Raw genomic sequence first — 56,657 nt, 5'->3', positions numbered from 1 at the left:
TTGTCCGTTTTCTTGACAGAGGTACATTGGCGCCGGGATATCGGACATTGATCCAGTTTTATCGGACAAACTCTGATTATATCGGACATTCGGCACTGTTTATCGGACATAACTCTAGTTTCGGCTATTTTAAAAGCCTTCCGGTTCATCCGGAAGGCAGACTATCTAATTAGGTTTTTTCTATATCGGACAAAGTTTTGATTATATCGGACATTTCTGCCAGGATATCGGACAATGATCCAGTTTTATCAGACATAACTCGGAATATATCGGACATTCACCACTTTTTATCGGACACAACCTTAGTTTCGTCTCAACAAAAATTAAAAGCCTTCCGGTTCGCCCGGAAGGCCTGACATACTACTTATTTTTTCTCAGCTAGCCATGAAGCTACTGCGTCTTTTTCTTCACCTTTGATGATTCCACCAGGCATTGAGCCTTGACCATTTTCGATGATTCCGGCAATTTCTTCTTGGCTGTATTTAGATCCGATCTTTGTAAGGTCAGGACCTGCTCCACCACCGAAGTCTTGTCCGTGACAAGATGCACAGTTTTGTTGAGCGATTTCTTCAGCGTTAACGGTAGCTTCTCCGCCGCCGCCATTGTCACTTGCTGGTGCGTCTCCTGCATTGTCGTCCCCACCGCCACATGCAGCTAACGCGAATACAAGTGATGTTCCTAATAGAAAACTAAATAGCTTACGTTTCACAGAATTTACCCCCTGTAATAAATTTTTCCATTATACAATTTTTATTATACCCCTTTTACGCTCTTTTAAAACCCTCTCCTAATACCTCTGCAGCGTCCATAACGACGACAAAAGCAGATATATCAATGCTTCGAACCACTTGTTTCAATTTTGTGAACTCTTTTTGATCGACTACACACATGAGCATCGGTCGCTCATCGTCAGTGTAGCCCCCATATCCAGAGAGCTTGGTCACCCCTCTGTCCAGTTTGTCAAAAATCTCCTGTCGCACTTCGTCCTGACGGTTCGTAATAATGAGAGCCATTTTCGAATTACCTAGACCTACCTGTACCAAATCAATTGTTTTACTTGTAACGAAAAGTCCAATTAACGCATAGAGCCCACTCTCAATATCGAACACAATTGCCGCGGTCAAAACAATCAAACCGTCAATAAACGCTACACTTTTCCCAAGGGAGATTCCTGTAAACTTATGAACAATCTGAGCGGCGAGGTCTGTCCCACCTGTCGACGCATTGCCTCGGAAAGTAATACCGAGTCCCAAACCTACTCCAATTCCTCCGAATAAAGCACCCAGTAATGGATCCAACGTTGCGGGTTCCATATTTCTAGAAAGATAAACAACAAATGGTAAAAAAAGAGTGCCAATTAACGTCCGAGCACCATACATCTTTCCTAGAAAAATGATCCCTGCAATGAATAATGGGATATTAAATGCCCACTGCACATAGGCTGCTTCCCAACCGAAAAGGGAGTTCAGGATGGTACTAATCCCGCTCACACCACCAGATGCAACCTTGTTCGGCAGTAGAAACAAATTAAACGATAGAGCCACCGTGGCCGAACCTAGTAGTATGTATATGAATTCCTTTACCTTTTGAAGTGTTGGATGAACTTCGTGCTGACGTCTTCTTCTATTCATGAAACTACCCCCGTATACAATCCTAGCAACTAGCACCGTTCAAATGACAAATGCTACTTGTCTTGCGTAATTGCGCCCAAATAACCTTTGGAAGTATAACACGGCTTCAAAAGCAAGTAAACGCCAGCAAAATAACGTGGTAAAGCAACAAAATATACATCTACATCATTAGTTTGTAACGATAAATAAATTATTATTACAAAATAATATTTCAATTCAACTAGTGGCTGGAAATTTTACGAAATGTCCAAATATCCGAGACTGTTCGTCCTGTGTATTTGTCTTCAATAACCGCATACCACGAGTACGAACGGTCACTTTCTAACCCCGTCCACAAGACCTTTGCGGTTTTGCCGCTTTTGGCCTTATCGGTTCCGATTACCCGATTTGTATAAACATTGACCGTAAAGTAATCGGTTGCGACCCGCTTCGTCACCGGTGCTAAATCCATCTCAATTACAAATTGGTCTTTCTGCGGATAAATATCTAAGTCGTAAAAATTGTAGTCGTCCATGTAAGGTGAGTACGTTTTAACCAAAATCCGATTGTTATCTTGGTCAAAATGCAGGAGCCTCATATAACCTTGGCCACCTTCTGGCCCAGCTTGATAATCGGCCAACATTTGCGTAACGGTGCGATCTGGATCGCCATCACCATCATCATCAATTTCATCGACATAGGTTTGTGCCTCATGATAATGACCGCTCAATACCGCAATGACATTTTTGTTTGGGACGACAATCTCATTATAGAGCCTATCTCCCATCGGATGCCTCGTACCTGTCGCAAGCAAATATTCATGAAAGTTTAAAATCGCTTTGCGATCCGGATAGGCTGCAAGCACCTTATTTACCCAGTCAATGCCTTCATCCGTTACATCCCAGCCTAGGTATACCATGATAAAATCATTGCCGCCCGCTGAGATTAAATCGTAATGTCCACGGTTATTTCGGTACGAATCACCATAATAAGGTTTATTTTTAAAACGATCCTCTCCGAAATACCGATAGAACTCGGAATAATCATTATTCACCTGGTCAACGTCATGGTTTCCGGCTAACACTCCATACGGAATATTGTTGTCATCCAACACCTTCATATACTTATCCGCATTTCGCCACTGTTTCTTCTTCCTCGATTGATTGACCAAATCACCGGTATGAAACACATACTTGATGTTGAGCTTTTTCTTCATTTTTGCAATCCATTCCGTTTGTTCCTTGAAAATCTCCGGATAGCTCTCAGAGTAAAATTGGGTGTCGGACATCCAGACGAAGGTGTAATCAAATTCTTCTACAATTTCGTCTTGAATCAGGACATTGACTTTCGAATCGCGGACATAATCACGTACCGCCACATCAGATGCCAACGTAAAATCCTTAGAGCCTGCTATTTTAAAATCAAGCAAAACCCATTTGCCCTCATTGTGATTCCATGCGTACATTGAAACCTTTCGACCTTCAAGCGAATTCCCTTTCCATAAAAGCTCAACCCTGTCATTGTCACCGAGAGACTCATCAACCGTGACATCAAAACGGTGATACGGGAATTTCGTGTCAGAATCAGTAACTAAATAGCGGCCATCTGCTTTTGAAACGAGCGAGATATCTTCTGGTGTGAAAGCCTCCTCTCCTTTTGGAACCATCTTATTTGGGGGCTCAAACTCAGTCGCATTTTTAAATCCTTTTACACTCGAATTTACGTCATGCTTGTAGGCTTCATAAAAGGTAACATCGAGCTTATCCTTTGTCGGATCCTTCACCTTCACTTGTAAAAGTGGATCTCCATCAATCTTACCCTTCGGTGAAATACGCTCTGGTTTTTTCGGGTTTTCATTCACAACTTTAAAATAGAAAACATCTTTTGTTTCATTTCCTACTTTGTCAATCGCATGTACCTTGAGTTTGTGTTTTCCTGGTTTAAGCGTTGCGGACGCTGTTTCAAACGGAACCTCGATTTCCTCTCCATCTAAGGTTACCGTCTTTTTTTCAACACCAGTTAGCTTATCCTTCGCGTCCACATCAATTGTAAAAGCACCTTTGTATGGTTTCTTTTTCAGATTTGTTTTGATCGTTGGAGCCCTATTATCAACTAAAACTTGTGAACTAACCTTTTTATCACCAGCCTGAACTGTGACCAAATGTTTTTTGTCGTGCACCTCAGTTGTGTTCCATTTATAGGTGAGCGAACGTGCCTCTTTTTCCGTAATCGTAAAGGTAAAATCGGCATGCTTACGCTGATCACCCATGTTCAAGATGCGACTTGGGTCGCTATAAATCGGATCCTTAATCACAGTTCCATCGCCAAGGATGAGACGAACGTTCCGCAATTGAAAGTCATCGCGATTTTCCCTCGACCAAAGTTCAAACGGTGAAGCCTTGTTTCCGGAACGAATCGTAATCGTTGTATTGCCAACAGGAAGTCGTTCCGGCTCAATCGGAATCGTGAATGTCTTCCATTCTGTTAGCCAATCCTGGTCCATTACATGTAAAACTTCCTTGCCCATCGTGACAGCATTTTGAAAATACGTATTCAAACCATTTACCTCAAACGCAAAATAGGCGGTGTGTTCAAGTGAACGATAGACGCCCTCTTGAACCTCGTTTCCGTCAATCATCAGCTTCAATGGCGTGTTTTCTTCTGAAGTAGCCTTGATTATTTTTTCTCCACGAATCATTTCTTCATTTTTTAAATTTAGTCTTAGACTTGAGTGGTTCAGTTCATTCTTTATGTTTATCCGATATGTTTCACTTTTTACCTCATTGCTTCCATCGGATACCACATAGTAATACTCGATATACTCGCGTCCAATTAATGCTGGTGCATGGATGGTGTGATGAAAAAGTAAATCATCGTAATTCTCTTGTAACATGACTTCATTGAAGTCGTCACTTTGGTCGATTTTATAATGCAACTTAACAGATTTAACTGTTTGGTCGTCTGTTGCATTTGCAACGAGTTCCAGATTGTCTTTTTGATTGACTTCAGAAGCTAATGTTAAATCCTCAGTAGTTGGTGGGACAATATCTTTTTCTATATGAACGGGCTTTTTAGGTACTTGATAGCTCTCCACCTTGCCAGGGGTCGCATCCTTTGTACCGATTCTTTTAGAGACCGTCGATTTGTTGGTTGGATATCGGTAGATAATTGCCTGATCAACTTCCGTCTTGTTATAGTAAGCAACGGAAATTTCGCGATGCGTATTCGTTCCAATCACGACACCGCGCATGCTTTTGTTTGCCATACCGCCACTGTGAACCCGCACAATATCCTGATTTTCCTTCAAGTTGGTTCCATAGTGCGCATTAAAATCCTCCACCGTCTGCTCGCTATTTTCACTATTTACGATCCATAGCACAAGCGTTTTGCGGGCTGGAATGACCACATTTTCTTTTACAGAAGGCCACATCACATCTGTTCGGCGATTTTTTCCGTATCGATAGTAAAGCTTATAATCCTTGAAGTTGATTGCTTTGTTGCTGTTATTGTAGATTTCTACAAACTCAAATCCATCAGCACTGCCCACATTCGTTGAGTCGGGAAGAACCTCCGTCACAAGCAGCTGAGGCATTTTTGTAAAATCAATTTCTTTTTGAACAACTTGGATTGTGTTCTCGTCCGTTTTTTCCGTATTGGTCCCATCGCTCGCCTCGATATAATAAGTGATTTCATCATATACGTGGAAGCCTGGGATTTCGCCAATGTATGTATCCTCATTCAATTTCATCGGGATTGTTTTAAAGTCATCTGAGTCACCCGTTTTATAAAAAAGCGTCACATGATGAATGACCGTGTCATCCGTTACACCAGCCTTAATTTTGATGGGTAAAAGTGGCTCACTTGTTGTTTTCGGTTTGTGTGTGATGACCGGAGCATTTGTGTCCCGTTGTGCAACTACCATATCTGGGCTTACTGTAGTTGTTAAAAGTAGAATAAATAGAACAGCTATTTTCAACACGTGTTGCCAAAAAGTCATACAGCATACCCTCCAGAATTATTTTCCAACCTTAGTTTGCCAATTGCTTATAAAATGATGTACAAACAAGTGTGAAATAAGCAAAAAGGACTAGTTCTGGAGATAAAAAAAAGACGACTTATGAAAGTCATCTTAAGTGCCGTTGTTACTCTCGTCCCCATGATTCCTGTCGGTGGGGGTACGGTTGGGTCTTTTAATTTTAAATAACACCGCATGCAGTGAAAAAACAGGCATCCGCAAAATGCGAATGCCTACATTTTTGTTACATATCTTTCTCGTCTTTTCTGCGGATGATGGTTCTGCGGAGAGCGACAGCACCTGCTGCTGCAATACCGACAATACCTACCATTGCGCCCGCGAATAATGGTTTGTTTTCATAGAACTTTACGAGTACGCTTTTTTCAACGATTTCGAATTCTACTACTTCGTTCATTTCATTACCCGCTTCGTCTTCGGCTAATACTTCTACCTTGTATTTGTTGATATCAGAAAGTGTTACGGAAATAACTTTTGTTCCGTTTACATCTTTTACCTCACCATTGAAAAGTTCCCCATTAATCATGACAGACTTGAGTGTATCACTAGGATTATCAAGGCTGATTGAGAGTGTTACAGGGTCCCGATATGTTTCGTTTTTCTTAACTCCATCGACAACGACTTTCGGAGGAGTTTTATCAATAATAAACTCAACACTTAGCTGTTGGATATTTCCTGCTTTGTCCTTCACCTCAAAGAAGAGCACGTGCTTTCCTTCTTCCTCAATTGGGTCACCAAAATTATAAGGCTGACCGTTCAAGGTTTGTGAGATGATGTCATAAGCATTTAAATCCTCAATTAGCAATTCAGGAAGTAAGCTTTCCTTGAAATACCCTTCAGAAATAGCTTCTTTAAACTTAATAACTGGTGCTGTTTTATCAATCGTAAACACTATTGTTCGGGATGAAACATTGTTAGCTAAGTCATAAATCTCAGCTTTTAAAATGTAATCTCCCTCTTCACTTAGCTGCACCCCATTTACAAACGGGCGGCCATTTAATGTTACACTTGAACGACTTGAATCAAGGTAACGATCCGAATAAGTCACAGTTGGCATTTGATTGTTATTAAAGAATCCATCAATAACACCTGTGATATTCAAGTTCGGCTTTGTCGTATCAAGAATAAAATTAATATCAATTGTTGACTCGTTTCCTGCTTTATCTCGTGCAAGAACACTGAAATCGTACTTCATTTCCAATGTAGCCGTTGGAATTCGACCTGTTACATTTGAACCATTCATGGTTACTGAAACAATGGTGTCCTCACCTTGGTCTAGCGCAAATTCAGGTGTGAATACTTCATTAATATATTCGCCATTCTTGATTACACGGCTTTGACCTTTAAATTTCGGTGTGATGACTGGTGCTGTTTTATCAATTGTAAAAGCAATCTGTCTGCTGAATTGGTTACCCGCTTTGTCAATCGCTTCTACGTTGATCGCATAGTCACCTTCCTGGCTAAAGTTGTGGCTAAGTCGAGCAGTTTGATTGGCTACTCCAAATCCTCCAGCGTTATAGCCTCTACCATTTCGTGTCACGGTGATGCGGTTCACATCTAAGTTCACATCACGAATTTCCACACTCACTGGCTTATCGACATTATAGTGTGCTGCATTTTCAACACCTGTAATTTCGATTGCTGGCTTTGTCGTGTCAATTGTGAATGTCTTGTTCGCTGTTATTGGACCATTGCCTGCTTTATCTTCAGCGCTAATTGCAATGGTGTACAAGCCATCATCGTTAAAATTGTAGCCTAAGCTTGAAAGCTTGTTGTTGTTTTTCCAAGTTCCAATATTAAATACCTTGCCATCCTTTGTTACAGAAAGCACAACATAATTTGTTCCAAAGTTCAGTTCATCAACAGAAACAGTTACTCGCTTGCCAGTTGGATTGAAGGACTGGTGGTCGACACCGTCAATTTTGACAACTGGGTTTGTTTTGTCGATGATGAATGCAATCTCCTCATGCGTTGTTTTGTTACCTGATTTATCCGTTGCATTGAAGTAAAGCACATAGCTGCCTTCTTCTGCAAAATTGTGTTGTAAACTCGCTTTTGTTCTAGATTGTTGTAGTGCTGGAATCTCATATGCCTTGCCGTTCTTCGTTACGCGTAATGAAGTTTGATCAATGTTCGCGTCAGTTACTTCGAACGTAACTGGTTTAGTAACATTGTAGTTCGTCATATGCTCGACACCTGTGATTTTTAGGCTCGGGAAGCTCTCATCTACCGTGAACTTCACTTCTTTTGCGTCCGCAACGTTTCCAGCTGCATCCTTCGAAGACACCTTAATCACATAGTCGCCATCATCGTTAAACGGAATCACAAGACTTGATTCAACGCCTTGGTTTTTCCACTCGTACGGCTTATTGTTGACTTTTACTTCTACTTCGTTGTTTGCAAAGTTCAGCTCGTTAACCTTAATCGTAGCTTTTTGCTTTTTATCGTAAAATGTTCCGTCTTTTACATCTTCAATTGTGATAACTGGTTTTACGTTATCCACTGTAAATTTGTGTTTTTTCTCCGTTGCTTTGTTACCTGCAAAGTCTTCAGAACGAACTGTTACTTCATATTCTCCGTCCTCTGGGAAGCTTTGCTTGAACCGATAACCAGTTGCTGTTTCTTTCCACTCGGCATCCTTAACCGATTTGCCATTTACAAGGACTTCATTTTTACTTTGGTCAAAATGTAGATCATTGATGTCTACGATTAACTCATTATCACCTTGGACAAATCCATCGTTCGGGATGTTCCCACTGATTTGGATTTCAGGTGAGGTGCGGTCAATTGTAAAGCCAAGATCCTTTGTGCTTTCAGCGCCAAAGTAGTCTTTCGCTTTTACTTGAGCTGAATAAACACCTTCATCTTCAAGTTCAACAGTTAGTTCTTGAGTGATTAACCAGATCATTTTCTTTATCCAACCATCTGTAGGAATTTCGATGGTTTTATCTCCGTTTTTCACTGTGATTTCTGGAACAAACGGTGTGTAGTCATCGACAGTAACAGTTAGATTCACTTTTTCATCATTAAAATACGTACCATCTTTAATCGAGTATTTAATCGCAGGTCCTGTTTTATCGACCGTAAATTTAATGTATTTAGTAGTATCGTTTCCTGCTTTATCCGTTGAAACGACTTGAAGCTCGTAAACCCCTTCTTCAGTGAAGGTGTGTTTGGTTGTTGCCATTTTGCCTTCAAGCACAAGTGGGTCAATCTCATATGACTCTCCGTTGTACTTAACCGTTGTATTTGACTCACCCATATTCAGATCAGTTACTGTGATTGTAACTTCACGATCATCGTTGTATCTGCCATCTTCACCGATGTTTGTTACAACAATCTCAGGCTTGATTTTATCGATTGTAAAACGGATTTCTTTTTCTGCTGATATATTTCCTGCTTCATCAGTTGATTTTAGTTTTACAACATAAACGCCATCGCCAGTAAAGGTGTGCTCTGCCTCAGCGTATCGGTTCCTTTGTTTCTTGAATTTGATTCCATCCGTCGGATAAACTTTGTCATCCTTCGTAATCGTCAGTTCAATGTTGTCTAGGTCGATATGCGAATCCTCAACGGTAAACTTGACTTCTTTGTCTGTATTTGCAAACTCATTTTCATTTACACCCGTGATGTCAACCTCTGGCTTTGAGTTGTCAATTACAAATGTAATCGTTGAAAAATCAGCTTTGTTTCCAGCTTTATCAAAGTATTCTACATTAATCTCATAGATTCCTTCATCTTTAAAGCTATGTGTCTCATGTGCCTTTTTACCTTTAAACGTTTCTGATTTACCATCCTTTTTTACTGTTAAAATGGTGCTGCTATCATCTTTGTTTGTGTCTTTTCCAACAATTTCCACATCTACTTGGCGGTTGTACTTTTTATTATTCTCAGCACCAGTAAGTGAAACGGTTGGCTTCGTTTTGTCGAGTGTGAATGTTTTTGTGACTTTGGCTGCAGCATTTTCGAATTGGTCTGTTGCATTTAACTCGATTGTGTATTTGCCTTCTTTTTTAAACGTATGACTTGCTTCAGCTACTGTACCGTTCTGTTCGAATTTGATTTCTTCTGTGTAGTCGGCATCGTTGTGCTTTACGACAAGAGTTGTTTTCGCCAAATCAAGTGTTAAGTCTTTTACTGAAAAATGAACGTTTTGATCCTCAGGATAATACTTCCCATTTTCAACTCCAGAAATCTCTAACTCTGGCTTCTGGGTATCAATTGTAAAATTGAGTGCTGGGTTTTTCGTTTCATTCCCAGCTTTATCAAACACACTTAGTTCAACAACGTATACCCCATCTGTTAAGTTGCGTTTTTCAAGAGCATCTTTTCCAGTGAAGGTTTCGGCTTTTCCGTTTTTCGTAACTTTTAAAACCGATTGGTTTTCGTCTAAGTGTGTGTCAGTTGCAAAAATAACTAAATCCTTTGATTCTGTATATTTACCACCATTTTCAACACCACTAATGGTTAGTTCAGGTGGTGTCCTGTCGATGATAAAGTTTTCATAAGTCCCAAACTCTCTCGGTTTCCATGAATCAGTTATGTTTGCACTAAAAGTATACGATCCTTCTTCTGTTAAAGTGTAAGTTGCTTGCTTTGAAAAGATTGTGTTTTTTATTTCCATATCAGCAGTCTGTTGCTCGCCGCCATCCTTCGTGTAGGTGAGCTTTGCTGACTCGATAAAGAGCGGATTAGTAATCACAATATTAATGCCATCTTTATAAAAATTGTTATCCGTTTTATTTTCAATGGATAATTCAGCGGTCTTACTAACATTGGCAAATGAGATTGACTTGCTGTCACTTACGTTTCCAGCCTTATCCTTTGCAGTTACTGTTACTTCATATTTACCAACTTGGTCAAATGATAAAGTAGCTTTTTTTCCATCCCACTCCATTGGAGGTGTTTGGAAATCCGAACCATCTTTTTTAACCTTGATATCTACTTTATCTTGTGCAAAGTTTTCTTCCTTTACATCAATTTGAAGGTTGACTGTATGCTCAAAAAATCCGCCCTCATACGCACCTGATAGATTAACAATTGGTGCCGCAGTGTCTTTTATTACACTAAAAGTTGATGGGCTCGGTGGTTCAATTACCCAGGTGTTCTTTTCAAAGTTGATTTCCACCGGGATTTCACCATCTTTTTTAACACCAGAGATGGTTACCTCATATAGACCTGTGAAACCGCCATCTGTGATTGGCGTTATGATTGTTTTACCAGGTCCTTTAACATCTGTAGTCACGTTAAAAGGCTCATTATTAGGTTCAATAGGCGTCGTTGTTTCACCAGAATCTTCTACCTCAGGCGTTTCAGCTCCTTCGGGATTTTCTGGCTCTTCAGGTGTTTCTTGTGACTTCAAGTAATTCTCATAGTCCTCACTTAAATCAACCTGGAACTGAAGGGTATCTCCATTTGTGTACCACTCATTTGAGAAATTTTTCCCAATTTCCCATTGTTCATTGTTATATTTTATATACTGTTTTGTTTCAACCTGGGATGATACGTTCAGGCTAAAGAATACCACCGAAAGCACCAAAACAAATGCGATCGGTAACCAAAGTACCGATTTGTTTTTTCGGTAGCTTTTTGTAATCATTGCTATCACTTTACTACGCTCCTTTTATTATCAAATGCGCCTTGGCGTATTTGCGCCCGATTTTTTTCGAGCTTGATCGAAAAACTTCCTTTGAAAAATCGTGGCATCCGCCGGGGCATTAACTTTACTCAGCCAGGGTTGAACCCCAGCAGTAGTGTTTACCCCTTTACATTCATCCCCTTATTGAAGAAGCAGGGGACTTCTGCTGAGTAAAGTTAATCACATTATTTGTATGGACGATCATGACATCGACTTCGATTTGGAAGTCGGATTCTTCTTCTTTTTCAGTAAGGATTGCGGTTTCGCCATCACCTTCAAGGAGAATCGATGTTTCGTCATCCCCGACTAGCAATGTCGTCTCATCGTCGTCCTGTAATAGGGCCGTCTCCTCATATAAAAGTGAGGTCTCCTCCAGTAATGAAGTTTCTCGGTCAGTATTGTTTTCTACCAACAATTCCGTCGGTGCTTGTGAACTTTCCACAAGTAAAGAGGTTGGCTCCAGTCCCTGGCTCATGAGGGCTGTGTCCTCAACTGATGCTGCAACTGGATCTTCTTTTTTCCGAAGCTTGATTTCACTTGTTGTTCGCTTCGTTTCCTGAGCCTCAAGGGAAACGCGGTTGTTTGTCTTCTTTTTCATAAATCGGTTTCCCGTAATGTCCGCAAATACTTGAGAGATTTGTAGTTTCATATAGACGATGATCGAGATAATGAGCGTAATCACTGCTCCCGCCAATCCCCCGTAAAACATGATTTGGTATTCCAATTGAGAGCCCCCTTTCATTCGAAATGCGCAAGTTTGAGACATGTGGACAGGTGCATTGTCCCACTATCTGATATTTAGATTACTCATGCGTCTGGATAGCTTTTTGTAGGCTTCGTTGTCTTTAGCTCCTTCAAGCTTTCCTGCTTTGTCAAAGACTTCTTTTGCCTTGTTGTAGTTGCGCTGGTCTTCTTGCTTTCCTTGCTCAATGTCTAGCAAGAGATTGCCAAGCTTCACGTACGCATTCAGGCTTTTCGGATATTCCTTAATCGTTCTTTCAAATTGCTCAACCGCTTGGGAATGCTCACCCATCTCCTGATAAATCACACCGATATTGTTCATTACCTCTTCCTTATTCGCTACATTCAAATCAAGAAGACTGTTGTAGTGCTGTGTCGCCTGCTCAAAATCGTCTCGTGCTGCTACTTTATCCTCGGAGTTCACGCCTCTTGAGTAAAAGGCTTGCGCAAGCTTTTGCTCGAACTCAATCTCGTATTTTAACTGTAGTTGCTCATCTGGAGCTAACTCGAGAACCCTCTGCGCTTTCTGAACAACCGTGATCGCCTTCGTATTGGCATCCGCAATTTGACCTTTATAAGAAATGTAGATGTTCGCGAGCGAATTATAGTTATCTACCTTTTTCACGTTGTTCGGTAGATTGTCATTGAACGATTCAAACTCTAAGAGATTAGTAGAAAACTGGTCATAATCAATGTTCATGCCGCCTAATGTTGTCGCAAGCGTGATATAGTAACTCGCATCCGGAATGTCTTTTTCATTCACCTGTTTAAAATACTTCAGTGCAACAGGGTAATCACGTTTCCGGTCAAAATACGTCATCCCCAATTTAAAAAGAACCTCACTGTTTTTATGGATGTTGCCGTATTCGTCATTCACATAAGCCTCAATTTTCGAAAGACCTGTGTCCACTTCATTTCGGTTAATGTAAACATCAAGCAGATTGATATAAGCAGAAGCACGTCCCTTGTCGACTTTAATTGCTTGCTCAAGAAGCTTGATTGCCTCAGTATCATTGCCCTCGATTAACGAAATACTAGATTCATTGACAAGCCCCATATAATCCTGGAACTGTTCATTTTGCATCCCTTGATAACCGAGGACTGACGTCGTTGAAAAACCAAGGCATAATACGGCTGGAACCAAAAAGAGATAGAGCCGCTTCATCATTTTTTTCCGGTAGCCTGCCGTGAGTTTGTTGATATTTTCAAGATCGTATAGAAGCTCCTCACTGGTTTGGTAGCGATTTTCCGGTTCCGCCTGGGTACATTTTAAAATGATATGCTCAAGGCCCTCTGGTAAGGTTGGATCCCACTGGCGAATCGGCCTTACCTCATACGGCGGGTCTGCTAGACTTTTACCAGTTATGAGTTGATACAGGGTTAAACCTAGGCTGTATATGTCCGTTCTGGCGTCTGTTCGCTTACCGGACAGCTGCTCAGGTGCCGCATAGGTTTTCGTTCCGAGATTAGTCGTGTCGGTCAGGCTCTCATCCTTAAATTCACGCGCGATCCCGAAGTCTATCAGTTTGATTTTTCCTTCTGGTGTAAGCATGATATTGTCCGGCTTCATGTCTCGGTAAATAATCGGATGCGGCTTTCTCGTATGTAAATAATGGAGAACCTCTGCGAGCTGCTTTGCCCAATTAATCACAAGCTTCGCCGAGATAACTTTTTCCCGCTTCAGCTTTTGCTTGAGCGACTCGCCCTCGACATAGTCCATGACCACATAAATGTCACCCTCAGATTCAATGATGTCGTAAATCTTTGGAAGTGAACCGTGATCAAGTTTTTTCAGCATGTTCGCCTCGACAACTAGACTATTAATGAGGAGCTCGTTATTACTGTTGTCGCGCTTACGAATATCCTTGACGACCAAAGACTTGTTTAGTCGGTTGTCCATCGCCAAATAGACAATACTCATTCCACCGCGCCCGATTTCCTTCAATATTTCGTATCTGTCATCTATAAAACTTCCGATTTTAATCAACGTAATTCCTCCTATGAATGGCCGCGACCATTCACACTACATGCGCAAGAACGATTGAGATGTTGTCGACCTCTTTTCGTTCTTTCACCGCATCGACGAGTTTAATCGCCTTGTATTTTAATTGTTTTTCATTTAAAAATTGATTCGGTCGGAGCTCCTCAAGAATCTCCGTATCCGTGATTTTATGATAAAATCCATCCGTACAAAGTAAGAACACGGTTCCCGGTTCTGTCTCGCCAGTCAGAATCACAACATCTAGCTCCCTTGTTGCACCAACACATTGTAAAAGGACATTGCGCCGCGGGTCCTTCAAGGCTTGCTCAGGTGTAATGTTTCCGCGTTCCACTTCACGTTCCACCAAGGTTTGGTCCTTTGTCAGCCTTGTCACTTGCTGCTGAATTTGATAAGCGCGGCTGTCCCCGATATGTACGATATAATAACGCGAATGAATAATGAGGAGTGCTGTCACCGTTGTTCCGACCTGGGTGTTTGTTTCGTCCCCATATTCTAAGATTTTGTCATTTTGCTCAGTAATACAGGCTTCGAGCGCTTGGCGGATGTCTGCATCCTGTTGGTCAGAATGAAGGAGTTCTGGAAGCTCCTGTTCGAACCAGTCCGAGAGCCCTCGAACTACTGTTGCACTGGCGAGTTCCCCGTGGTCGAGTCCGCCCATTCCGTCACACACAACGAACATCCCCACATATCCATTCGGCGTTTTTGCCGTCTTGACGAGCAATGCATCTTGGTTTGTTTTCTTTTTAATTCCCACATCTGTGTGGTAAGCATGTATGAACGACACTTATTTCACCTCAATTATTTGGATTCAGCAGTGCTTGCCGAGTCCCATTCCCCTTTTTTAAAAAAGCCTAAATATGAATTCCTCGTTCGCAAGCTTGATTTTGTCTTCGTGTTTGATTTTCACCTTATTTTTAGGGATGAGCTTAACGCCATTTACATAGCTTCCGTTTCGCGATTCTTGGTCGACGATATAATATTCCCCGTTTTCGGTAATCAACTCCGCGTGGACACGCCCAATGACTTTATTGTTGGATGTATAATCAGTAACTCCTGGATCACGGCCAATTTTAAACACTCGCTTGGAAAGGATGATTTTTTCCTGAGTAGACGTTAGTAGGAATGGCTGCTGCTGTTGGAAGCCTGTGCCCACCCCCAGCGCCGTTGTTCCTTCTTCCTCTTCCGGCTCTTTATACGCGGTGAGGACAGTTGTACCCTCTTCTTCCTCAGGCTCATCCGTATCAAACGAAATCGGACTTCCCACGTTTGGCTTGATGTTGATGGATGTTCCACCTGATAGGAGTGGATTTCCTTCGCCAAGCTCAGTGCGGGTGATTCGCTTGTACTGAACCTCTTCCTCGATTTCGAGCTTTTGTTTTGTCTTTTTATCAACCTTTTTACTGCTATATTCTGATGTAATCACGCCGTTTTCTTCGGATGCCTTGATTTCACTGCTAGGACTATAATAGTTCGGTGTTTTAGGTTCTTCGTCCTGAATCGGCAGCTTTCTGAAACTCTGAGGTGAAGTTGGTTTATTCAAGAGCAACTCATTCAGTTTTTGTTGAAGTGCATATAAATTGATTTCCTCTGATGTCGCGAAATAATTATGTAGCTTCACAAAAAAAGCAAGGTCATCATTTTCATCATAGGAGTGGGAGTGTAAGAAACTGGTGAAGTATTCCCGGATTGATACCTTTTCAAAAATATTATTTTTAATCGGCATGTACAGTAGAATTAATCTGTTTGAAAAATTATCAATAAAGATGTAGTTCTCATCAAAAACAAAGTTGTTCACATTTAACCCAAGTCGCTCGGATTCAATTAATGTTTCGATGATGTTTGAAAAATAGCTATGGAGCTGGTCCTTTGTAAGTGAATTCGTTGTCTGTTGACTAAGAGTCACTTCAGATACTAAGTCATAGCGGAAATACGCCTCATCTTCCTTGTTAATCACAACACATGGCAAAAGGCCAGGAACCTTGTTGTTTTTAAGCTTATCAGCTTCTGTAAAATCAACACGAATCGCAGGTGGCACCTTGTAAAATATGAACTTCGAAACACCGTAATTTTCAATATGTAAATCAACATGTTTAATCATTTTCTTGCACTCCCATTGTTTTTCAGATGCGCCATTTGCGTATTTGCGCCCAGATTTTTTTCACGCCATTACTGAAGAAAGTTGGTGAGGACAACCGGCGAGGCCAATTGCCCTCCTCATGGATTATTTAAATGCGCTAGCGTTATTGTTGATTGCAGTTTCTGCAGCGTTGTAGTTTGTAACTGTGTTATCTAGGAATTTCGCATAGCTATCAATAACTTGGCGATACTCCTCAAAACGTGGAGCCAACGCATTGAAGTTTCCGCGAATTGTATTAGAAGCATCAGAGTTCCATGTAGCAGATAAGCCATTCATTTCCTTCTTAATGTCTTCTAGTGCAGTTGCAAGCTGTTGGTTTAAGTTACGGATTTGCCCAGCGGTTTTACTAACCTCGCCAAGGGAAATCTTGATTCCATCAACTGACATCTTGCCACCTCCTTTTTAGTAGTTTTATAGGTACCTGAGATTAGTTAGTTAAGCGACGAGCTTGGTTCACTACCTCGCTTTGTGTTTCACGGTATGTTTTTGCGCTAAGTTTCAAGAACTCAGAGTATTGTCTCATCAAGTTGGTCATTTTTTGGAAGTCATCCATGAAGCCCTTGATTTGAGAAACATATGCTTGGTTATCAGTACCTTGCCACGCAGCACCCATGCCTTCAACCTCTGTGTAAAGAGCTTTGTAAAGTCTCTCATAGTCAGCAGATTGTTGGTCAATTTTAGTAGCCGCAGTGTCTAATTTCGCTGGATCAACAGTAATTGAACGTGCCATTGTTTTTTCACCTCCTTTAAAGGGGATATGTATGAGTTAACTCGGTTTTGGCCGAGAGAACTTTGGATGTATTTAGTAGTGGTCTAGTAATCTATAATTCTATATAACTTAAATCCTTCTTAGGTCATTGCCGACTCTACGGTATTTGTCAGCTGCACTTTGCAAGCTTGATGCACTTTTGGTAGAGCCTATACCTTTGAATTCACGATTGAGACCATTTGAAATTTCATCGAGTTCTCTTGAGATAGTATTGATCTCATAAATAATGCTATTAATCTTTTGGCGAACATGAGGTTTCATGGGTTACCTCCTTTACAATTTAAAATCTCTTATCCTTGAACTCCTGATAATGTTTTTCTACATCTTCCACATCTTTTAAAATCAAATTAGGGTCTACCAATGTACTAGGATTATCTGCATTATGTCTTTCATCAATTCCTAATTCTCCGTATACGGTAGCGTCTATATTTGACCAACTCATATTATTGACATAAGATGTTTGGATAAACTCTGAAATATCTTCAGATTTATTAACAAACCCTACAGAAATTAAATAATTCTTTAATCCAAGATTTTTCAAGAGATTATAAAGATTATAAAGTCCTTGACTATATTGATTAATATCAGGTTCTCCCGCTGTCTTAATCCCCACAACTAAATCAACACCCATATCCTTGTTTTGCTCTATTAGTTCATTAATACTCATTTCAGCCATGAATTCGTTAAAAATTGTTCTGTTTAAAACAAGTTTAAATTCAGAATTGGCTGGAAGCTCTTTTTCAATGTCATCCTTTAGCTTTTCCTGTAACTCTTGTGCCCATTTTGCTGGCAGGTATGTGTCAACATAACCTTTGCCATCTTCTTGGATTGAAAAAACCACATCTGTTTTATCCTTCGGATGAACAGTAACGAGGTCATTATTCAACCACATAACCTCAAATTCTTCACCATATTTATCTTCCAAATACTGAAGTGCTTTTTCTTCAGAGTTACTGCAGCCAACAATTCCTATAAAGAAAAATAGTAACACCGTTATTTTCACTATTTTCATAGCTATTGAATAATCCTTGCCTTTCCAACTAGCTTTGTTTCGTTCGCATCAAGCAATCGGGCGGCAGTATTTAGGTAGTTGATGTTTTGATTGAGCCTGTAAGAAAAAGACGTTAAAATATCGGCGCTCAACACATGATGGATATCTAAAAGGTCAACCTCCCAATACAGAGAGTCAATCTGATTATTGAGTGCATTCACTCGGCGTTTGATACTTTCAAGTCGTTGTGCGTAGTAGTAGAGCCTTGCGACGTTGACTTTCAGGTATGGTTCTACCGGGAAGTAGCCTCCCAGCTTTGCTGCTACTTTTACAAAAAATACCGCCGCCTTCGTCGCCACATGCGTGATGAATTGGTTTATTTCATCTTTCACCTGTTGAGTTAGTTCTTTTATCTTTGCAATGAATTTTGTTGCTTGTTCTTTCACCCAATTAACTGCTTTTTCAAGTCCTCTTTGTGCTGCTTCTAGGATATACAAAGTGGCATCGCGAATCGCTGCTGCCGCTCGATATGCCAACACTTTTGGATGAAGTGAGGCTGCCAAAACGATAGCTGCTGCAATTGGATTTCCAATATCTCGTACTAGGGATGCTCCATCAGATGCATTTTTAAAATCCCCCTGTGGAGTAAAATCAACGCTTTCTAAACCATGGGCATACAAAGGGTCACTATCTTCCGTATTGACAACAACCGTTTTATCAACATATGGAGCATATCCAAGAGAGGAAACAACATCCCCTTCATGTACAATAAAAGTATTTCTATCTTTTAAAGCATCCCTTTGTTCCTTTGTAAGGGTCCAATAATATAAAGGTGCTCCATTCACAACATACGAAGTCAATTTCTCATCTTCGAGATTATGTATCAGCACATACTCAGCAAGATTTCCACCTTTCGAGTGGCCGAATACATACTGTTGCCCATCTAGACCTTTAATGTTTGTTTCATAAAAATCATTTGCTTCTCTTTGCTGTTGAATGGTAACTCCGATACCAGCCTCCACATTGGATACCCAATCTGTTGCTAAATCACCAATTCCTGCCATCTCACTTCCTCTAAATAACGCGGTACCGTTGCCTTCCTTATCTGTTAGGGCATAACCAACAAATCCAGAGTTCGATTCGCCACCCGAATTGTTACCTCCGTTTGGATTGTTGTTTTGGTACCCGCTTAACGTTATTTCGTGAAGAGGTGATGATTCGTTTTCATGAAGATATTCAATGATTAGGTCATATTTCTTTTTAGAATTTTTGCTTAACGCATCACTATCTATTCCAAAAATGATTTCATTTAAGGTAAACGATTTATTTTGACTTGGACGGTATTCAGCTGGTATATCCATGTACGATAATTGCAATAATATATATTTTTCATTTTCTGTTATGTTATTAAGAGCCATCCTAATCACTCCTCAAAGGATTCGTAATTCTCAATAACGTTTTCGGGTCCATTTAAAATCATGTTAGGCTCAACATTCGTGCTTGGCTTGTCAGGATCTAAACGGAAATCTACATTTACCTCACCATACACTTTTGCATCTAAATTCGACCAAGGTAAATTATTGATATAAGCTGTATTAATATACTCATCAATATCTTCAGATTCATCCACAAACCCCACTGAAAGAACATATTGCCTAGTACCTAAATCTTTCAACAAATTAAACACATTATAAATCCCTTGACTATATTGATTCACATCTGGTTCCCCAGAAGTTTTTATACCAGCAATAATACTTACACCCACATTTTTACTAGTTGTTAAAATTTCTTCCACAGAATTATTTTTAAGACTCTCATCATTTCCTGTATTGCGTAAAATAACTTTATAAAGAGTCCCAGGTGGAAATTCGTTAGCTATTTGGTCTTCTAACTTTTGTTGAAGCTCATTTGCCCACTTGGCTGGTAAATAAAGATCTACAAATTCGTCGCCATCCTCCTGAATAGTAAACACGATTTCCGGTTCACCTTTAGGGTGAACAGTAATGAGGTCGCCACCATACAAATCTTCAAAAAGCTTACTTCCTTCTTTTGCATACATTACCTCAAATTCTTTGTCATACTTATCTTCTAAATACTGGATTGCTTTTTCCTCGGTACTCGCACTACTTGAACTCATACACCCTGTTCCTCCTATTATGAGAATGAATAGAAGAAGGAATAAGACTACCCTCTTTTGTAACCTCATTTGGCACCTTCCTTACGTAAAAATGACTTTGATTCCTAGTATGCTGGTCTAGTTGATTTAATAATTGGTCTCTGCCACTATGTAAGTGGCCCGGTCCCGCTCTTTTTGGATATATCGGACATAGTTTTGAATATATCGGACATTGATTTGGATATATCGGACACAATCTCGGGATTAACGGACAATTTGGGCCAGATATCGGACAAACTTTTCAATATATCGGACAAAGCCGTAATTTCCGTCAGAGTTGGCGGCAGGAATTCTGACCTAAGTCCGAATAATCGTTACCTAAGCCGATCGAATTGTTCCCTAACTTTCAATAATTGTGCCCTACCCGCTGGGAATTCTGCCCTAACTCCGATTAATTCTGCCCTAAGCCAAAATTCAGCCCGATCCCCATCTAAACCAACATCAATTTCTTTCCGTTCATAAATCCTAGTTCTTCCACCGTTTGGTTAATGTCGAAGATCTTGCCGGTTTCGCGGTCGCATACCACGGTGGTGTCGGTAGCGACGAAGTAGCCGTTGGATAGCTCAGTCATAGTGTTTGCGAGTAAAAAGGTTACTTCATAAAGCTTGCTTTGGGCCGGAATGAAGACGTCGTAGGATTCACCGGCGGCTGGAATGAATACTTCGACCAACACTTTATCCATTGAAAACTGCCTCCTCTTCACGAACTGCCGATCCCGTCAGTAACTTGACTAACTTTGGTTTTCCTTTTGTAAGCACATATCCGAAGTTTTCTGGAATCTCTTGGTACATGCTGTTTGTGACTTTTGAAACTTTTAATAAAAATTGATCGGTAATTCCGTTTCCAACCCAGATGCCGTCGCTGAGTGAGACTTGCTTTTTAAACCAAGGCTCGAATGCAACGGAGTTCAGCGCATCGGCGCGGTCTGAGATGATCATAAAGACATTGAGTCCGTCGATTCGTTCTAGGAATACCTTCAGCTTATCCTGACCATCCTCGGATAACATCAACAACATGTCGTTGAAGGAATGAACGATGCAGTAGAGCGGTTCGAACACTGGTGGTGTCGCACCTTCAGCAATCGCATCCTTCGTTGTGTTGTTACGGAACACCAATGTGTTAAACAACTCTACGACGGTTTCCTCAATCTCCGTTGGACTAGAAACATGCTTCCCGCCAACTTCAATAAGTTCCCCATTCGGGTCCATTACGACCACTTCATTTTTCTCATTATTATTCACAATTTCTGAAATTCCCTGCATCACACCTGCGCAGGCATCGCTGCTACTGCCCAGGACTAGATTTACAGGCGAGTCTCCGAAATCAAAATACGTGATAGCAAGAGACTCTTTTTCAACACCAACTGGTAGTTTACTTGACTTGTTGTACTGAATTTCATCGTGTAGATACTCGATGTCTACTTTTTCTGGCAAGACTGGAATTCGTTTCGCAGCACCCTTGCCCCAATTGTCGCGCAGGCGACGACAGTAGTCCGTGATATATTGGTACATGTCCTCGACACCCTCGGTAATAAGGGCAACCTGGAATTCATACACACTGTCTGCTTTGAAAATGCCTCGACCTTTGTGCTTCGATGGGAAGACGCCGTCCACATTTCCGAGTACCGCTGAATATTCAGATGTGTCATTAAGCTGCAACACATACAACTGCTTGAAGTTTTGCATTAAGCGGTAACGAACCGCACCTGTATGTGCAGCGGTCACGATGAAATAAATGCCATACTTCGTGCCTTCACGTGTGAGGTAAGAAATCGCCTCCTCGTGTGACTCGTACATTTCAGAAAACGCAGCATAGTTGTGAATCACTATTACAATCGATGGCAGGCCATCTTCTGATAGACGGTTGTAAGTCTGCAAATCACCGCCATAGTTGGACAACTGCTTTTTACGTTTCTCAATCTCGCTGTTTAGCATTTTAAAGAGATTATCAATCTTCTCACTATCATGGGATAAAAGGACATCCCCGATATGTGGCGCATCACGGAACCAACTCAACGTCTCTGAGCTAAAATCTAGTAAATAGGCATGTAGCTCATCAGGCGTATGGGATTCCATTAGCGAGTACATCAACGATGCAATGAACGTTGTCTTTCCGCTACCGGCAACTCCATAAATGATAGTATTGCCATCCTGTGTGATTGGTAGTCTCATAACATTTTGGCGTTGATTCGCCGGGTCATCATATTCCCCAATCACAGGGTTCAGTTCAAAGCGATTCGTTGTCTCTTCACTGTATTTTTCAACTAACTGATCTAAATAAATCCTTGCAGGTATCGGCTCTAGCCATAGCTGCTTGACCTTGATATTTTCCTGTTTTGCTAGACTTTCTAAGTACTTTGTGACTTCATCAATTTGCTTCGGTGGATTCTTCACCATCGTTCTTCGGTCAACTTTTGCACTCTTGATGACGCGACCTAAGTGGTCAATGACACGGATGCTTTCATCTACCCGTTTTTCAATCTTATCGGATGGATAATACGGTGCCCCTGCCCATGCCGATTGACCAAGCTCGAACAACTCGTTATACCCAACTTGCAGGTAAAAACGTCCGGTCGTTGATAGCTCGGCAGCATCTGGTCGCTTGATGACCTCCATACTATCGGCTTTTTCCTGTACCTTCAGACTGATTCGGAATTTCGAGTTACTCCAAATTTGATCGTCCACGACACCAGACGGTTTCTGTGTGGCTAAAATCAAGTGGACTCCTAAGCTTCGGCCAATACGAGCCGCACTCACCAGCTGCTCCATGAACTCAGGTTGCTGGGTTTTCAACTCGGCGAACTCATCGGAAATCATGAATAAATGCTGAAGTGGTTCACTCACTAAGCCCTCACGATACAGCTTTTGGTATTTATAAATGTCTATATTACTTGTATTCATACGTCGACTCGTCTCACTGAAAATGGACTGGCGACGCTTTAGCTCACTTTGAATTGAAATCAGCGAGCGTTTTACGGCTGCCCCATCGAGGTTTGTAATCGTACCAGCTAAATGCGGCAGATTTAAAAAGGCATTCGCCATTCCGCCACCCTTATAGTCGATTAAAATAAACGCAACCTCATCTGGATGATAATTCACAGCAAGCGATAAAATAAACGTCATAATGAACTCAGACTTACCTGACCCCGTCATACCCGCAATCAGCCCGTGTGGACCATGGTATTTTTCATGAAGGTCTAATTTGAACGACTGACCCATTGTGTCAACCCCAATTGGCGTTTCAATGGAGAGCACGGGGTTGTTTTCCTTCCAGCGCGTCAATGCGTTCAAGTGCTCGATTTTACTAACTCCAAACATCTCAAGGAACGTGATCATGTCTGGTAGCGTGTATGCCTCAACGGATGATGCAAGCTGAATATTGGCTAGGCGAATCGCAACCTCTTCAGCATCCTCACGCTCATAAAACTCCGCATCGAAAGCTGTGTATAAGCCGGAAATGTCGTCCTTGTCGTAAATTTTGGACATATCATCCGCAAGCTCGACAACCATCGTACATTCCTTCGGTAGATTTTTTAGCTCATCGTATAAAGTGACAAGGCTAATCCCGATATTCTTGTTTTCCTCTAAAAGGAGGTTGATCATCTCAGCCCTTGACGCGAGTGACTTACTCATTGAGAAAATCAAATAATGCTGGTCAAGGTCCTTTATCTCATTCTCATCAAGGCTTGCGCGGTAGGCAATTTCCTTCTCAAAATAGGAAGACAGCTCTTTTACTTCAGTCGCATCTGTTGCGATAAAGCGAATCTGCATCGCTTCATCCCACACATGCGGTAGCCATCTCGCAAACTTCCAATACTCTTCCTCATTTTTATCGTAAAGAAACACAAGCTTCAGCTCGTCATAACTATGTAGGGCCGTTAATTGAAAAATAAGTCCCTTTACAAAATCCTGTACGCGACTGCGGCGCCCAATCACACCGCTGACATACTCCTCGACAAAACTTAGGGTTACGGGCACCTGTTTTAAAATGTGAGGTGTTTCAACCAATTTATAAAGATCATCCTGGAGATTGTCATCCTCTAAGGTGAATTTTTTCTCAGGGTATTTCAGTTCTGCATTTAATGGAAGATCGCCGATTCCGAGGCGAACCTTAAGGAAGTCGTCTTGACAAATGGCACGCTCCCACAAATTTCTTTTCCGCATCGTAATTCGTGAAATTAAATTTTGGAGGGCCACATGGTTTTCATGAAGAATTTCACTTTGACGTTGACATTCTTCTTCTATCTCCTGCGCCATTTCTTCAATGTATTTTGAGTATTTTTCCTGACGTTTGCCTTCAAGTTTAATCCGCTGCTTCTTCTCATATTTCTTCGTTAAAATTGGCCAAAGCACCGTTCCGATCAACATACTAAAGGACATGATCAATGTCGGCATCGCGTACGTAAGACTTTCGCCGCGTGCCAATACGTTATTTAGCATAAATATCCCCATGGACAAGGATGCCATTCCCATTGTGAGAGAAGGTCCGAGGATGAACATCAAAGGGGTCTCATCGATATTCGGTTTTGAAGGCGGTGGGTCGATTCTGATCTCCGTCCTCTTTATATCCCGCTTAAAACGTGGTGAACGATAAAAGAGGTCATCATTTAATTCCTCGGTATCGAAATCATCAAGTGGTTCCTCGTCCTCTATAATCGGCTTTTGCACTTCAAACGGACGAAAGGCATTTCGGTCTAAGAATACCAATTGATGCGGATTATTCAGTGATAATAACTTGCCATTGTAGATAATTTTTAACCCCATGATGTAAATAACATCACCGGTTGAAAGAACTTTTTCAGTCACACGCTCTCCGTTGACATATGTACCGTTCGAGCTATTGTTGTCACGGATGATCGCATGACCCTGTGCATCGTACTGAATCACGCAATGGGAGCTAGAGACAAGCTTATTCGAGAATCGGATGTGGCAATCATTGCCTCGACCAACCCGAATGCTACCTCCCATCACCTCATGCTTTGTAAACTCATTTCGATCGTTTGTCGGTGGCTCTACATAAAGGAGAGCGGATGCATCATTGTTGCGTGAAATCGAGTATGTCTTAAATGGCTCAATTTCCTGTTTGACAAGTATTTCTTGCTTATCATTTGCCAGGAACGCCGACTTGTTCGACTTCAAGAACCATTTGCCGTCCTCCGCCTCAATGGCGATTAAATCTTTCGGCTCACCATGAGCATCTTCAGAGGTTAAAATATAGCGTCCTGTGATGCGCTCTGGTAGCACATATGTAAATGCCTTTTCCCGATCAAATAGAGTTAATATCAAAGCAAATCTCTCCTATCAATAAGTACGTTTAAAAAACTACTTTTTAAACGACTTCTTTTGAAACCTTAGGGGCGTACCCTATTTTAATAAACATATATCTAAAATTTTCATCCCCTGAGACCAGGTGGAAAATCGGGGTGACTTGTCGTAGATTCGATTCCTCGAAGTACGTAAGTATCATATGGTATGCCACTTGTGTATTTTTTTCAAATTCCTTATGTAATAAGATCGAAGCCATATCTTCAATGCTAAAATAGCTATGAAACTCAAATTGTTCTTGTTCCGGTAGAGCATCCTCACGAATGGGCATAAACAATTCTGCATCGACCATTTCGTCCATCGGCACATTGTTGATGGAGTAGAAGAATGGGCCTTTCATCTTGACACCTAACTTCGCAACATCTTGAAAAAAGGCATTCATTACCGTGTTCATTTCGTGATAATGAAATCGAAACTTTTTCGAAACGACATTTGTAAAACGAATGGAGTCACTCGGATTAATCATGTTCATCCACCTTCACAATTGGCGCATACACATCAATAATGCCAGAACCGTACACATCTAGATAAATATTGTAAAATGGCTCCTCTAACTCGAGTTCGTGTGCCTCGGCAACCTCTCGAAGTAGGTCATAGGCAATTTCGATATCTTCATCTAGGTCAGCATGTCGGAAACTTAAACCATCCTCAAACTCTAGAACACTCGTAAATTCAAAGCGGTCATTTTCAGCCATCTTGACGGGCGCATTGACTGGTATGAAAAAAGTATAGTCAGCTTCCTGCGTTTCCTTTGAAAAATTAGAGACACGGTAGATAATTGGACCAGTGCTATACAAATCGTTTCGAATAATGGCATTGCGAAAATCCTTTGCCGTTTGATGCCATTCGCTTACTTTACTTCTCGATTTCGTACTGATTACATTATGAAAGGTAACAGGACTTCTTTTCACTTTCATTTTCCGAACCCTCCCTTTCGTTCCTTATTTCTAAATACTTCTAAAATATTAAAATTCCACCAAAAGACGATCGGCAACATTCCTACAAACAGCATGGTAAGACCCATCCCATCACCGAAGGAACGGGTGCCTGTTATGAAAAAGAAGATATACAGTATGACAATAAACGAAATCAAACTAAGCATCCCGTTTACGAAAAACATTCCAAAGAACGATACTGGGTATTTGCTGATCCATTTTAAAATCAAAATTGTAGCAAGAACGAGTAAAACAAGCATGATGAGACCACTTGTAATGCTCCCTTGATAGATTAGTTCCAGCGCTTCGATATATAAAATCATCGCAAAGAACAAGCATATAAACTGAATGGGTTTACTTATATACACCAAGAATACTCCACCTACTTCTTTACCTTCGCACCTTTTGTATGTACCTTTTGGCTTAAGTTCTTTCTTTTTTTCAGTGGGATACGAAATTGTTCGAATTGAAGTTTACTCAACGTTAGAATTAAAAATTCGGGCCACACTAACGCAATAGTGTATTGAAGCACTGTGCAAAGAAGTAAGATAAACAAAACACCAATCATGCTTGAAAAGGTTGTTTGAGCATCTGATGCGAGTTGAATAATAGCTCCACCAATCATAACTGCTCCAAATATAACTGGAATGCTTACCTGTGCTTTCGATTCCTTAAAATTATAGAGTCCTTTTCCGTCCTTTCGGAACTCTCCCTGTTGCAAGCGTTTAAACGCCCGCAATGTGGCATATACCGTTAACACAAGCCCAACTACAAAAATAATGATTCCGAAAATACTCATGTAGCCTGGCGCCATTTTATCCTCCGCTGCAAGAAAATAAAACGGAAAGAAATCAATGGAAAGCTTAAATCCAAAGAAGCTTAAGAAAACGGCTTGCAAACGTTGATAACGGTATGCATTTTTTTCAGGTGTAAAGAATAGAGCAACCACTATATTTAAGACAAACAAGGCAATCTGTATTTTATGAATGGTTGGCCAGATTGGGTTCGTGATGACCGGACTCTCACTTAACGCTAATGATGTAAAGGCGACCATGATCCCGCTAAAGATTAGCGTCAACCAAAAGAATCCTGTGATTTTATCAGGTCTAAGTCTCGTTTGTGCTACTTCTTTTATTTTGAATAAATCCTCTTCATTTGCTCCTTTTATCATTGTTTCATCTCCTACCAAAATACTTCGTCTAGACTCTTACCAATGCCACCTACAAAATCGCCAACCTTTTCAGCCGCTTCACCTATTCCTTTTCCTACATTCTTGGCCGTATCTCCAACAAAGTCTACAGCTTCTCCACCCCATTCAACGGCTTTATCAACTGCAATATTTGCTCCGTCTTTCATGACATCTACAATACTTTTGTCGCCAAACACCTTCCAGTTAATAGCCCCGTAAGCAACCGTACCCGCTACCGCACCAACAATGGTTCCAGCTGGAGGAAGGAAGAATGACCCTGCTGCTGCACCTGCCGCCATCGCAGCCGCACCTGCACCGATATCAACTGTCGTATCAACTGCAAACTCTTTAATATTTTCTGCAGAGTATACGCGATTCCCTTGAGCATCTTTTGTAAAGTTTTCATCGTAGTTACTATAAACATCAATTCCAATACCTAGTATCCCGAGACCTTTACCCACTCTTGTAACATTCGTTGCATCTTTCCATCCTGTAAAGCTTTCCCAAACCTTCATTTCATCAACTAATGTTCGGCCTGCAACTTTATGGAATGGATCGTCAATGCGATTAATAGCATCATCGAATGCTTCAAAATTTGAATTAATTAGCTTACTCGCGTTTTTACTATAATATTGACCCGGGTTTCCATCTCGATAAAGCGGAATACCATTATTCACTAGATTCGTCACATAATTACGTGTCCACTTAGACGTACCACCGAGACCTTCTTTTAGGAGGCCATAATACTTCTCGAAATCTTTGAGACTTCGAATCTTATCTCCCATAAGTTTGATAAAGGTTTGCCCGTTTTTCCTATACATCCGGAATTGGAGCCCTTTCCCAACACGCAAAAGTTTGTTCGAATTCAGCAGAGCTGCCCCGGCACCGATCGTGGCGTTACGCGCCAAGTCATATTTCCAGCCATTATTTTCAACGATATCTTTTGCTTGACCGCATATTTGGTTTTCTGTACTGCTATAGCGTTGTGCTGCCTGCTGAACAAAGGTCTCCAACTGTTTTATTTTCGTTTGTACTTCTGAAACCTTTGAATAGGCATCCGAGAGCCTTCCAGCAATATTTTGTCTCGATGAAATGCGACTATCAATCGAATACCTCACGCTTGACAGGTCCATTTTGAGGGACCAGAGCCTCGTAGTTGCACTTGTTAAATGAGCATTCGTATCTAAAACATAATTAGTTTTTATTTTAATTACAGACAAAGTCGTTTCTCTCCTTTATCATGTGGCGGATGCTAAGCAATATTTGTATCATCCACTTTTTAGAATTTAAAAGGGTTAAAAGGGTTATACGGATTATAAACTTTGTAAAGTTCTTTAAACGTTTTAGCAGTCAAAACTTTGATAAAGTTATGTAAAAAAAGAAGACTTAACCACATTAAAAATAATATTACTCCTAAAAACACCCATAATCCGAAGTTCATATCACTTCGATGATGAAAAATATATACAAAACCATCGATTGTAAAATATATCGTTACACAAAAAGTAATAAACAACAGCGCTGAAGGAAAAATTTTCTCTTTATTTAATTTAGTCATTAGATCTCCCTCATCCATTTACAATCTATTCCGATGAGATGAATGCTAATTCGAACCTACCATCCAATTAATAGCGTGGATATGGTCCATTTAACTCAGCTCTTTTTCTCGCTTCCTCTTCAGCCTTCCTTCTCGCCTCAGCTTCTGCACGAGCTGCTGCCTCTTCCTCACGTTTGATTTGGTTCGCAACCGAGATGATGTCGGGGGCGACTGAATCAAGCTTTGAGGCAATCTGATTTAGTTCACGATTGATCTCGGCAATTGCTTGATTGATATACTGAACTTCAGTTGCCTGCCAAGCTGAATTGATGTTACCTTGAAACCCATTTAAAGAGCTTTTGAGATTGCGAAGCTGTGAGGCATAATTACGAAGTTGGTTTGCCTGTGAAATTGCGGCAGAAACACTAATTCCCATAAAATTCACCTGCTTATCATAAATAAGTTTTATATAGTGCAATGCCCTTATATGGGGCAAAATTGACATAGTAAGGTCACACTTTTTCCAGATATATACTAAAAACTACTCGATATTTTGGAGTAGGTCAATTTTTCCAGAATATTCAACCAACTTAGTAACCGAGACGAAAGACCTGTTTATTCTACATTTTTCTACAAATTGTCGTTCCTGTCGGAGTCCCTTACTACCTAAGATGTACTACCCGTCTAGTACTTTTGAGAAATTCATAAAACGGAAGAACGTTGATAACCCTCGACATAATATCTTGATTTCAAGCCTCTTGACTCCCTTTATTACAATTAGTAGGAAATTAGTCCTTTTATCGTTAATGTTTGTAACATAAATGTAACTTGACAAGACTCCGCGGCCTTTAGTTGCTTGTAAGCACTTTCATTAATGTGGAGTTAAAAATTCAGCTTCCCCTTATAACGAAGTAATGTTTTTGTAAAATAGGATTTTATTTTCGGAGAATGGTTGTTTAGAGTGGTAAATGCTGGTGATTAGGTAAGGAAAAGGTACGAGGATTCGACTAAATTCTCTAGGAGTTTCGTGGTTGTTGCAGGGGATTTTGTAATCTTTCTTTCCTATTAAAATGGATGGAAAATAACCTAGTCAGGTGGATGACTAGGTTTCTCGTATCACTAATTTAGTAGCAATGTATACTTTTTTCGCGATTTGTCTTCCAGCGATCCGTTCAAGAATGGTGTCTACGGCGGTTTCTCCCATGACCTCGGTATGAACTTTGACCGTTGACAGTGGCGGGAAGACGTATTTGGAGACGCTGATATCATTGACCCCAATCAGGCTTACACGGTCCGGCACGGCGAGTTTTTCTTCATTTAATGCACGCAATGCACCGATTGCAATCGGGTCATTAGCTGCAAAAAAGGCTGCTGGGAGGTCGTCTCCTTTTTCCACGATCGCCTGTTTCATCAATTTGTACCCGTCCTCGACCGTAAAGCTTCCTATATAAACGTTGCTCTCATCTAGTAGATTGGCTTCTGAAAGATAGCTTTTGAACGTTTTCTCACGTATTTCATCGATTTCCGCAGAGTGGTCCTTGAATTCCTCACGGCCACCAAGATAGCCAATATTCGTATGACCATTCGAGATAAAACGCTTCAACACGGTTCGGGTCGCTTTTTCAAAATCAACAACAACAGAATCGTACACATCCTCATCAGGGTTTGAATCAACAAACACAATGTGCTCAGCCATATTGGATAGCTCATCAACTTGATTCGTACTGAACTTACCAACCGCAATGATTCCCTGAAACTCCTCTTGCTTCATGCTGTCAATGCTATTGTAAAAATTCACCACTTGGATGCCATGCTGCTCACAGCGCTGCTCAATCCCAAGACGGATCGACATGTAATAGAGATCATTGAGCTCCTCTTTTTCGGTGTACCAAAGGAGAATCCCAATCCGAGCAGAAGAAGACTTTTTGGATGGACGCTTTTTATACGAAAGCGCCTCAGCAATCTCAAATATTCTCTTTTTGGTCTCATCACTAACGGATAAGCTGGAATCATAGTTCAGCACCCGTGACACCGTTGCAATGGAGACACCCGCTTTTTCCGCAATATCTTTAATTGTCGCCGCCATGATTCATCTCCTTTCTGTGGAACCAGAGGGACGGTTCTCTTGGTTCCCCTCCTAGTCACTATACGGGACCAGGAGAACCGTCCCCTTGGTCCCTTTATTTCACCGAAAATGTGTACTTCGTTTCCCAATGGTATTCCTCACCCTTTTTGACGATCGTGGATGGGAAGTTTGGGTGATGGATTGCATCAGGTGGTACTTGTGTTTCAAGGCATACGCCTAAATACGGGCGTGCCTTGCCACCGCGCATTTCAAAGCCTTCCATTGTGTTGCTTGTGTAAACGACAACAGCCGGTTGGTTCGTTTCTACCTTTAATAGACGGCCAGATGCTTCATCATAAAGTGTAACCAATTTTTCGTCGAGCAAAAATGGATGATCGTATCCTTGACCAACAAGGGCAATCTGCTTATCCTTTGAATTTGGTCCGTCAGCGATTTTTCGACCCTTTCGAAAATCAAAAACAGTGCAGGTGACATCAAGGAGTTCACCGGTAGGAAGAAATTCTTGGTCTAGTTCGAGAAACTTACTGCTTTTAATAGAAAGTTCATGATCAAGCACGTCATTTTTCATGTTGCCTGATAGGTTAAAATATGCATGGTTTGTGATATTTAAAATAGTGTCTGCTTCTGGAACACCTTTTGTAGAAATCAAAAATTCATTTTCATTATTGAGTGAATAAGTGACAGTCATTTCAACAGTTCCAGGATAGCCACCTTCACCGTCATGACTGACATACTTAAACTCAACGCCGACATATTTTTCTTCCTTTATAATAGTAGAATCCCACACGACTTTGCTGAACCCTTTTACCCCGCCATGGATATGGTTGGTGTTTTCATTTTTATCTAATGAATAGGTTTTGCCGTTTAGCTCAAATTCCCCACCTCTTATGCGACCTGCAATCCGACCAACGATCGCCCCTTGATAGGTTTGATCTGCAAGATATCCATCAAGGTTATCGAATCCGAGTACAACATTCTCTTGCAAACCGTTTCGGTCTGCTGCGAGAATTTCGGTGATTATGCAGCCATAGTCAATACAAGTAACGCTTAACCCATGGTCATTTGTTAACGTATAAGCTTGGACTTCTTGGTTATCATGCTTTCCGTAGGGATGTACAGTAGCTTCCATATTCAAAATCTCCTATTTTGTAAAGTGTTCTATAAATCTCTTAAATGCATTTTGGCCAACTTCATCACGCTTGTATACCCCGGCGTCTTCAAGCACACGCATGAACTTTTTGCCGACTTCTTGTTTTACAAGATCGTGTACATTTTCTATTGTTGGGTTGTAAGCTTTCAGTTCATCTGCCCATTCTTGGTGAATTGGATTGACTGAGTCTGCTTCGCCGATTAGGTAATTTTCAACCTCTTGCAACTCAGTCTTGAGTCGAGCTGGGAGCACCGCTAATCCCATGACCTCGATGAGACCGATGTTTTCCTTTTTAATATGGTGCACATCGGCATGCGGGTGGAAAATGCCGATTGGATGCTCGTCATTTGTACGGTTGTTACGGAGAACAAGGTCCAGTTCGTAATTGCCATCCCGTTTCCGAGCAATCGGTGTAATCGTGTTATGTGGCGTGTCACCAGAAAACGCGATAATGTCGACTTCCGGGTCGCTGTAATTGCGCCATGCTTGTAAAATGTGCTCGCCCGCTTCAACCAAGGCCTGCTTGTTAATGCTTCTTAGGCGAAGAACAGACATTGGCCAGTTTACCGTTGAAATTACGATGTTGTCATAACGGTCCCACGTGAATTTGATATCATCGTCTGCCTTTGCCATCGCAAATTCATAGTTTCCACCCTGGTAGTGATCATGAGTTAAAATCGAGCCCCCAACAATTGGGATGTCTGCGTTTGAACCAATGAAATAGTGAGGAAACTTTTCAACAAAGCCAAGTAATCGTGCAAATGTCTCACTGCTGATCTTCATATCGCGATGCTCTTCGCAAAGCAAGATACTGTGCTCGTTGTAGTACACATATGGTGAGTACTGCAAATACCAGGTTTCACCCTCAAGTGGTACCGGAATGATGCGGTGATTCGAGCGAGCCGGATGGCCGATGCGGCCCGCATACCCTTCATTTTCTACACAAAGCAAGCATTTTGGATACTTCTCACCGTTAGTTTTTGTCTCTTTTTCAAGTGCAATTTGCTTAGGATCCTTTTCAGGTTTAGACAAGTTGATGGTGATATCAAGCTCACCGTACTTAGTTTCTACTTTATATTCAATATTTTTTTCGATTCGTTTCATTTGAATGTAGTTGCTATTTTTACTTAGCTTATAAAAATAGTTCGTAGCTGCTGCCGGGTCTTGTTGATGAAGTTCATAAAAATGACGTGTTACCGCGGACGGAAGTGGGATCATCACGTTCATGATTTTACTTGCGAAAATTTCTTTAGCATCGAAATAGTCCTCAATAACACCTTGTTCACACGCGTATTCAACTAGGTCCTCAACCAAAGTTGGGATGTCTTTTTCTAGTGAGACTTGCTCAGTTGGCTCGTAGTCCTCAAGATTTAATAAGGAAAGGACCTGATTGCGGACGTAGATCACGTCTTCTTTTTCAATAAGTCCGACCTTGATGGCCTGCCCTGTTAACTGCTGAACAGTTCCGTAGATAGTCAAGTTGCTCCCCTCAGCTTTCATACCCATTTGGGTGGTTTACATGCCAGTTCCACGCATCCTTAATGATTTCGTTGATTGATGTACGCTTAGGCTCCCAACCTAGCAATTCCTTTGCTTTTCCTGATGATGCGATCAGAATGCTCGGGTCACCGCCACGGCGCTCGCCAATATTGACGGGAATATCACGCTGTGTAACCTCTTTTGCTGCTTCAACCATTTCTTTTACAGAGAATCCACTGTTACTTCCAAGGTTAAAATAGTTACTATCGCCACCGTTTTGAAGATATTTTAGCGCTAAAATATGCGCATTAATTAAGTCCTCGACATGGATATAATCACGGATGCATGTGCCGTCTGGCGTATCATAGTCCTCACCGAAGATTGTGATAGCATCTCTTTTTCCTAATGCTGCTTGTAAAATAACCGGGATAAGATGAGTTTCTGGGTCATGGTCCTCACCGATTTCACCAGTTGCACGAGCCCCAGCTACGTTAAAATAGCGGAGTGACACAAATTTAATGTCATGTGCAATCTCAGACCACTTCATCATTTTCTCCATCGCAAGCTTCGTTTCACCGTACGTGTTTGTTGGAACAGTCGGCATGTCTTCCGTAATCGGCACCTGCTTTGGTTCACCATAAGTTGCCGCCGTTGATGAGAAAACGATATATTTCACATTATTGTTTTTCATTGTTTCAAGGACAATCTGTGTGCCGAACACATTGTTGTCATAGTATTTTAACGGGTCAACCATTGATTCGCCGACAAGGGAATTCGCCGCAAAGTGGATCACCGCATTAATAGTTTCTTTTTCAAAAACAGACTGTAAAAACGCTCGATCACGGATGTCACCTTGATAAAACTTCGCTTTCGGGTGAACCGCCTCTTTGTGACCCGTTTGAAGATTGTCAACAACCACAACCTCCTCGTTCGAGTCAATTAACTGATAAACCGCATGCGAGCCAATATAACCCGCTCCACCTAATACTAAAATACTCATATCTTATTCGCTCCTTTTGTGGGTCAGAGGGACAGCCCTGAGTCCACCCTATTATAGTTCTTTTGCGCCGTCGCCGATGCTTACTTCATAGAAGGAAGCCGGGTAGCCGATGGTTCCTTCGTAGATTTTTCCGACTGCATCGATGATTGCTTGCGCTTTGTCTTTTTCAACGAGGGCAATTGCACAACCACCAAAGCCAGCGCCTGTCATTCGTGCACCTAGTACACCCTCCTGCGCCCACGCTGCTTCTGCTAAAGTATCAAGCTCTTCACCGGTTACTTCATAATCATCACGTAAAGATGTGTGGGATGCATTTAGTAAACGACCGAATTCTACGAGGTCCCCCGCTTTTAGGGCTTTTAGCGCCTCTAACGTTCTTTCATTTTCGTAAACCGCATGTTTAGCTCGCTTTTTTAATGTTTCGTTTTCGATTAGATGCTTGTGTTGTTCAAATTGCTCGCTAGTAATGTTACCAAGCGCTTGAACATCCAGCTCCTTTTGGAGTTGGACAAGTGCCTGTTCGCACTCACTGCGACGTTCATTGTATTTAGATTCTGCTAACTCACGGCGCTTGTTCGTGTTCATGATTAAAATGAGATGTTCGTCCAACTCGATTGGCGCATATTCAAACTTTAATGTATCACAATCTAGTAAAATGCCTGCATTCTTTTTACCCATTCCGATCGCAAATTGATCCATGATTCCACTGTTCACACCAATAAATTTATTCTCTACAAATTGACCAATTTTTACAAGTTCCACACGGTCAATTTCAAGGTTAAATAATTTTTCGAACATCACGCCTGACACAAGCTCAATGGATGCCGATGATGAGAGGCCCGCAGCATTTGGAATATTACCGTAAAAAAGCACGTCAACTCCAGTTTCAATCTCATAGCCTTTTTCACGTAAATAACGGAGCATTCCCTTCGGATAGTTTGCCCAATCATGTGCTTTATTGTAGTCAAGGTCGCTTAAGTCGAACTCAATTACCCCAAGGTCTTCAAAATTCATCGAGTACATTCTGATTTTTTCATCGTCACGTTTTCTCGCAAGCGCATACGTTCCTTTTGTGATTGAAGCAGGAAAAACATGGCCGCCATTGTAATCGGTATGCTCGCCAATGAGATTAATACGGCCAGGCGCGAAGAAGCTTCTGTAATCGGTTTCGTTAAATACTTCTATAAATCTATCTGAAAGTTGTTTGAGATCCATCTTGGATTTGCCTCCAATACTTTGGTTTCTATCTACATTGTAGAGCCGCAAGTAAAAAAGGTCAATTATTTTAGTTAAAGTTTTACTAAAATTTTTATATGTAGCCCCATAAAAAAAGAACCAAAGAGATCTGCTCTTTGGCTCTTAATGAAAATACATTCGAAACCCTATGATTATTAATAGAAAGGAAAGCATTTGCATAATGACTCGACTTGGAATTTTTTGTGAGAGGAAGACGCCTAGCTGTGAACCAATGATAATCCCAGTTCCACCAAATGCAACGATCAGCCAATCGATATTCCCATGCCAAACCTGAAGAAAAACACCTACAGAAGAATACAAGCATAAGGAAAAAATTGAGGTTGCGGTTGCGATATGAGTTGGAACACGAAAGATGTATACCAAAATCGGGACAAGCATCCAGCCTCCACCAATCCCAAGATAGCTTGAGAGAATTCCCATGAAAAAACCAAGTGGGATAAGCCATTTACCCTGTAATCTTTTATTTACTTGAAGATTAGAGGTGACGTTATTTGCTGATTCCACCGTTGCCGCGGCTTCAGTTTTCGCTTCCTTCGTCATATGCTTCTTTTTTAGTAGATTTGTATTTTTAACCACTAAAAAGAAGCCCAAAAAGACAAGTACACTTGCAAAGAAAAAGTAAAAATACGTAGAGGAATAGGTTTGAAGAAGTTGCACACCGATAAAAGTTCCTGGGAACGCACCTATACCTAACATGATTCCGGTTCGGTAATCAATCCGTTTTTGTTTTGCAAATCCAAAAACACCAGACAATGAATTAATGAGTACTATGACTAGCCCTGTTCCTGCAGCAAGAACGGGATCGACATGAAAAAGCAGCAAAAGTGCCGGTACAAATAGAAAGCCTCCACCAGCCCCAACAACGGCCCCATACCCACCGGCAAATATCCCGATTGCCACAAGTAAAACACCTGTTACTATATCCATGATTACGTTCCCCCTATGTATGACTCTCTATTAACCTATCAAATCTTCAAGTAGTAGTAAAATAACAATGTATAATAGGTCATAACAAAACGTAATACTGCTTGTGATATAGAATAATACGAACTCATTCTTATATAATGAAAGGAAAGGCTATAGAAATTACGTTTGAAAGGGGGATACCATGAACATTGAGAATCTTAAACTCTTTTGCCTCGTGGTAGAAGAGGGAAGTATAACAAACGCTGCACGGATAAGTTATATCTCTCAACCAGCTGTCACGAAAAAGATAAGCCAGCTTGAAAATGAATATGGCACCCTGCTTTTTGAGAGAAACGGTGGGAGACTTGAACTAACCAAGGCTGGGGAAGTCCTTTATCCTTATGCTAAAGATGTTATTGAAAATATCAAAAGATCATTCGATGCTGTTCAAAAAATGACTGGCAATGAGGAAGTCAATTTACATATAGGCGCAAGCTTAACGATTGGTGAATATCTATTACCTCAAATCCTTGGAATGATAAAAAAAGGATATCCACATATAACGTTCAGTCTTAAAATAGGAAACACCCCAAATATGATAGCAATGCTTGAAAACAATGAAATTGATATCGCTCTTGTGGAAAGTCATGTAGAAAATCCAATCTTAAGGATTGAAAAATTTGCTGAAGATGAACTTATTTTAGTCACTTCGAATGACCATCACTGGAAGCATCGAAAAACAATTACGATAAATGAATTGGTCGAAGAAAAAATGATTTGGCGGGAGCCTGAATCCGGTTCTCGTCTGATTGTCGAAGACTATCTTCGTGATCATGGAATCCTTGACGACATTGAGAGCGAAATGGAGCTCGGGAGTATTCAATCTATTAAAAGTGCCGTTGAAGCAGGCCTTGGCATCAGCATTCTCCCCAGGATTACGGTATTAAAAGAATTAGAACTAGGAACATTATGTCAGATTAACGTGACCAATTTTTCACTCACACGTACACTGTGGATGGTTCAAAAGCCACATCGTTTCCCAAAAATAGGATTGCAACATTTTGTAGATTTTATCCGGAATCACTGAGTATATCTTGTTTGGGTAACCAGAGGGACGGTTCTCGTGGTCCCATCCTAGGTGGGAACCAGAGGAACCCTCCCTCTGGTTCAATATAAAAGAGGAGTAACCTAATCACCACAGGCTACTCCCCTTTTATTATGCGCTGTACTAGTATAACTACTTTTACAGTGATTTATGCTCTATTTTTCTTTAAAAATTTCCATCAGTTCGGCTGTTGCGTCGTCTGTGTTTTGGACATAGGAGACGAGGTGTTGCATTTGGCCGTTCTGGTTTTCGATGGATGCTGTAATTTCCTCAAGAGATGCTGTTGTTTCTTCAATAATTGCAGCGAATTCACTGACCGATGTTTCAATGGAAACCGACGAATGGCTGATTTGGTTTGAGATTTTTTCGAAATGCTTAACGGCTTCGTTCAGTTCGGAAACTGTGTCATCGATAACGGTGAAGACGCCTTTTGCATCCTTTGTTAGCTGGACACTCTCGTCCATTTTTAATGCATTTTCAGCCATATGTTTCTGCGTTAATGTTGTGCTTTCGTTCACTTCTTTTAAATTCTCAGAAATGAGGTTCGCCGTATTTGATGTCACCTCTGAAAGTTTACGAATTTCAGATGCAACTACAGCAAAACCTCTACCACTATCACCTGCACGGGCCGCTTCAATCGAAGCGTTCAGTGCTAGTAAATTCGTTTGTGAGGCAATTTCCTGAATTCGGTCCGTAAACCCGTTTGTCTCATTGATTTTTTCGACTAATAAATTCATTGTTTCAGACATTGAATGTACGGATGCTTGAAAGTCAGTAATTTTTGAGAGTAAAAGGTCGATGGATTCATTTCCGTTGTCAGCTGCTTGATTCGTATTCTCAGTCTGGTTACTAAGGTGGTTCGAACCTTTTACAAGCTCCTGAACAATTCGATTAAGATCTTCAATAGATTCAGTAATGGTTGTCGCTGCCTCATTTTGCGTGTTCATTCCGGATGAGATTTCCGTAACAGCGATAGTCATCTCATTAAAGGAGTGCATCTGCTCCTCACCTTGGCGACGGATGTTTGTGATGTTCTCACTGATCACTTGTGAGTTTTCCTCAAGCTGAGCCGCATGATGCTTTCTCATCTCAAGGAGATGCTCGGTGTGCTTATGCGTTGCTTGAATATCCTGAGTCAACCTTCCAGTAACAATACTCTGGAAAAACAGGGTCGCAATAATCACCGCAAAGATCAAATAATAGATCACAATTTCCTTTGAAGTATAGCTGAATTCATGTCCACTTGTTATAAAAAATAAAACCGTTAAGGCAATGGCACAAACCACACCAAAGATTAGTGTTTTTCGCTTATTATAGATTGCAACCGTTGTTAATAGGTATAACGGTAAAAGGACGATTGGCGCCGACTGTGAGCTAGACATAATCACAAAAATCACCACCGCAATCCCTACGACTGAAATATAAGGTGTTTGTGTTAATAATAGATTCTTGTAAATAAGTAAAAATAAAATAGCAAGAAAAATCGCCCCACCGATTCCGATTGTGAGAATCATCTGAAGTGGTTGTTGAATCGAAACCTCAACGATTATTGCTAGAATAATAGAAATAAGAGAAACTATGCCGACCAATTTGTTTTTTCGGATAAGATCCTCTCGTTTTAACTCCTCAATAGATAAAACCGTTTCGTTCATAAGGTTTTCCCCCATTTTTAATATCTCCCTCTATTTTACCGTTTTTTAGGAGGATTGAATATAGTAATTATGGGAATTTGGGATTCAAACAAACGTTTGTTTAAAGGATTAGGACAACTGGCGCAAGGGATTGAGAATTCAAACAAGCGTTTGTTTGGAAATTGTTATTTAAAGGTTACGTTCACTGTATAGCCTAGATTGTCAAAAAAGCCTACTAAAACTTTTTCAGCACTCTTTTCAGCTTTAACTAATAGACCTCCCTCGATTGCCTCTTTCCGGATTGTCTCCTGCGCTTCAGCCGCTAAATCAAAGCCTTCATCCCATTTCACTTCACCACGGAATATTCCCTCGTCTGAAAATGTAATTAACTTTTCCATCTGTATCGTTGGATCTTGGATTAGCTCAGCATGCGGGAGAACAATATCTAGCACTTTTTCTTTCTCATTTACTTTTATATCATCCTCGGTGATTGCTTTTAAATCAACGCCAGCAATCACCGTACCCGGAACAATTAATAAGATTTCTCTCTTTGTGCCTGGGACCTTAATCGGTAGATCATTCCCAAACAACTTATTATCCTCTTGCTTGATAACTGTTTTCACAGAGGCCTCAGCTGTTGCGAGTGTAGCCAGTTCTTTGATATCTTCAACAAAAACCGTAGTTTCTTTCTTAAATGTACTTCCAGATAGGAGCCAAACGCTTCCTACTGAAACTGCTGCAATGAGAAGGACAGCAACTAGAAGAATCCTTGCTCCTAGAACTCGAAATAGCAACTTAGTTAGCGTTCCAGATGTGTTGCGATTTCCACTTCTCTGGCCGACAACAGCAGTAGCCGCACTTTCATCATTTGCTGTTTTAAGTTCCTTTAAAATAGCTTCCAACTGTGCTACTGTTTCATCCTTTTTCCTCATAGGATCAACCCCTTCTTTGACTTAATATGATAGATTACTAGTATTTAAATAGACAAAATGAAAGGCTACACCTAACTGTGGTGTAGCCTGCGTATTAAAATAAGGTGCTTTCGTCATAGTCTGTGTCATTTCTACTATTTTTTACAAATTCTTTTATGGTTATTTTATCATAGGTCTTTTTTAACTGTCACTTAAATTAAGGTTGATAGTTTTGCGGTTATGTTGGGTCGGACAAATAACAGTGATGTCTTATTTTACAAAATTACAAAGGTTACAAATCATTACAAGTTTTTCTTTTATTAACGAAGCTTAACAATTCATTTAAGAGTTGTAAATTCCAGACGAATCGACAAATTTTAAAGGTATGCTTATATATAATGACAAGAGTTAGAGGGTTAGGAGTCAAAATTTGTTTAGCGCTTTTGTAATTAGAAAAGGAAAAATGGAGGTAAACTTTTATGAATATCGTTAACGTTATAAGCATATATTTATTGGGTTCGCTTATTTTAATTTTACTGCTGAATCTATCTTTTAGTCAGTTAAGTCATAAAATCTCCAAAATCAAAGAAAATAAGCACAATAGCCGGTGTTAAATACATAGGTTTTGTTACTAAATAGAGGTGATAAAATGGGAAATCTACTACGATACGCTGTTCAGTCAAAAAAGAAAGATTTAATTAACAAGCTAATTAAACAAGGAATCTACAAAAAAGATGAAAAACATCTTTATGAATTGAGTTTGAGTGAACTTGAAAATGAGTATAAATTAGTATATGACCGCGAATGACCATGTCTTTTTCATGCTCAAGAGTGCATCAAACTTGCTTTATGGCTGATAAAATTTAATTATGGCTGTTAGCTCGAGCCTTATGGCCAATAATTTTCATTTATGGCTGATATTTCACTTTTTCGGCCAATAGCACATTTCCGCTCAAAAAAAGAGACAGCCCACGGCTGCCCCTCTCCAAATATTAATTCAACTTCGATCTCAAATACGCATCAATAAACATGTCAATCTCGCCGTCCATGACGCTTCCGGTATTACCAACCTCTACATTCGTACGGTGGTCCTTAACCATCGAATAAGGGTGGAAGACGTAAGAGCGAATTTGGCTGCCCCATCCGATTTCTTTTTGTTCACCGCGGATTTCGTCTAGTTCAGCTTGTTGTTTTTCAATTTCAAGCTGATACAATTTAGACTTCAACATTTTCATTGCTTGTTCGCGGTTTTTGATTTGTGAACGCTCGGTTTGACACGTTACCACGGTATTCGTTGGTAAGTGTGTGATACGAACGGCTGAGTCGGTGGTGTTGATGTGCTGACCACCCGCTCCACTCGCACGGTACGTATCGATTTTTAAATCTTCACTACGAATATCAATTTCGATATCATCGTTAAACTCTGGCATAATCTCACATGACACAAAAGACGTGTGACGACGGCCAGAAGAGTCGAACGGTGAAATCCGAACAAGACGGTGTACTCCCTTTTCAGCCTTCAAATAGCCATAGGCATTGTGTCCTTTAATTAAAAGAGTCACACTCTTAATCCCAGCTTCGTCTCCAGGAAGATAGTCCAAGGTTTCAACTTTGAATCCTTTCTTCTCCGCCCAACGAGTATACATGCGTAGAAGCAAGGAGCCCCAGTCCTGTGATTCCGTACCGCCCGCACCTGGGTGAAGTTCTAGGATCGCATTATTTTTATCATAAGGCTCACTCAAAAGGAGCTGCAATTCGAAATCACTTAAGCTCTTAGACAACTGTTGAATTTCCTCGTCTAACTCGGCTTGTAAATCTGCATCTGGCTCTTCTTTCACAAGCTGATAGGTGAGCTCAAGATTCTCATAAGAATCATTTAAATTCACAAATTCATTGACTTGATCCTTTAATGCATTTGCTTCGTTGATGACAGTTTGCGCCGCGTTCTGGTCATTCCAAAAGTCGGGCATTGACATGATTTCGTCAAGCTCGGTGATGCGCGCTTGTTTGGCCTCTAAGTCAAAGAGACCCCCTAAAGCCCGCTAATTTCTTAGCCATTTTATCAAGTTCATGCTTAATTTCTACTAATTCCATTATTTTTCCTCCAAGATGTGGTATTTAACTTATATCATGATTCCTACTTCATTATCTTACTCATTTTTTCGGGTTTAGTCTCTGATTTTTTTCGAAACAAAAGGTGAGAGTTGGCTCTCACCTTTTTGAATATTAATGCCTGGGACAAGGGACCTGTCCCTCTGTCCCATTATTGACCGTGACAGTTCTTGTATTTTTTTCCGCTGCCGCAGTAGCATGGGTCGTTACGGCCGATATCAACGGATTTTTGGACTGGGCGTTTTTTTGGCTTTTCTTCGCCGCCTTCATTTGGTTGAACGGCATGGCCTTTCGCCACTTCTTCACGCTGAAGGTTGCTGCGGATTTGCGCCTTCATGACGAACTTCGCTACATCGTCTTCAATGGAAGCAACCATGTTTTCAAACATCGCAAAGCCTTCGAAGTTGTATTCACGAAGTGGATCGTTTTGACCATATGCACGTAAATGGATACCTTGGCGAAGCTGATCCATTTGGTCAATGTGATCCATCCATTTACTGTCAACCGCACGAAGTACAACAACGCGCTCGAATTCACGCATTTGCTCAGGTTCAATTTGCGCTTCTTTTTCATCATAGCGCACTTTTACCTTTTCAAAAATGAGTTCGGACATTTCTTCAGGTTCTTTTCCACGAAGGTCGTCAATTGATATGTCACCTTCATTTAGAAGATTCGCATTCACATGATCAACGATTCCTTTGTAGTTCCAGTCTTCCTCTACCTCATCCTTTGGTGTATGAGCGTGAATCACACGATCGAGTGAAGACTTAATCATATTCTCGACAACATCACGAAGATTCTCAGAATCAAGAACTTCATAACGCTGTTTATAAATAACTTCACGTTGCTGACGAAGAACATCGTCATATTGTAATAGTTGTTTACGCGCATCGAAGTTGTTACCCTCAACACGTTTTTGCGCAGATTCAACCGCTCTGGAGACCATTTTACTTTGAATTGGCTGGGTATCATCCATGCCAAGGCGCTCCATCATATTTTTCATATTGTCAGAACCGAAACGGCGCATAAGTTCATCTTCCATGGAAAGATAGAACTGTGTTACCCCTGGATCCCCTTGACGACCTGAACGTCCACGAAGCTGGTTATCAATACGACGGCTCTCGTGTCGCTCAGTACCAATTACCGCAAGTCCACCAAGATCCTTAACACCTTCGCCAAGCTTGATGTCCGTACCACGACCGGCCATGTTTGTCGCGATTGTTACCGCGCCTTTTTGCCCAGCATTCTCAATGATTTCAGCCTCACGAGCATGGTTTTTCGCATTCAAGACATTATGCTTAACGCCTTTTTTCAATAAGTACTTTGAAATAATTTCAGATGTTTCAATCGCAACTGTACCAACTAAAACAGGTTGTCCCTTCGCATGGCGCTCAGCGATATCCTCGGCAACCGCGCGGAACTTGCCCTCGATGGATTTATAAATTAAATCAGGACGGTCATCACGAGCAATCGGACGGTTCGTTGGAATCACAACAACATTCATATTGTAAATGTTGCGGAATTCCTCTTCCTCAGTCTTCGCTGTACCTGTCATACCTGAAAGCTTCTCATACATACGGAAGTAGTTCTGGAACGTAATTGTTGCAAGCGTCATGCTTTCATTTTGAATTTCGACGCCTTCCTTCGCTTCAATCGCTTGGTGAAGGCCTTCACTATAACGACGTCCCTTCATAAGACGACCTGTGAATTGGTCAACGATGACGATTTGGTCTTCATCAACTACATAGTCAATATCACGATGCATACTTGCATTCGCTTTTAACGCTTGGTTGATGTGGTGAATTAAAGCTACATTTCCAATATCAAATAGGTTTTCAATACCGAAGACACGCTCAGCCTTTGAAATCCCCTCTTCCGTTAGCTGAACATTCTTGGTTTTTACATCATAGGTATAGTCTTCTTCTTTTTTAAGTGTTGTCACAAATCCGTTCGCTTGAACGTAGAGTGATGTTGATTTTTGAGCAGAACCGGAAATAATCAACGGTGTACGCGCCTCATCGATTAAAATTGAGTCAACCTCGTCAATTACGGCAAAGTAAAGCGGACGCTGCACCATTTGTTCCTTATAAAGGACCATGTTATCACGCAAATAGTCGAAACCAAATTCATTGTTCGTACCATATGTAATATCAGCGCGGTATGCTTCAATTTTTTCATCACGAGACATCGAGTTAAGGTTCAACCCAACAGATAGGCCTAAAAACTCATAAAGCTGCCCCATCTCGTGCGCATCACGGCTTGCAAGGTATTCGTTGACAGTAACAACGTGAACGCCTTTTCCAGTGATCGCATTCAAATAAACAGGCATGGTGGAAGTTAATGTTTTACCTTCCCCTGTTTTCATCTCAGAAATATTACCTTCATGAAGGGAAATACCCCCCATTAATTGGACGCGGTATGGGTGTAGACCCAGCACACGCTTTGCACCTTCACGAACAACAGCGAAAGCTTCAACTAGTAAATCATCAAGTTTTTCACCTTTTTGGTATCGTTCCTTGAACTCTTCGGTTTTGTTGCGAATGGCTTCATCAGAAAGCTTCTCCATCTCAGGATGAAGGGCCTCAATTTTATCAGCAAGTGTTTCCAAGCGCTTGATTGTGCGTTTGTTTGGATCAAAAACTTTGTTTAAAATTCCAAGCATCATGTACGCTCCTCTATCGTAAAATTCGTCAATTACGAGATTATGTATATCTTCCATTTTACCACTAAAAGGGACAAGGGTAAAATATTATCGAGTTTCGTGATGTGAGGGGATTCGACAAAACACTATGCATAAGGCGCTTCGTGCGCGACAAAACAAAAAGTACCCCGCACTTCACGAGATACTTAAATCGCATAACTGATTTGATTCCGGCCATTTTGCTTGGACGCATATAAGGAGTTGTCCGCTTTTTCAATCGCTTGATAAAGATGATCCGGGTCTTTCAGTTCGGAAACACCGATCGATACAGTAACAGTAAGCTTCTGTTTATCCGCATAAAACGGCGTGGACTCAATCCCGCTACGAATGTCAGAAACAATGTTCATCAATTTTTCCTTCGATTCTGCCTCTAAACATAAAATAAATTCCTCCCCACCATATCTTCCAAGTAACGACTTATGGGGGTGAACGATTTTATGTAAGGTTTGTGCGACATTTTTTAATATCGAATCACCATTTAAGTGGCCAAACGTGTCATTCACCTTTTTAAAATGATCGATATCAACCATCACAATGTACTTCTTACGCTGACTTGAAACTTTTTTAACTCGGCTTTCGAAGTATCGCATATTGTACAGACCTGTAAGAGGGTCCCGTTCTGCATAAAACCGGAGCTTTCGTTTCAACTCTATTTCTCGGCTCAGCAGGTTAATGAAAAAATACAGAATAAACGCGGATACCTGAAGCGCTATCATCCGAATGAGATGGATTTCATCAAATAATTCCCAACCATTTGGCACAAGAAAAATAATCGGCACATCCGATATGAGCCAGCTAGCCATCACGATACTGAACAAGGTAAGTGGTTTAGGCATGACTCGATCTTTTTTATGGAAAAGAAGAGCCAGTAACACAGGTAATGTCATTCCGAATAACACGCCTGGCAAAGCTCCCACGCCACCCATGCCAAGCCTCCAGCTAACCGTTATGATCAGGATAGGAATCGCATGTTTCCACCCCAACAAGAGTGAAAATATCACCAATGGCACAAGGCGGAGGTCAAACTGATAGCCTTCGAAACGGATCGGCAAGTAGAAAAGAGATATCACGCAAGTCGCAGTAAGAATGAGAATACTCGCTGAAAACAGATACTTGTGAATGGATTTCCGGTTGGATACTAATAGACTGATACACATATACAAGAACAAGATAATTGCAATATTTGAAAGGGTAGGTTGTAGGATAGTTGTCATCTAGATCCCTGCTTTATTAAAAGATCATTTTATGAGGGTTTTCCCTCAATTGTATTATCTATGATGTGGGAGTTTTTTGCTATGGGGGATTTCCCCTATTTTTCGTATAGTAGGTTTGTCCTTTACATAAAAGAGGCACAGCCTGAAAATCAGACTGTGCACTCGTAACTAGTTTTATTAGTTAGGTTCAATGATGCCGTACTTACCATCTTTACGACGATACACGACATTGGTTGTATTGGTTTCCGCGTTTGTGAAAACGAAGAAATTATGGCCAAGCATATTCATTTGCAGAATTGCCTCTTCACTATCCATCGGTTTCAAATCAAAACGCTTAGTACGAACTAATTCGTAATCTTCATCCTCGATATCTTGAACCGCAGTAGCCGTAGCCGCCCCACCATTCTCAATCAGAGTGCGCGTAGAGCCTTTCTCACGAAGCTTACGGTTAACTTTTGTTTTATGCTTGCGAATTTGGCGCTCAAGCTTATCTGTCACGAGGTCAATCGCTGCGTACATATCTTCATTAGACTCCTCAGCGCGAAGCACAAGCTGTGGCATCGGAATCGTAACCTCTATTCTATGATCCTTTGCATTATTTACTTTTAAGTTAACATTTACTTTTGCATCTGGAGTGCCATCGAAATAGCGTTCAAGCTTTCCTACTTTTTTCTCAACATACTCTCGCAATGCTGGAGTTACCTCAATGTTTTCACCACGAACGTTGTAATTCATACATGAACTCCTCCTTTTAACTCTAATGCATTGGACACAGCCAAGACCCTTTTTAGGGTAACCAACCTGTGTAACAATATAACCCTTTTTAAATTAAGGTTATATACACTATTTCTACACACCCCTCCCCAATTCCTGCTTTTTCTTTAAGTAAATATGAAGAAATTGTGAAATTGTAAACAATATTTACATAGGCAAAGGTATGCCCGTGGGTCACGAATGGGCCTATGGGTCGCGGTTTTCCCTGTGGGTCACAGGGACAGGTCCCTCGTCCCACCAGAAATTGGATTTAGTTATCCCAATGTTCCACTTTTCCTGCTATTAATGTAAATTTGTAAACATTATGTGTAGGTGTAAAAATATATGCATGTCTAAGGTGAGTTATGAATGGAACTTGTGTGGTTTCTTAGATGAGATTGCTTGAAGAATTCTTCAGTAGTAGTATGTCCAACTATATATTTTTTACCAGCCTTTACCTTAATTAGTAAAAGATTTAAGATTTTGTTTTCCCCAATCGTACATCATGAAAACAATCGGCATTAAACTTCCTTAAGGTTATCTTCTCACAAAAAAGTGCGTTCTTCTTAAGAAAAGATTTAGCTGTCGGAGTCAGCGGCAGTACAGTTCCTCATGATGTTCAAGTGGCAGAAGCTGCTGTAGAGGTATTTAATAGCTTACATCTATAAAGAATTGCAAACAATACCTTGGAGAGGGTTGTCGGTAATGTTCTTGGGTTTTAGTTTCCGGTGGGCAGCTTAATGCCTCACCGGAAATTTTATTTCCGTTTCTTCTTTTTCTTTTTAACCTTTTTAACTGACGGCTTTAGTGCTTGTTCCCATTTTGGAATCTCTGTCTTTCGTTTACCTAAATACATCTCTGCGAGAGGGAAAAATGAAGTAAGGTCTTCGGAAAAAGTCTCAAGATTCAAATTTTCTCCTGACCCCAACTGAGACACATCTTTTCCAAATGCAACCATTTCTTCTTCACTAGGGATAAAAGGTATTTCTCCATCTGATTCCAAGTGAATCAAAAAAGCTAACCGTATGCCCGATGCGACTAAATCTCTTAACTTGACTGCATCTAGTTCCTTATAACTTTCGGCAGTTAACAACACTTGTCGGAAATGGTAAGCAGCGTTTTCATTATCATTCACTTCTTCCAATAGGCTGCCAAGCGAATAGTGCGATTCAGTCTGATCGGGATCAATCGATAAAGACTTTTCAAAAGCAGCAACTGCCAATTCTGGGCGTGCTCCTCCAACATACAGATTCCCTAGTCTATTCCACAAGAAGGAACTTTCCGGGTCTTCCTCAATTTTCTGTAGCAGATGCTCTTCAGCATCAGTACTGTACGTATGGGAAGTACCGTCAAAAAGCCGATTTACGCCTATCTGAATTCTGTTTTGAAGCATATTCGGGGATATAAGTGAACTCATAATGGAAATCTTGATTTCGGTGGATTCCTCCCAATTTCCCGCGGCATTACAATGTTTGCAACGAAAATATCCACTAAACTGTATGTAATCAGAATGTCCAACCTTTTCCCTATCTGGATTAACGATTAGTAACCCAACATAATATTTTCCTTTTCTACCACAGTTCTTGCACTTCAACATGAACTCGTTTTTTTGATAGATAGGCACAACTTCCAGTTTATTTTTTTGAATAAGAGAAACATATTTTCCTTTTACGTCACTGTACAAAGGAGAGGAAGGAATTGAATCAATATCTCTTCCAGTTAAGGCTTGTATAAATCTTGGATTTATTTGGTGTCCTGGCATGAATGTTCTTCCTTTCTGAGTTCGCTCGATAGGTATACAATCTATCAGTTTCCATCGGTAGACAGTCAAAAATCCCTCAAAAATGCTACCAGCAATGTTGAGGGATAATTATTTTTTTATAGGTTTGTATATTTTTTAAAGTATAAATCGACGAAAAAAATTGTGAACTCATATCGAATTCAAATACATTTATTGTCTTGTTAACCGTTCAATTTCTGTCTCAACTTTAAAAATTCGTTTATTTAATGCGGAGGTTTGATTATCTACATGTTCCGCAATTTTTTCGGTGAAATTACCCAGACTTTCAATGATGTTTTTTTGAAGTTTTTCTTGTCCAATTTTAAGCTCAGTTTGGTTTGTCTCTAGTCGATCCAATCGTTGGTCGATTCCGTCAAAACGTTTGTCTATTCCATCAAAACGCTTGTCCATTCCTTCTAAACGCTTATCTATTCCATCAAAACGCTTGTCTATTCCGTCTAAACGATTATGAATCGGATTTAGTTCTTCTTTTAAGACTGACCTTAACAAGTCCACCATTTCATTCATAATAACTCCTCCTACTTTTTAATATATCATAATTTTTTTTAGCTTAATAGACTCGATAGATATTTTAGTTAACGCGATAATCATCCACAAATACGTTTCCTTTTTTTGCATATTTAGCCGTTTCTCCATATATTTCGAAAACTATCTCCTTTCTTGTTTTTAAATGAAATTTTTTCATTAGTTGTTATTCATATGGGAGTAGGGGTTTGCATGTACAGAAAGTGTGTTTATCTAGAGGTAATGTTTGAAGATTTATTCCCTTGAGGTTAAAAGAGTTTGCAAATCCTATAGATATATTTTAACATAAACAAAACATATGTTCCACTCTTTATTGTTCATATATTTTATATCGTCGTCACTGATTCATTAGGTTCTTAAAATAAAAATGCCACCTAATGATAGATGGCATTTTCTACTTCTTCTTATCAAAAAACATCCCGTCAGTGGGGGCCGATTGATAAGGATTGACGTATTTGGTTGTCGATGTTTTTCTCTTTTTTTGGATGGCGATATCCTGCTGGATCTCATTTTTTAAACCATCTAGCTTTTCATCGATGAATTTATTCATTTGAACAATTTCAGCACCTAGTTTACGCTCTTCCTCAGTAAAAGGGGCTTTCACATCAGGAATTAACTGCTCCCGCTCATCAAGCAGACCCGTAATTTTTTCAATTACCTCATCACGTTTCTCCTGCTGAATAGGTTCCGACAAGATACCATGTAATTCTTTTGTAATGCGGTACAATCTAACTACAAGATTCACTAGATTTGCCCACCTTGACCATGCAGACGCTGGCGGTTTAGTTGGATAACTTCCTTCCAAGTGTCACGGAAGTCTGTTACAAGCCCTTCAACTTCTGTCAGAATCTCAAGGTCGTTCTTTAAATTAGCTTCCATTAGACGTCGATTCATATAGTCATACATCGCCATCATATTCTTAGACACTTCTAAATCCATGTTTAGTGTAACCATGAACTCACGAATGATGTTCTGTGCCTTTTGAAGATTTGTGTTTTTTGCTTCAATATTATTTTCTTCAATTGCTTTGCGAGCAAGTTTAATGAATTTCAAACAACCATTGTAGAGCATTAACGTAAGCTCCCCTGGTGATGCGGTAGTAACTGAATTTGATTGATATGCTTGATACGGATTTCCAATTGCCATTTACGTTACACTCCTTTATTATCCACTGAAAAAGTTCTGCATGAGGTATGCGGATTGTTGATTTGCTCTTTGAATTGCCTTTTCCATCGCAGTGAATTGGCGCCAGTAGCGATCTTCGATTTGAATGAGGCGGTCTTCGAAACGGTCGATTTGACTATCAATATTTGTTAGATTTCTACCAATCGTAAACTGCTGATTTGTCATGGTAGATTTCCCTGCCTTGGATTCTATATTTGTAATCGTTCCTTTTATGGAATCTCTTAATCGTCTCGCAATTCCTTTTGTTTCATAAGTAGCACCATCAGCACCAAATAATTGATACACCGCATTTGGATCTTCTTGAAGTTTTTGTTTCAATTTATCAGGATTGTCAATTAGTAACTTTCCTCTATCCATATAATTCGATGAAGTTTTAATCCCAAACTCTGCTAACTGGCTAAACCCTTTTATTCCACCACTTAACGGCGTATAGAAATCCATTCGCATTTGATTAAGACCACTTGATAATATAGAATCATTCCTCAATAAACCACTTTGAGCCATCTCATCCCATTTTTCAGCCTGCTTATCTGACATTGCTTCACGTTCTTCATCGGATAATGGGTGATAATCACGATAGCGTTCTTCTGAGAGCTTACCATTAATTTTTTCAATCATTTCATTGTATTTATCAACAAATTTCACGATTTTATCAAAGGCATCTTCAGTATTTTGAGCAACTGAAATAGATACAGGTCCGTCCGTTGTAACATTAAACTTTAAATTTAAATCGTTAATAGTGTATTCGTTTTTGGATGTTTCAACATTTAGTACTCCATTATATGTGAATATCGCATTATCTCCACCAACTTCATTTGACTCCCAGGTTCCATTCGTTTGAGTACCTAATCTCATCTGTAGGGTATTAGTCAAAAAACCCGCTGTATCACTACTAAAACCAATTTCTGCTCCTAAAAAGTAGTTTGGATCCTTGTTAAAATCCCCTGTAACTGTTCGTTCCATTACAACTCTATCAGCAGTGCTATCATAGAATGCACGTACCCCTATGTCAGATTCCGTAATCTTTTTTAGGATATCGTTTAATGTATCTTCTGGTTTTGGAGTATAGGTGAAAGCGTTTTTTGACCCATCTTCATTAAACGTTTCGATTGTAAATGCACTATAGTCAATGGCGGTTGCGAATTGTTGTGTACTTATAGATTTGCTGGGATCAATTTTTTTTCCGCCTGAAATTTCAAGTTGACTGGAACGCGCAGCTGCAGTTGCTAGTTGAGTAACCTCAATCTTATAATTCCCATTTGATGCTGTTGTGTTTGCAGTTGCTGTAACAGCACTTGGATTCGAACTAGTCGCTGTCTTTGTTTGATACGTTCGTTGCAATGTCATATCAAACGCCATCGTGTCTAGTTCCGCCAACAATTTATTCATATCTCGATATTGATCACGTTGCCACTCATAGATTTGCTTTTGTTGATTCAGTTTATTTAACGGAATCCGCTCAGCCTTCATTAAATCAGTAACAATTGAATCAATATCCATTCCACTTGCCAATCCACCAATACGCATATTCATGGGGGCTCACCACCTTAAATCTTTTTATCTACAACAAACCCTAGAAAATCTGTCATTGCAGCATATATGTCTAGTATTTTCTTAGAAGGTATTTCACGTACCACCTCATGCGTTTCATTGTTCACAATTGTCACGTAGTATTCGTTTAATTCCTCATGAAGCTCAAATTTCAGAGAAGTATTATTTGGTTCTAAAAATCTATTTAGGCTATCAATACACTGTTGGACGTTTTCTTTAGAGTCTTTTTGGGATGAAGGGTCCTTGTCCAACATGCTTTCCATTTTGTTGTCAGTTTCATATGATTTTTTGTGTTGAAAGTAGTCTGTGTTGAAGTTCATCGTTGTATTAGAAGAGATTTTATCAATAGACATATCATTTCCTCCAAACGAACGGGGCTTTATTAGTTATATCGGAGTGTAGGAGAAAATATTTAGTTATTTGAAAAGATTAATGATTTTAGAAATGGTATAATTAAAATAAAGAAACATACGTTCTTACCATTATGAAAGTAGGCGGTAGAGTTGGATGAAAAGCTAATAGAGTATCTTTTTCAATACTATAATCACAAGCTTTTAGAAATGGTAACAGGAAAGCTGTTGGGAGACGGCAATATCTTAATAGAGAAAAACAAATCACCACGTTTTAGATTTGGTCATGCCAGAAAAGATAGAGTATGGTGTTTAACAAGTTACCAACATTTAATAGAATACATTCAACTTAGCCCTCCAAAATTCAGAAGGACAATTGATAAACGTTTGGTAGCAGGTTTCTCAGATCAATACTATGTACAATCTACAGTTGACGATTTATATGTTCTGTTGAAAGAAGTTTGGTATCCGTATGGCGTGAAGAAGGTACCATTTGATTTAGTTCAGAGAGTACTTTCACCACTATGTCTTGCATGGTGGTACCAAGATGATGGGAGCTTAAAATTAAAGAAAAACACCCCAGAAAAAGTGGTAATTTCAACTGAATCTTTTTCTACTCATGAGATTAGCTTTCTAAAGGATTTAATAAAAAAAAGGTATTGTATTAATTTTTCTATTGATAGCCAAAAAAGACTTGTCCTATATGATAAACCATCTATCCTTTATTTTCTATCAATTATTAGGCCGTACATTGTAATCAATCGTAAGGATATCCATCAAAGCACCTTTGACCACTCGACACTACCTTTAAAACATAGAACATCATTGTATATTTCATCAAAAATAAATTTTAATAAACCTACAAAAGACATCAAAATGCTGATACTCTCAGCTTATAATAATTTGCACGACAAATTAGATATGGAAGATGTATATCGATTTTACTCAAATAACCTACTTGAAAAAGATAAAGAAACGAACTCGTATCAGATAGAATTGGATAAGGACGAATTATCATTGTTAGCATTATTCCAAAACAGAACAGGGTTTACAAAAGGAGAAGCAGTTGAGTATTGGTATCATAAATTAGTCCATAGTTAATTTATATATTTTTTCCTTATCCAAAAAATTGGCTCCAGAAATAACTGGAGCCAATTGAAATTAATATTAACGAAGAAGTTGTAGAACTCCCTGAGGCATTTGGTTGGATTGAGCCAACATTGCTTGTGCTGCTTGAGAAAGAATAGAATTCTTAGTTTGTTCCATTAATTCTTTTGCCATATCAACATCCCGAATACGAGATTCCGCAGCTGTTAAGTTTTCTGAAGATGCGCTTAAGTTATTGATCGTGTGTTCCAGGCGGTTTTGGAAAGCGCCTAACCTTGAACGTTCAGAAGAAACATTTTGGATAGCTTCATCAATAACCTTAATATTGGCACTGGCCTTTTCATGAGAGGAGAAATCTAAAGCATGATCGTACCAACCAAAATCTTCTCTAAACTCGATTTCTGCAATTTCTTTATAATATGCTTTATGACCATCTTCAGTTGTAACTTCACCTGAACGGAAACTACTAATATTAAGAAGATTAGCTCTCATATCAGTAATAGACACTTTCATTTGCTGACCAGAATTAGCCCCAATTTGCATATCTGCAAAATATTCATCCGGATTATAAATATCAAATACTACGCTACCCTCTCTTATATCTTCATTCTTCACATCAAATTTCAATAGGGAATAATCTTTTATATATTGTTCATAAGAATCTATTACTTTTGTAAACTGGACATCAGTGTCACCTTTTTTAATAACATGTGATTCCAGCACATTACCATCATTATCCTTCAGGATGGCACCACTTTCTTGATCAACCGTAAAAACAGCATCGGCATTTCCATCAACGAAACTATTGGTATCAAAGTAAGCCGTTATCCCACTTCCCATATCAACATACTGATTTCTTCCTGGATTAGGGTTTACTAAGTCTTTCCATTGGCTTGATACTGCATTCCCAACAGAAGTTGGAAGTTCAGTGGATCCTCCAGATGTTTGTAATTGTGCACGCCACCCCATACCATTGACATCAAAACTTTCGGATTTACCACCTGAGTTTTTATCAATGGTTCCATTAATGGTGAAATTTCCAATTTTCACGTTATCTAAAACCTGTTCGGTAGGCTCCTCTGTTGCATTCCTCGTTCTCGTATAACTTATTGATTGATTATAATTATTGTTAGAATTTGTAACTCTTAATGAATAGGAGTAAGTGTATTCTGTTGGGTTACCATCAATATCCTGGTTTGATACATACTCATTAAATTCAATTGATAATTTATAGCCATCTTTGATTAGAGTATCATCTTTCATACCATCATACTGGATATTTGTAATTCCTGTACCATTCGTACTGGTTATTTGTGTTCCGGTATAATCGAAATCTACATTTATCCTGTAATCTCCTGTTTTTAACTCTGATTCAGGATGAATTGCCAATTCATTTAAATTAGTTGATCCTTTAAAGTCAGGGTTTATTACTTTTATCTCTTCTACATCAATTTTATATGTACCTGTTTTGAGGGTAGAATCTATGTCTAAACTTAAGTTTTCAAGTGTTGTAGTTCCATAGTTTATTTCTCCAACAATTTGAGCATCTGTGCCTCTTAATATTTGTTGAGTATTAAACTCTGTTTGATTTCCTATTTTATTTATCTCAGTGGTTAATTGATTAATTTCTTTTTGGATTGCATCACGATCCTCTTTGGTATTCGTATCATTAGCAGCTTGGACTCCCAATTCTCGCATCCTTTGTAAAATGCTATGAGTTTCTTGCAATGATCCTTCCCCAGTTTGAATATAAGAAATGGCATCCTGTGCATTTAGAGTTGCTTGATCTAGTCCTCTAATTTGCGCCCGCATTTTTTCTGAAATTGCTAGACCGGCAGCATCATCACCCGCTTTATTTATACGAAGCCCTGATGATAATTTTTGCATTGATTTTGATTGTGCATTGGATGCATTTTTTAATTGGCGATATGTATTTAGTGCGGCAATATTGTGATTAATGATCATATTATATTCCTCCTTGAATGTCTTTATAGCCACATCCTTGTAGCTTTTGCCTTTCAAGGCCAATCTTAAAAGAGTATTCATATAGGTATATCGGACTAATTGCTAATTTGTTTAGGGTTTTACTGGAAAAAATTATTATTTTATAGATAAGTTTATTAATTGGAGGGATTTTAGGATCTTTTAAAATTTCTATATCCAGAAAGTAAAATAAAAAATGGTCCCCAGAAAAGGGACCACCTTGTTGATAAAACTATTAACGAAGAAGTTGTAGAACTCCTTGTGGTTGTTGGTTCGCTTGCTTTGCGACTGCATCTTTCGATTACAGAATAGACTATATCTTCACCCAACAATATGTTGGGGCTGGGCACTTCGAGCAGCTTTTGCTGCCCTACGAGATTCATAGTCATAGTTATTACCTTAGACTGTATTCTCTAGTCGTTGAACCTTCTCCATCCTTTCGGAACAGGAGCTTGGCTGCTGATTATCCATTGTTTTATCTATAACATTTTTAAACCATCACGCTGACCATTTCCAGTTACGTTGTGGTTGTTATAGCTTTAGGAAGTCCCAGCAATTCACCCAGTAATACTCTAGCTCGTTACCAAACTAGACGCCCGTCAAAATTATCTCAAAAGTTGTAATACACCTTGAGGAATTTGATTAGATTGAGCCAACATTGCTTGTGCTGCTTGAGAAAGAATAGAATTCTTAGTTTGGTTCATCATTTCTTTCGCCATCGTGCGAACATTTGCTTTCACAAATGACTAGACTATATCTTCACCCTCT

Annotated in this window: 45 protein-coding genes and 1 pseudogene; 3 read left to right on the top strand and 43 right to left on the bottom strand. The window is 40.0% G+C overall.

What is annotated here, in order from left to right; genetic code table 11:
- Positions 1–364 precede the first annotated feature (364 nt).
- The 29 genes from cccB to CKJ95_RS18450 all read right to left on the bottom strand — a co-directional run bounded on the left by cccB (position 365) and on the right by CKJ95_RS18450 (position 36,981).
- Positions 365–709: a cytochrome c551 gene (gene cccB / locus CKJ95_RS18590; RefSeq protein WP_099354920.1), complete on the bottom strand. Its 345-nt coding sequence runs from the start codon at positions 707–709 to the stop codon at positions 365–367.
- 55 nt (positions 710–764) lie between these two features.
- Positions 765–1,631 carry a YitT family protein gene (locus CKJ95_RS18585; protein WP_099354919.1) on the bottom strand — a complete coding sequence of 289 codons (867 nt, stop codon included), beginning with the start codon at positions 1,629–1,631 and terminating at the stop codon, positions 765–767.
- Between the two features lie 220 nt (positions 1,632–1,851).
- Positions 1,852–5,607 carry a metallophosphoesterase gene (locus tag CKJ95_RS18580; protein WP_099354918.1) on the bottom strand — a complete coding sequence of 1,252 codons (3,756 nt, stop codon included), beginning with the start codon at positions 5,605–5,607 and terminating at the stop codon, positions 1,852–1,854.
- A 262-nt stretch (positions 5,608–5,869) separates the two neighbouring features.
- Positions 5,870–11,242, bottom strand: a complete 5,373-nt coding sequence (locus tag CKJ95_RS18575; RefSeq protein WP_257215860.1) for an Ig-like domain-containing protein — start codon at positions 11,240–11,242, stop codon at positions 5,870–5,872.
- A gap of 172 nt (positions 11,243–11,414) precedes the next feature.
- Positions 11,415–12,005 carry a hypothetical protein gene (locus CKJ95_RS18570; protein WP_099354916.1) on the bottom strand — a complete coding sequence of 197 codons (591 nt, stop codon included), beginning with the start codon at positions 12,003–12,005 and terminating at the stop codon, positions 11,415–11,417.
- A gap of 63 nt (positions 12,006–12,068) precedes the next feature.
- A complete protein-coding gene (locus CKJ95_RS18565; protein ID WP_257215859.1) occupies positions 12,069–13,967 on the bottom strand; it encodes a serine/threonine-protein kinase in 1,899 nt (632 codons plus the stop codon).
- Between the two features lie 73 nt (positions 13,968–14,040).
- Positions 14,041–14,808 (bottom strand): PP2C family protein-serine/threonine phosphatase, encoded by a 768-nt coding sequence (locus tag CKJ95_RS18560; RefSeq protein WP_099354914.1) that lies wholly within the window; start codon positions 14,806–14,808, stop codon positions 14,041–14,043.
- Positions 14,809–14,865: 57 nt separating this feature from the next.
- On the bottom strand, positions 14,866–16,122 hold the full coding sequence (locus tag CKJ95_RS18555; RefSeq protein ID WP_099354913.1) for a DUF6382 domain-containing protein: 1,257 nt from the start codon (positions 16,120–16,122) through the stop codon (positions 14,866–14,868).
- Between the two features lie 123 nt (positions 16,123–16,245).
- Positions 16,246–16,548, bottom strand: coding sequence for a pore-forming ESAT-6 family protein (locus tag CKJ95_RS18550; protein ID WP_099354912.1), 303 nt, complete (start codon positions 16,546–16,548; stop codon positions 16,246–16,248).
- A 40-nt stretch (positions 16,549–16,588) separates the two neighbouring features.
- Positions 16,589–16,891, bottom strand: coding sequence for a WXG100 family type VII secretion target (locus tag CKJ95_RS18545; protein ID WP_099354911.1), 303 nt, complete (start codon positions 16,889–16,891; stop codon positions 16,589–16,591).
- Positions 16,892–16,999: 108 nt separating this feature from the next.
- On the bottom strand, positions 17,000–17,191 hold the full coding sequence (locus CKJ95_RS18540) for a hypothetical protein (RefSeq protein ID WP_099354910.1): 192 nt from the start codon (positions 17,189–17,191) through the stop codon (positions 17,000–17,002).
- Positions 17,192–17,210: 19 nt separating this feature from the next.
- Entirely contained in the window at positions 17,211–17,942 is a 732-nt protein-coding gene (locus CKJ95_RS18535) for a hypothetical protein (RefSeq protein WP_099354909.1), read from the bottom strand.
- Positions 17,943–17,944: 2 nt separating this feature from the next.
- Positions 17,945–19,339, bottom strand: a complete 1,395-nt coding sequence (locus CKJ95_RS18530; protein ID WP_099354908.1) for an Mbeg1-like protein — start codon at positions 19,337–19,339, stop codon at positions 17,945–17,947.
- Positions 19,340–19,344: 5 nt separating this feature from the next.
- On the bottom strand, positions 19,345–20,058 hold the full coding sequence (locus CKJ95_RS18525) for a hypothetical protein (protein WP_099354907.1): 714 nt from the start codon (positions 20,056–20,058) through the stop codon (positions 19,345–19,347).
- A 469-nt stretch (positions 20,059–20,527) separates the two neighbouring features.
- Positions 20,528–20,779, bottom strand: a complete 252-nt coding sequence (locus CKJ95_RS18520; RefSeq protein WP_099354906.1) for a methyltransferase — start codon at positions 20,777–20,779, stop codon at positions 20,528–20,530.
- Entirely contained in the window at positions 20,772–25,382 is a 4,611-nt protein-coding gene (gene essC / locus CKJ95_RS18515) for a type VII secretion protein EssC (RefSeq protein ID WP_099354905.1), read from the bottom strand. The genes CKJ95_RS18520 and essC overlap by 8 nt, the downstream gene beginning before the upstream one ends.
- A gap of 43 nt (positions 25,383–25,425) precedes the next feature.
- The gene (locus tag CKJ95_RS18510; protein ID WP_099354904.1) at positions 25,426–25,887 is read right to left on the bottom strand and encodes a DUF5085 family protein; all 462 of its coding nucleotides are present in this window, start codon (positions 25,885–25,887) and stop codon (positions 25,426–25,428) included.
- Positions 25,880–26,338, bottom strand: coding sequence for a DUF5085 family protein (locus CKJ95_RS18505; RefSeq protein WP_099354903.1), 459 nt, complete (start codon positions 26,336–26,338; stop codon positions 25,880–25,882). The genes CKJ95_RS18510 and CKJ95_RS18505 overlap by 8 nt, the downstream gene beginning before the upstream one ends.
- The gene (locus CKJ95_RS18500) at positions 26,335–26,727 is read right to left on the bottom strand and encodes a hypothetical protein (RefSeq protein WP_099354902.1); all 393 of its coding nucleotides are present in this window, start codon (positions 26,725–26,727) and stop codon (positions 26,335–26,337) included. The genes CKJ95_RS18505 and CKJ95_RS18500 overlap by 4 nt, the downstream gene beginning before the upstream one ends.
- An 11-nt stretch (positions 26,728–26,738) precedes the next feature.
- Entirely contained in the window at positions 26,739–27,527 is a 789-nt protein-coding gene (locus CKJ95_RS18495; RefSeq protein WP_099354901.1) for a hypothetical protein, read from the bottom strand.
- A gap of 11 nt (positions 27,528–27,538) precedes the next feature.
- On the bottom strand, positions 27,539–28,765 hold the full coding sequence (locus CKJ95_RS18490) for a hypothetical protein (protein WP_099354900.1): 1,227 nt from the start codon (positions 28,763–28,765) through the stop codon (positions 27,539–27,541).
- 59 nt (positions 28,766–28,824) lie between these two features.
- Positions 28,825–29,103: a hypothetical protein gene (locus CKJ95_RS18485; protein WP_099354899.1), complete on the bottom strand. Its 279-nt coding sequence runs from the start codon at positions 29,101–29,103 to the stop codon at positions 28,825–28,827.
- Positions 29,104–29,170: 67 nt separating this feature from the next.
- A complete protein-coding gene (locus CKJ95_RS18480) occupies positions 29,171–29,518 on the bottom strand; it encodes a hypothetical protein (protein WP_099354898.1) in 348 nt (115 codons plus the stop codon).
- A gap of 666 nt (positions 29,519–30,184) precedes the next feature.
- Positions 30,185–31,168 carry a LacI family DNA-binding transcriptional regulator gene (locus CKJ95_RS18475; protein ID WP_099354897.1) on the bottom strand — a complete coding sequence of 328 codons (984 nt, stop codon included), beginning with the start codon at positions 31,166–31,168 and terminating at the stop codon, positions 30,185–30,187.
- A 94-nt stretch (positions 31,169–31,262) separates the two neighbouring features.
- Positions 31,263–32,297, bottom strand: coding sequence for an aldose epimerase family protein (locus tag CKJ95_RS18470; RefSeq protein WP_099354896.1), 1,035 nt, complete (start codon positions 32,295–32,297; stop codon positions 31,263–31,265).
- A 12-nt stretch (positions 32,298–32,309) separates the two neighbouring features.
- Positions 32,310–33,797 carry a UDP-glucose--hexose-1-phosphate uridylyltransferase gene (galT, locus tag CKJ95_RS18465; protein WP_099354944.1) on the bottom strand — a complete coding sequence of 496 codons (1,488 nt, stop codon included), beginning with the start codon at positions 33,795–33,797 and terminating at the stop codon, positions 32,310–32,312.
- 10 nt (positions 33,798–33,807) lie between these two features.
- Positions 33,808–34,797 (bottom strand): UDP-glucose 4-epimerase GalE, encoded by a 990-nt coding sequence (gene galE / locus CKJ95_RS18460; protein WP_099354895.1) that lies wholly within the window; start codon positions 34,795–34,797, stop codon positions 33,808–33,810.
- Positions 34,798–34,848: 51 nt separating this feature from the next.
- A complete protein-coding gene (locus CKJ95_RS18455; RefSeq protein ID WP_099354894.1) occupies positions 34,849–36,012 on the bottom strand; it encodes a galactokinase in 1,164 nt (387 codons plus the stop codon).
- Between the two features lie 144 nt (positions 36,013–36,156).
- Positions 36,157–36,981 carry a sulfite exporter TauE/SafE family protein gene (locus CKJ95_RS18450; protein ID WP_099354893.1) on the bottom strand — a complete coding sequence of 275 codons (825 nt, stop codon included), beginning with the start codon at positions 36,979–36,981 and terminating at the stop codon, positions 36,157–36,159.
- A gap of 181 nt (positions 36,982–37,162) precedes the next feature.
- On the opposite strand from CKJ95_RS18450, the gene CKJ95_RS18445 reads away from it, so the two are divergent.
- Positions 37,163–38,047: a LysR family transcriptional regulator gene (locus tag CKJ95_RS18445; RefSeq protein ID WP_099354892.1), complete on the top strand. Its 885-nt coding sequence runs from the start codon at positions 37,163–37,165 to the stop codon at positions 38,045–38,047.
- A 173-nt stretch (positions 38,048–38,220) separates the two neighbouring features.
- Here CKJ95_RS18445 and CKJ95_RS18440 read toward each other — a convergent pair whose 3' ends face one another.
- Positions 38,221–39,717, bottom strand: a complete 1,497-nt coding sequence (locus CKJ95_RS18440) for a methyl-accepting chemotaxis protein (protein ID WP_180271577.1) — start codon at positions 39,715–39,717, stop codon at positions 38,221–38,223.
- A gap of 164 nt (positions 39,718–39,881) precedes the next feature.
- Complete coding sequence (locus CKJ95_RS18435) at positions 39,882–40,628, bottom strand: DUF4230 domain-containing protein (protein ID WP_099354890.1); 747 nt, start codon at positions 40,626–40,628, stop codon at positions 39,882–39,884.
- A gap of 628 nt (positions 40,629–41,256) precedes the next feature.
- On the opposite strand from CKJ95_RS18435, the gene CKJ95_RS18430 reads away from it, so the two are divergent.
- The gene (locus CKJ95_RS18430) at positions 41,257–41,415 is read left to right on the top strand and encodes a Fur-regulated basic protein FbpA (protein ID WP_099354889.1); all 159 of its coding nucleotides are present in this window, start codon (positions 41,257–41,259) and stop codon (positions 41,413–41,415) included.
- 184 nt (positions 41,416–41,599) lie between these two features.
- Here the strand turns inward: CKJ95_RS18430 and prfB are convergent.
- The 10 genes from prfB to flaG all read right to left on the bottom strand — a co-directional run bounded on the left by prfB (position 41,600) and on the right by flaG (position 52,802).
- Positions 41,600–42,701 (bottom strand): peptide chain release factor 2 gene (gene prfB, locus CKJ95_RS18425; RefSeq protein ID WP_099354888.1). Its coding sequence is split into 2 segments (ribosomal slippage): positions 41,600–42,628 and positions 42,630–42,701, totalling 1,101 coding nucleotides; the frame shifts between segments, so codons are not numbered across the junction.
- Between the two features lie 169 nt (positions 42,702–42,870).
- Positions 42,871–45,381, bottom strand: a complete 2,511-nt coding sequence (gene secA / locus CKJ95_RS18420) for a preprotein translocase subunit SecA (RefSeq protein WP_099354887.1) — start codon at positions 45,379–45,381, stop codon at positions 42,871–42,873.
- A 185-nt stretch (positions 45,382–45,566) separates the two neighbouring features.
- The gene (locus CKJ95_RS18415; protein ID WP_099354886.1) at positions 45,567–46,634 is read right to left on the bottom strand and encodes a GGDEF domain-containing protein; all 1,068 of its coding nucleotides are present in this window, start codon (positions 46,632–46,634) and stop codon (positions 45,567–45,569) included.
- Positions 46,635–46,811: 177 nt separating this feature from the next.
- Complete coding sequence (gene hpf / locus CKJ95_RS18410; RefSeq protein ID WP_099354885.1) at positions 46,812–47,369, bottom strand: ribosome hibernation-promoting factor, HPF/YfiA family; 558 nt, start codon at positions 47,367–47,369, stop codon at positions 46,812–46,814.
- 775 nt (positions 47,370–48,144) lie between these two features.
- Positions 48,145–49,149, bottom strand: a complete 1,005-nt coding sequence (locus tag CKJ95_RS18400; RefSeq protein ID WP_099354884.1) for a tetratricopeptide repeat protein — start codon at positions 49,147–49,149, stop codon at positions 48,145–48,147.
- 189 nt (positions 49,150–49,338) lie between these two features.
- Positions 49,339–49,695 (bottom strand): hypothetical protein, encoded by a 357-nt coding sequence (locus CKJ95_RS18395; RefSeq protein WP_099354883.1) that lies wholly within the window; start codon positions 49,693–49,695, stop codon positions 49,339–49,341.
- 412 nt (positions 49,696–50,107) lie between these two features.
- Positions 50,108–50,458 (bottom strand): flagellar protein FliT, encoded by a 351-nt coding sequence (locus tag CKJ95_RS18390; RefSeq protein WP_099354882.1) that lies wholly within the window; start codon positions 50,456–50,458, stop codon positions 50,108–50,110.
- Entirely contained in the window at positions 50,458–50,859 is a 402-nt protein-coding gene (gene fliS, locus CKJ95_RS18385; protein ID WP_099354881.1) for a flagellar export chaperone FliS, read from the bottom strand. The genes CKJ95_RS18390 and fliS overlap by 1 nt, the downstream gene beginning before the upstream one ends.
- A gap of 18 nt (positions 50,860–50,877) precedes the next feature.
- Positions 50,878–52,431: a flagellar hook-associated protein 2 gene (locus tag CKJ95_RS18380; protein WP_257215854.1), complete on the bottom strand. Its 1,554-nt coding sequence runs from the start codon at positions 52,429–52,431 to the stop codon at positions 50,878–50,880.
- A 14-nt stretch (positions 52,432–52,445) separates the two neighbouring features.
- Positions 52,446–52,802 (bottom strand): flagellar protein FlaG, encoded by a 357-nt coding sequence (flaG, locus tag CKJ95_RS18375; RefSeq protein ID WP_099354880.1) that lies wholly within the window; start codon positions 52,800–52,802, stop codon positions 52,446–52,448.
- A gap of 150 nt (positions 52,803–52,952) precedes the next feature.
- Here flaG and CKJ95_RS18370 point away from each other — a divergent pair, with 150 nt between their 5' ends.
- Entirely contained in the window at positions 52,953–53,900 is a 948-nt protein-coding gene (locus tag CKJ95_RS18370) for an endonuclease (protein ID WP_099354879.1), read from the top strand.
- A 66-nt stretch (positions 53,901–53,966) separates the two neighbouring features.
- On the opposite strand, the gene CKJ95_RS23915 is transcribed toward CKJ95_RS18370, so the two are convergent.
- The gene (locus CKJ95_RS23915; protein ID WP_257215853.1) at positions 53,967–55,871 is read right to left on the bottom strand and encodes a flagellin N-terminal helical domain-containing protein; all 1,905 of its coding nucleotides are present in this window, start codon (positions 55,869–55,871) and stop codon (positions 53,967–53,969) included.
- Between the two features lie 623 nt (positions 55,872–56,494).
- Positions 56,495–56,608: pseudogene (locus CKJ95_RS18355) on the bottom strand (flagellin); the annotation flags it as partial.
- Positions 56,609–56,657 lie beyond the last annotated feature (49 nt).

The sequence above is a fragment of the Fredinandcohnia onubensis genome (assembly GCF_002734285.1).
Classification (GTDB): Bacteria; Bacillota; Bacilli; order Bacillales; family Bacillaceae_L; genus Ferdinandcohnia; species Ferdinandcohnia onubensis_A.
Note: the sequence above shows the minus strand (reverse complement) of the source record. Positions and strands in the feature narration are given on the sequence as shown.

Bases quoted from the DNA above. Each gene is read 5' to 3' on its own strand.
- CKJ95_RS18585 (WP_099354919.1), bottom strand. From the start codon at position 1,631: ATGAATAGAAGAAGACGTCAGCACGAAGTTCATCCAACACTTCAAAAG.
- CKJ95_RS18580 (WP_099354918.1), bottom strand. From the start codon at position 5,607: ATGACTTTTTGGCAACACGTGTTGAAAATAGCTGTTCTATTTATTCTA.
- CKJ95_RS18575 (WP_257215860.1), bottom strand. From the start codon at position 11,242: ATGATTACAAAAAGCTACCGAAAAAACAAATCGGTACTTTGGTTACCG.
- CKJ95_RS18555 (WP_099354913.1), bottom strand. From the start codon at position 16,122: ATGATTAAACATGTTGATTTACATATTGAAAATTACGGTGTTTCGAAG.
- CKJ95_RS18550 (WP_099354912.1), bottom strand. From the start codon at position 16,548: ATGTCAGTTGATGGAATCAAGATTTCCCTTGGCGAGGTTAGTAAAACC.
- CKJ95_RS18545 (WP_099354911.1), bottom strand. From the start codon at position 16,891: ATGGCACGTTCAATTACTGTTGATCCAGCGAAATTAGACACTGCGGCT.
- CKJ95_RS18540 (WP_099354910.1), bottom strand. From the start codon at position 17,191: ATGAAACCTCATGTTCGCCAAAAGATTAATAGCATTATTTATGAGATC.
- CKJ95_RS18535 (WP_099354909.1), bottom strand. From the start codon at position 17,942: ATGAAAATAGTGAAAATAACGGTGTTACTATTTTTCTTTATAGGAATT.
- CKJ95_RS18530 (WP_099354908.1), bottom strand. From the start codon at position 19,339: ATGGCTCTTAATAACATAACAGAAAATGAAAAATATATATTATTGCAA.
- CKJ95_RS18525 (WP_099354907.1), bottom strand. From the start codon at position 20,058: ATGAGTTCAAGTAGTGCGAGTACCGAGGAAAAAGCAATCCAGTATTTA.
- CKJ95_RS18520 (WP_099354906.1), bottom strand. From the start codon at position 20,779: ATGGATAAAGTGTTGGTCGAAGTATTCATTCCAGCCGCCGGTGAATCC.
- CKJ95_RS18510 (WP_099354904.1), bottom strand. From the start codon at position 25,887: ATGATTAATCCGAGTGACTCCATTCGTTTTACAAATGTCGTTTCGAAA.
- CKJ95_RS18505 (WP_099354903.1), bottom strand. From the start codon at position 26,338: ATGAAAGTGAAAAGAAGTCCTGTTACCTTTCATAATGTAATCAGTACG.
- CKJ95_RS18495 (WP_099354901.1), bottom strand. From the start codon at position 27,527: ATGATAAAAGGAGCAAATGAAGAGGATTTATTCAAAATAAAAGAAGTA.
- CKJ95_RS18485 (WP_099354899.1), bottom strand. From the start codon at position 29,103: ATGACTAAATTAAATAAAGAGAAAATTTTTCCTTCAGCGCTGTTGTTT.
- CKJ95_RS18480 (WP_099354898.1), bottom strand. From the start codon at position 29,518: ATGGGAATTAGTGTTTCTGCCGCAATTTCACAGGCAAACCAACTTCGT.
- CKJ95_RS18475 (WP_099354897.1), bottom strand. From the start codon at position 31,168: ATGGCGGCGACAATTAAAGATATTGCGGAAAAAGCGGGTGTCTCCATT.
- CKJ95_RS18470 (WP_099354896.1), bottom strand. From the start codon at position 32,297: ATGGAAGCTACTGTACATCCCTACGGAAAGCATGATAACCAAGAAGTC.
- galE (WP_099354895.1), bottom strand. From the start codon at position 34,797: ATGAGTATTTTAGTATTAGGTGGAGCGGGTTATATTGGCTCGCATGCG.
- CKJ95_RS18455 (WP_099354894.1), bottom strand. From the start codon at position 36,012: ATGGATCTCAAACAACTTTCAGATAGATTTATAGAAGTATTTAACGAA.
- CKJ95_RS18450 (WP_099354893.1), bottom strand. From the start codon at position 36,981: ATGGATATAGTAACAGGTGTTTTACTTGTGGCAATCGGGATATTTGCC.
- CKJ95_RS18445 (WP_099354892.1), top strand. From the start codon at position 37,163: ATGAACATTGAGAATCTTAAACTCTTTTGCCTCGTGGTAGAAGAGGGA.
- CKJ95_RS18440 (WP_180271577.1), bottom strand. From the start codon at position 39,717: ATGAACGAAACGGTTTTATCTATTGAGGAGTTAAAACGAGAGGATCTT.
- CKJ95_RS18435 (WP_099354890.1), bottom strand. From the start codon at position 40,628: ATGAGGAAAAAGGATGAAACAGTAGCACAGTTGGAAGCTATTTTAAAG.
- CKJ95_RS18430 (WP_099354889.1), top strand. From the start codon at position 41,257: ATGGGAAATCTACTACGATACGCTGTTCAGTCAAAAAAGAAAGATTTA.
- secA (WP_099354887.1), bottom strand. From the start codon at position 45,381: ATGCTTGGAATTTTAAACAAAGTTTTTGATCCAAACAAACGCACAATC.
- CKJ95_RS18415 (WP_099354886.1), bottom strand. From the start codon at position 46,634: ATGACAACTATCCTACAACCTACCCTTTCAAATATTGCAATTATCTTG.
- hpf (WP_099354885.1), bottom strand. From the start codon at position 47,369: ATGAATTACAACGTTCGTGGTGAAAACATTGAGGTAACTCCAGCATTG.
- CKJ95_RS18400 (WP_099354884.1), bottom strand. From the start codon at position 49,149: ATGCCAGGACACCAAATAAATCCAAGATTTATACAAGCCTTAACTGGA.
- CKJ95_RS18395 (WP_099354883.1), bottom strand. From the start codon at position 49,695: ATGAATGAAATGGTGGACTTGTTAAGGTCAGTCTTAAAAGAAGAACTA.
- fliS (WP_099354881.1), bottom strand. From the start codon at position 50,859: ATGGCAATTGGAAATCCGTATCAAGCATATCAATCAAATTCAGTTACT.
- CKJ95_RS18380 (WP_257215854.1), bottom strand. From the start codon at position 52,431: ATGAATATGCGTATTGGTGGATTGGCAAGTGGAATGGATATTGATTCA.
- flaG (WP_099354880.1), bottom strand. From the start codon at position 52,802: ATGTCTATTGATAAAATCTCTTCTAATACAACGATGAACTTCAACACA.
- CKJ95_RS23915 (WP_257215853.1), bottom strand. From the start codon at position 55,871: ATGATCATTAATCACAATATTGCCGCACTAAATACATATCGCCAATTA.